General features: G+C 54.3%; 40 protein-coding genes (1 of these 40 running past the window's edge). 21 read left to right on the top strand and 19 right to left on the bottom strand.

Annotated features, from left to right (window positions below; translation table 11 throughout):
* The 5 genes from FF011L_RS14220 to FF011L_RS14240 all read left to right on the top strand — a co-directional run.
* Window positions 1-342: the 3' portion of an OsmC family protein gene (locus FF011L_RS14220; RefSeq protein ID WP_145352284.1), read on the top strand. Its footprint begins 231 nt before the window's first position; the window shows 342 of its 573 coding nt (coding positions 232-573); its start codon lies off the left edge, out of view; it ends in the stop codon at window positions 340-342.
* A gap of 745 nt (window positions 343-1087) precedes the next feature.
* Window positions 1088-3232, top strand: a complete 2145-nt coding sequence (locus FF011L_RS14225) for an FAD-dependent oxidoreductase (protein ID WP_145352286.1) — start codon at window positions 1088-1090, stop codon at window positions 3230-3232.
* Between the two features lie 99 nt (window positions 3233-3331).
* Window positions 3332-4555, top strand: coding sequence for a putative glycoside hydrolase (locus tag FF011L_RS14230; RefSeq protein ID WP_246109414.1), 1224 nt, complete (start codon window positions 3332-3334; stop codon window positions 4553-4555).
* A 102-nt stretch (window positions 4556-4657) separates the two neighbouring features.
* Window positions 4658-5812, top strand: coding sequence for a DNA polymerase IV (gene dinB, locus FF011L_RS14235; protein ID WP_145352287.1), 1155 nt, complete (start codon window positions 4658-4660; stop codon window positions 5810-5812).
* A gap of 334 nt (window positions 5813-6146) precedes the next feature.
* Window positions 6147-7217 (top strand): 3-deoxy-7-phosphoheptulonate synthase, encoded by a 1071-nt coding sequence (locus FF011L_RS14240; protein WP_145352289.1) that lies wholly within the window; start codon window positions 6147-6149, stop codon window positions 7215-7217.
* A 69-nt stretch (window positions 7218-7286) separates the two neighbouring features.
* Here the strand turns inward: FF011L_RS14240 and FF011L_RS14245 are convergent, their stop codons facing one another.
* The 3 genes from FF011L_RS14245 to FF011L_RS14255 form a co-directional block, all read right to left on the bottom strand.
* On the bottom strand, window positions 7287-8663 hold the full coding sequence (locus FF011L_RS14245) for a hypothetical protein (protein ID WP_145352291.1): 1377 nt from the start codon (window positions 8661-8663) through the stop codon (window positions 7287-7289).
* 131 nt (window positions 8664-8794) lie between these two features.
* Complete coding sequence (locus tag FF011L_RS14250) at window positions 8795-10954, bottom strand: alpha/beta hydrolase family protein (RefSeq protein ID WP_145352293.1); 2160 nt, start codon at window positions 10952-10954, stop codon at window positions 8795-8797.
* A gap of 286 nt (window positions 10955-11240) precedes the next feature.
* A complete protein-coding gene (locus FF011L_RS14255; RefSeq protein WP_246109415.1) occupies window positions 11241-13298 on the bottom strand; it encodes a LamG-like jellyroll fold domain-containing protein in 2058 nt (685 codons plus the stop codon).
* Window positions 13299-13749: 451 nt separating this feature from the next.
* Between FF011L_RS14255 and FF011L_RS14260 the strand changes: the two genes are divergently transcribed.
* From FF011L_RS14260 to FF011L_RS14295, 8 genes are all read left to right on the top strand, one after another.
* Window positions 13750-15264: a hypothetical protein gene (locus tag FF011L_RS14260; protein WP_246109416.1), complete on the top strand. Its 1515-nt coding sequence runs from the start codon at window positions 13750-13752 to the stop codon at window positions 15262-15264.
* Window positions 15261-15569: a Dabb family protein gene (locus FF011L_RS14265; protein ID WP_218932631.1), complete on the top strand. Its 309-nt coding sequence runs from the start codon at window positions 15261-15263 to the stop codon at window positions 15567-15569. The genes FF011L_RS14260 and FF011L_RS14265 overlap by 4 nt, the downstream gene beginning before the upstream one ends.
* Before the next feature lie 1035 nt (window positions 15570-16604).
* Window positions 16605-19091 (top strand): glucuronyl esterase domain-containing protein, encoded by a 2487-nt coding sequence (locus FF011L_RS26340; protein ID WP_218932632.1) that lies wholly within the window; start codon window positions 16605-16607, stop codon window positions 19089-19091.
* Window positions 19092-19321: 230 nt separating this feature from the next.
* The gene (locus tag FF011L_RS14275; protein ID WP_145352295.1) at window positions 19322-20419 is read left to right on the top strand and encodes a type I restriction endonuclease; all 1098 of its coding nucleotides are present in this window, start codon (window positions 19322-19324) and stop codon (window positions 20417-20419) included.
* Window positions 20420-20702: 283 nt separating this feature from the next.
* Window positions 20703-21197 (top strand): hypothetical protein, encoded by a 495-nt coding sequence (locus FF011L_RS14280; RefSeq protein ID WP_145352296.1) that lies wholly within the window; start codon window positions 20703-20705, stop codon window positions 21195-21197.
* Window positions 21198-21456: 259 nt separating this feature from the next.
* The gene (locus tag FF011L_RS14285) at window positions 21457-22452 is read left to right on the top strand and encodes a flotillin-like FloA family protein (RefSeq protein WP_246109918.1); all 996 of its coding nucleotides are present in this window, start codon (window positions 21457-21459) and stop codon (window positions 22450-22452) included.
* Window positions 22433-22858, top strand: coding sequence for a hypothetical protein (locus FF011L_RS14290; RefSeq protein ID WP_145352300.1), 426 nt, complete (start codon window positions 22433-22435; stop codon window positions 22856-22858). The genes FF011L_RS14285 and FF011L_RS14290 overlap by 20 nt, the downstream gene beginning before the upstream one ends.
* 72 nt (window positions 22859-22930) lie before the next feature.
* Window positions 22931-23371, top strand: a complete 441-nt coding sequence (locus FF011L_RS14295; protein ID WP_246109417.1) for a glycoside hydrolase family 130 protein — start codon at window positions 22931-22933, stop codon at window positions 23369-23371.
* A gap of 417 nt (window positions 23372-23788) precedes the next feature.
* Here the strand turns inward: FF011L_RS14295 and FF011L_RS14300 are convergent, their stop codons facing one another.
* The 4 genes from FF011L_RS14300 to FF011L_RS14315 all read right to left on the bottom strand — a co-directional run bounded on the left by FF011L_RS14300 (window position 23789) and on the right by FF011L_RS14315 (window position 28768).
* Entirely contained in the window at window positions 23789-23980 is a 192-nt protein-coding gene (locus tag FF011L_RS14300) for a YheU family protein (RefSeq protein WP_145352304.1), read from the bottom strand.
* A gap of 325 nt (window positions 23981-24305) precedes the next feature.
* A complete protein-coding gene (locus FF011L_RS14305; protein WP_145352305.1) occupies window positions 24306-25787 on the bottom strand; it encodes a tetratricopeptide repeat protein in 1482 nt (493 codons plus the stop codon).
* Between the two features lie 874 nt (window positions 25788-26661).
* The gene (locus FF011L_RS14310) at window positions 26662-27741 is read right to left on the bottom strand and encodes a CNNM domain-containing protein (protein ID WP_145352307.1); all 1080 of its coding nucleotides are present in this window, start codon (window positions 27739-27741) and stop codon (window positions 26662-26664) included.
* Between the two features lie 184 nt (window positions 27742-27925).
* Window positions 27926-28768, bottom strand: a complete 843-nt coding sequence (locus FF011L_RS14315) for a transglutaminase-like domain-containing protein (protein WP_145352309.1) — start codon at window positions 28766-28768, stop codon at window positions 27926-27928.
* 203 nt (window positions 28769-28971) lie between these two features.
* On the opposite strand from FF011L_RS14315, the gene FF011L_RS14320 reads away from it, so the two are divergent.
* Both FF011L_RS14320 and FF011L_RS14325 read left to right on the top strand, forming a co-directional pair.
* Window positions 28972-29706 carry a hypothetical protein gene (locus tag FF011L_RS14320; RefSeq protein ID WP_145352311.1) on the top strand — a complete coding sequence of 245 codons (735 nt, stop codon included), beginning with the start codon at window positions 28972-28974 and terminating at the stop codon, window positions 29704-29706.
* A 521-nt stretch (window positions 29707-30227) separates the two neighbouring features.
* The gene (locus FF011L_RS14325; protein WP_145352312.1) at window positions 30228-30713 is read left to right on the top strand and encodes a pyridoxamine 5'-phosphate oxidase family protein; all 486 of its coding nucleotides are present in this window, start codon (window positions 30228-30230) and stop codon (window positions 30711-30713) included.
* Between the two features lie 25 nt (window positions 30714-30738).
* On the opposite strand, the gene FF011L_RS14330 is transcribed toward FF011L_RS14325, so the two are convergent.
* The 4 genes from FF011L_RS14330 to FF011L_RS14345 all read right to left on the bottom strand — a co-directional run bounded on the left by FF011L_RS14330 (window position 30739) and on the right by FF011L_RS14345 (window position 39385).
* On the bottom strand, window positions 30739-32034 hold the full coding sequence (locus FF011L_RS14330) for a right-handed parallel beta-helix repeat-containing protein (protein ID WP_145352314.1): 1296 nt from the start codon (window positions 32032-32034) through the stop codon (window positions 30739-30741).
* Window positions 32035-32105: 71 nt separating this feature from the next.
* Window positions 32106-34250, bottom strand: a complete 2145-nt coding sequence (locus FF011L_RS14335) for a heavy metal translocating P-type ATPase (protein WP_218932633.1) — start codon at window positions 34248-34250, stop codon at window positions 32106-32108.
* Between the two features lie 454 nt (window positions 34251-34704).
* The gene (locus FF011L_RS14340; protein WP_145352316.1) at window positions 34705-36165 is read right to left on the bottom strand and encodes a DUF1501 domain-containing protein; all 1461 of its coding nucleotides are present in this window, start codon (window positions 36163-36165) and stop codon (window positions 34705-34707) included.
* Between the two features lie 64 nt (window positions 36166-36229).
* Window positions 36230-39385 carry a PSD1 and planctomycete cytochrome C domain-containing protein gene (locus FF011L_RS14345; protein WP_145352317.1) on the bottom strand — a complete coding sequence of 1052 codons (3156 nt, stop codon included), beginning with the start codon at window positions 39383-39385 and terminating at the stop codon, window positions 36230-36232.
* 220 nt (window positions 39386-39605) lie between these two features.
* Here FF011L_RS14345 and FF011L_RS14350 point away from each other — a divergent pair, with 220 nt between their 5' ends.
* Window positions 39606-40172: a hypothetical protein gene (locus FF011L_RS14350; protein WP_145352319.1), complete on the top strand. Its 567-nt coding sequence runs from the start codon at window positions 39606-39608 to the stop codon at window positions 40170-40172.
* On the opposite strand, the gene FF011L_RS14355 is transcribed toward FF011L_RS14350, so the two are convergent.
* The 5 genes from FF011L_RS14355 to FF011L_RS14375 all read right to left on the bottom strand — a co-directional run bounded on the left by FF011L_RS14355 (window position 40169) and on the right by FF011L_RS14375 (window position 46590).
* Window positions 40169-40501 (bottom strand): cupin domain-containing protein, encoded by a 333-nt coding sequence (locus FF011L_RS14355; RefSeq protein WP_145352321.1) that lies wholly within the window; start codon window positions 40499-40501, stop codon window positions 40169-40171. The genes FF011L_RS14350 and FF011L_RS14355 overlap by 4 nt on opposite strands.
* A 162-nt stretch (window positions 40502-40663) precedes the next feature.
* Complete coding sequence (locus FF011L_RS14360; RefSeq protein ID WP_145352323.1) at window positions 40664-42814, bottom strand: sodium:solute symporter family protein; 2151 nt, start codon at window positions 42812-42814, stop codon at window positions 40664-40666.
* Between the two features lie 421 nt (window positions 42815-43235).
* Entirely contained in the window at window positions 43236-43472 is a 237-nt protein-coding gene (locus FF011L_RS14365; RefSeq protein WP_145352325.1) for an RNA-binding S4 domain-containing protein, read from the bottom strand.
* Between the two features lie 140 nt (window positions 43473-43612).
* Entirely contained in the window at window positions 43613-45823 is a 2211-nt protein-coding gene (locus FF011L_RS14370) for an ABC transporter permease subunit/CPBP intramembrane protease (RefSeq protein ID WP_145352327.1), read from the bottom strand.
* On the bottom strand, window positions 45820-46590 hold the full coding sequence (locus FF011L_RS14375) for an ATP-binding cassette domain-containing protein (protein WP_145352329.1): 771 nt from the start codon (window positions 46588-46590) through the stop codon (window positions 45820-45822). Before FF011L_RS14375 ends, FF011L_RS14370 begins: the two co-directional genes overlap by 4 nt.
* Before the next feature lie 158 nt (window positions 46591-46748).
* Here FF011L_RS14375 and FF011L_RS14380 point away from each other — a divergent pair, with 158 nt between their 5' ends.
* Complete coding sequence (locus FF011L_RS14380) at window positions 46749-47417, top strand: histidine phosphatase family protein (protein WP_145352330.1); 669 nt, start codon at window positions 46749-46751, stop codon at window positions 47415-47417.
* A gap of 17 nt (window positions 47418-47434) precedes the next feature.
* Here FF011L_RS14380 and FF011L_RS14385 read toward each other — a convergent pair whose 3' ends face one another.
* A complete protein-coding gene (locus FF011L_RS14385; RefSeq protein WP_145352332.1) occupies window positions 47435-48910 on the bottom strand; it encodes a sigma-54-dependent transcriptional regulator in 1476 nt (491 codons plus the stop codon).
* Window positions 48911-49551: 641 nt separating this feature from the next.
* Window positions 49552-49815, bottom strand: a complete 264-nt coding sequence (locus tag FF011L_RS14390; protein ID WP_145352334.1) for a putative signal transducing protein — start codon at window positions 49813-49815, stop codon at window positions 49552-49554.
* A 388-nt stretch (window positions 49816-50203) separates the two neighbouring features.
* Here FF011L_RS14390 and FF011L_RS14395 point away from each other — a divergent pair, with 388 nt between their 5' ends.
* The 4 genes from FF011L_RS14395 to FF011L_RS14410 all read left to right on the top strand — a co-directional run bounded on the left by FF011L_RS14395 (window position 50204) and on the right by FF011L_RS14410 (window position 56068).
* The gene (locus FF011L_RS14395) at window positions 50204-51214 is read left to right on the top strand and encodes a phosphatidate cytidylyltransferase (protein WP_145352336.1); all 1011 of its coding nucleotides are present in this window, start codon (window positions 50204-50206) and stop codon (window positions 51212-51214) included.
* A 12-nt stretch (window positions 51215-51226) separates the two neighbouring features.
* Window positions 51227-52006 (top strand): TatD family hydrolase, encoded by a 780-nt coding sequence (locus FF011L_RS14400; protein WP_145352338.1) that lies wholly within the window; start codon window positions 51227-51229, stop codon window positions 52004-52006.
* Between the two features lie 62 nt (window positions 52007-52068).
* Window positions 52069-54489, top strand: coding sequence for an ATP-binding protein (locus tag FF011L_RS14405; protein WP_145352340.1), 2421 nt, complete (start codon window positions 52069-52071; stop codon window positions 54487-54489).
* Window positions 54490-54529: 40 nt separating this feature from the next.
* Complete coding sequence (locus FF011L_RS14410) at window positions 54530-56068, top strand: HEAT repeat domain-containing protein (protein ID WP_145352342.1); 1539 nt, start codon at window positions 54530-54532, stop codon at window positions 56066-56068.
* Here the strand turns inward: FF011L_RS14410 and FF011L_RS14415 are convergent.
* The gene (locus FF011L_RS14415; protein ID WP_391560937.1) at window positions 56065-57591 is read right to left on the bottom strand and encodes a twin-arginine translocation signal domain-containing protein; all 1527 of its coding nucleotides are present in this window, start codon (window positions 57589-57591) and stop codon (window positions 56065-56067) included. The genes FF011L_RS14410 and FF011L_RS14415 overlap by 4 nt on opposite strands.
* Between the last annotated feature and the right edge of the window lie 80 nt (window positions 57592-57671).

Consider the following 57671-nt stretch of genomic DNA (forward strand, 5'->3'; position numbering starts at 1 on the left):
TCCGCTCCGCCGCCACTCGCGTACTATAGTGCCAGCATCGCGTTCTGCCTGTTGACTCAGCTGTCACGTTACGCCACGGTGAAAAAGTTGAATATCACCAGCATGAAGCTAGCCCAGGAAACGCGATTCGCAATGGAAGGTTCGGTCCTCCAAGGAACGCTAGAGGGCCGTGGTATCGAGGTCGTGACACACCTAGACATTGAATCGGACGAACCAGAAGAAGTGCTTCGGCAGATGATCGAAGTCGGCAAGAACAGCTGCTTCGTCCACCAATCGATAATGAAACCGGTACCATCAACGATCGAAACCAAGATCAACGGACAGAAACTCAGTGCATCATAGGTCTGAGTGTGCAGCCAATAGCGTTGCAACCTGACAAGACGGGTGTGTTTGGATCTACATTTACGGGATCTCAATCCTTGGTCGCTGTCGTTTTTTTCGAAGATGCAGAAACTTTGCAGCCTTTCGCTCGTGATGTGAAATTTATAACTGGCGAAAGTCTTGCTCCCCTCGCCCCTAAGGAAGCTTTTTGTTGCGGAAAAAATCTTAGCTAGCTCATTCCGTGGTCTCGGCCTTTTCGTTTGATTTGGCGGAGCTTGCTTGGAGGAGAGGGGGAATTTTCGCGAGGCGATTTTGCAGTGCAGGTCCAGATAACGCCCTGCATTTCACGCGATTATGTCATCCCTTGCCTACCTCTGTCGGCCCCCTCTCCCCCAGCCCCTCTCCCCCAAAACAAGCCTTTGAGCCGCATTCAATTGAACTCGATAGCGAACAGGTGATTCAATATCAAACCTGTTTTAAGCGAGCTTGTTTTGAGGGCGAGGGGAGCCAGATTTTCTTTGCTAATTCTTTTCATGTTCCGCGCAAAAGCAGCTTGAAACGAAACGTTCTTTCGCGGCGGGAAAGACGCCCCCCCCCTGCTTGATCCTCATCGATACTGGATTCGAGAGAACTCGAACCAGACTATTTTCGATCGCTTTGCGTGCATTGATACCAATGGCTTGCGGAAGGGTTAAGATGTCGGCAGGCAAACAGGGAATGGGACGGTTCCATTCGACAAAACACCAATGACTGCTGGAAACATTGAATGACCTATCGAACACAAGTTCTCAAGCGAGCCGTCTGGCGGATGGCTTTTATTGTATTTTTCTTTTCGCTGGCGCTGTGTGACAACGACGAAACCGCCGCAAGCGAACCCCACTACTACGTACCGGCGGAACCTGCCCAAGCGATTCGCATGGACTGTGATGTCGCCGTTTATGGTGGGACTCCAGCTGGTGTAACCGCTGCGATCCAAGCGGCTCGCGAAGGAAAGTCTGCGATCCTGATCTCGTTCAACCAGCATGTTGGGGGGATGACCTCCGGCGGTTTGACTGCGACCGATTTGGGTAGGAAAGATTCGATCGGTGGAATCGCCCTTGAATTCTACAATCGAATTGGCAAAGCTCTCGACTATTCCCCCGGGAAGGCCGAGGCCCTCTATCGGGAGATGCTAGAGGAAGCTGGCGTAAAGGTTTACTTGGGACGGGCGCTACGTTCGGTGGAGATGCAGGACCGCCGACTGGTTTCTGCAACCTTCGAAACCAACGAAACCGTGAACGCTGCCGTATTTGTTGATAGTACCTACGAAGGGGACTTGATGGCGGCGGCCAATGTTTCTTATCGCGTCGGGAGAGAACCGGCTGCCGCGTATGACGAATCGTTGGGGGGACAGTGGCAAAACGTATCGTGGAAAGACGTCTATCAATTTTGCCGACTACCGATCAGTCCCTATGTCATCGCGGATGATCCATCATCCGGTCTACTGCCGGAAATCGCAACGGAACCAGCTGGAAGGGCAGGGGAGGGTGACTTCAAGGTCCAAGCCTACAATTTTCGCCTTCAGCTTTCACGCGATCAAGATCGTGTTCCGTTTCCCAAACCAAGCGGCTATGACGCAGGGCGTTACGCATTATTAGCCCGTTTCCTAAATTTCGATGAACGCATCGATTGGAGACTGAACTACACAACAGCCGCGTTGACCGACGGACCGGTTCAGATGCGGCAGGGCGACAGCAACAACGCTGGTAGTTTTTCGTCCGACTATGTCGGCGGCAGTAACCACTGGCCCGATGGGACCTACAAGCCCGACTCGATCCGCGAGCTTCCTCCACCACGCCAAGGCCTACCGGTCCCACTGCACGAACTCTATCCGCTGCGTGAACGCATTTTCCAGGACCACGTGAATTACCAGCAGGGGCTGATGTACTTCCTGGCAAACGATCCTCAGGTCCCCACAGCCCTGCGGGAAAGAGTAAATGCCTGGGGACTGGACTCCAAGGAGTTCGTCGCAACAGGATTCTGGCCTCATCAGTTGTACGTGCGAGAGGGTCGCCGAATGGTATCGGATTATGTTGTCACTCAGGCGGACTGTGAATCGCGACGAGTTGTTCCGGATTCCGTCGGCTTAGCTTCGTACCCGATGGATTCTCACTTCTGTCAGCGTGTGGTTGTAGAAGAAAAGGGTGTCATCACCGTTCGCAATGAGGGTGGATTTGGCCACGGGTTTCCCAAACCCTATCCCGTTTCCTACCGCTCCATCGTTCCCCAAAAAGGCGAATGCGAAAACCTGCTGGTCCCAGTCTGCCTTTCCTCTTCCCACGTCGCGTTTGGATCGATCCGCATGGAGCCGGTCTATATGATCCTGGGGCAAAGTGCCGGGACTGCCGCAGCCATGGCGATCTCCGAAAGCTCCGCCGTGCAGGATGTCGATTATTCCAAGCTAAAGCAGAAATTGGAACAGGATGGACAACGGCTGGTCTGGAACCTGCGAACGGTTGGCAAGCCTGCCAAACCGCTCCCCGGGTTGGTGACGGATGTAGATGTCGCGAAAACGACCGGTGCGTGGACGTCTGGGGCGCTCGTTCCCGTCTGTGGCCTCTCCTACCTGCACGATAACAACGAAGGCAAAGGAGATAAAACGGTGACCTTTACCGTCAAAGCCCCAGCCCCTGGGACCTATCAAGTCCGTTTGCTGTACGCCCCCTTGGGCAATCGATCCAGCAACACGCCGGTGGCGGTCGCCGTCGGAGATGTCGTAAGTGAAAAGACCGTCAACCAGCGTCAAGCAACCGACAACGGATCGTCACTGGGAAACTTTCGCATCGACGATTCCGTAACGGTGACGGTATCCAATCGGAACACGGATGGCTTCGTGATCGTTGATGGCGTGCAACTATTGCCCAAGCAGTAGCACGTGAATCAATAAGTCAACGCTGGCGGAGAACCGCATTTCGATTGCATATTTGGGTAGCTGCCAGTGGTTCCACGGCTAAATGATCAGGAAATTGTTTTGAACACTCGCGACTCAATCGGTGCCTTGGTCTTTACAGCCGTCTTAATTGGGTGCTGGCCTGCCATTCTTTCCGCTCAAAAGGATGACGCACGACCGACGTTGACCGTTAGCGACGGTAGCTCATTCATTCCCAAGGACTATTATCCTGAGTTCCGTTGGGATACGACGCCCATGTATTACATGTTTGGCGATACCCGGCGGACCCTGACGCCTGAGGAAGTCAAATTCATTGCAGAGCGGACCGATTTCATATGCATCGAAAAATCGCATGCCTCCCGCGAACTAGGGTTCGCTGAACGGGGCGCCAAACACGAAGCGGGTGCGTTCAAAAAGATCAAGCCAGAGATGAAGGTACTGTTCTACTTCAATTCGGCTTATGCTTGGCCGTTCACCTCTTACAACCAAATGTTTAAACCGGACACTATCGACGATCATCCGGCATACAAGAAATTTCTTATCGTCGATCCCAAAACCGGCGAATTGGCACATCGTCGAAACGTTTTCTACTTTGATGTTCTCAATCCCGAGCTACGTGACTGGTGGGTGAACACCGTCGCCCAAGGAGTCCGCGAATCCGGCTGCGATGGCGTCTTCATCGATCAGATGCATGGTTTTGCGTGGTTGCGCAAAGACCGCAGCCAAGAGGTCCAAAAGGCCATGGGTGACATGATGGGGGCTCTCAAGAAGAAGATGGGCCCGGACAAGATATTGCTCGCCAATAACGCTCACCAGAGAATCGCCAAGGATGTTTTTCCGGTCATGGACGCGTCCATGTTCGAACATTACAACGCCCAATTGCTCAGCAAAGAAGCTTTACTGCGGGATTGGAACGATATGCTGCAGATTGCCAAAGCAGGCAAGATGTCGATCTTCCGGATCGGAGTCGAGGTCGAGCGCGTCCGCAGTCCACAAGGCGAACAAACCACTCGAAAACGCAGCCGGACCGATCCGTTAGCAGCTCTCGCCAAGGAACGAATAGAGTACCACCTTGCCTGTTACCTAATCGGTGCTCAGCCCTACTCCTATTTCCAATATGGCTGGGGATGGACTCTGGCGTCCGGATCCTTGCACGATTATCCAGAACTGCGCAGACCGCTAGGCGCCCCCAAGGGAGCTTTCCAGCGCACGACCGCAGAGGGCTGGGAGTTCACTCGTGAATTCGAACACGCTTCGGTTTGGGTCGATACCGAAAAAGGGGAAGGCAAAATTTCTTGGCGGTAACTTGGTTTGCTTAGCCGCAAATCGGCCACTGCGATAACGATCAACGTCTTCCTTCCGCCGCCGGTCATTCAAAGCGCTCGCTCGCTGCTGTAGAATTCCGCCATGATCCTGCACATCGACATGGACGCATTTTACGCCTCCGTTGAACAGCGAGAGAACCCGTCGCTTAGGGGCAAGGCGCTTGTCGTCGGCGGTGCGGCCGCCGGACGAGGCGTCGTCGCTGCGGCAAGCTATGAGGCGCGGCGGTTTGGCGTCTACAGTGCGATGCCCATGAAAACGGCACTTGCTCGCTGTCCGGACCTGGTGGTGGTTCCGACGCAAATGGAGTTATACGCTGCGGTTTCTAAGCAGATCCGCGAAATATTCCATCGTTTTACGCCCCTTGTGGAACCGCTTTCATTGGATGAGGCCTTTCTCGATGTGACGGGCACCCAGGCGTTGTTCGGATCTTCCGCAGAAATTGGTGCTCAGATCCAGCGGACCATTGCGGATGAACTTCATCTGGACGCATCGGTCGGCGTGGCACCAAACAAATTTATCGCAAAAGTTGCTAGTGCATATGTCAAGCCACGAGGCTTCACCGTCGTCACCCCAGAAGATCTGCATTCGTTTCTCGATCCGTTGCCGGTCGACAAAATCTGGGGCGTTGGAAGGCGAGCTGAAGCTCGACTGGGAGAACTTGGTATCTTCCGTGTCGCGGATCTTCGGCAAACCGATCTTGAGCGACTGAAACAAGCGATTGGCAACGCGTCAGCGGAGCACCTGCACGCGTTGGCCTGGGGACGTGATGATCGAGCGGTCGTCCCCGATCGTGAAGCAAAATCAATTTCTCATGAAACAACGTTTCCAGCCGATCTCACGGACGAAGAGGTGTTACGAGCCATTCTGCTGCGTTTAACCGAACAGGTTGCTCGCCGCCTGCGAAGGCATGACCGCTACTGCAGTACGGTGACGTTAAAAGTTCGGTTTAGCGATTTCCAAACAACCGCGCGTTCGGTGACGCTTGCCACCGCCTCGAATTCGACGCAGGTCCTGTGGGATACGGCTCGCGACACGCTGCTGAAACGGATTCCGATCACCCAACCGGTTCGTTTAGTCGGAATAGGGGTCAGTTCGCTGGGAGATTCACCTGCGCGGCAACTGGGGCTGTTCGACGACACCAGCACTCGAGACACGCAAGTCGACCAGACGACCGATTTGATCCTGGAGCGGTTTGGAAAAGGCGCCATTCGACGTGGCACCACCCATCATTCGTAAGCGGTTGTAACGATTTGAACCAACTGGACTTTTCACGTCCGAGACGTCTCCGTGCCCTCCTTCTGCGGGATACAATGGGCGCGTCAGAGTTATCGCTGCCAAGCAAACGCCATAGATTCCTCTCTGCACAACTCCGCAAGCTCGCACGAAAAACGTCTGCAGGCGACGAGCGAACAGGCATATCCGCGTTGGTGTAATCGTCATCACTTACACGAAAGATGACGAAACCCTCCGTGGCCGGGGAGCCCGCATATAGATCCCCGGTTGTTTTTTTGCGTCCCTCGAACGATAGTCAATAGATACAAATTGACACCGATTCCAACCAGATATCACGATGATTGAGAAAACCCCAACGCCCACGACCGATGATCTTCGAATTCGCGCGATCAAGTCGCTGATGCCGCCGAAAGATTTGATGTCGGAAATCCCCGCCGATTCAACCGTCGCCGCAACGGTTTCGGAAGCACGGAGCGGCATCCAACGCGTGCTGAATGAAGAAGATGACAGGCTGGTGGTCGTCATCGGTCCCTGCTCGATCCATGATCCCGAAGCAGCGATTGAATATGCCCAGCTGTTGCTTAACGAACAACAAAAGCATCAAGATCAATTGCTGATTGTGATGCGAGTCTACTTCGAAAAGCCACGTACCACGGTCGGCTGGAAGGGCTTGATCAACGATCCGGGACTGGACAACAGCTTTGAAATCAATCGTGGCCTGCGGATCGCCCGCGGACTGCTCCGTGATATCAACGCGATGGGGTTACCGACCGGAACCGAATTTTTGGATTTGATTAGTCCACAATACGTCGCCGACCTGGTTGGCTGGGGTGCCATCGGTGCACGTACGACCGAAAGTCAAGGACACCGTGAACTCGCATCGGGACTCTCCTGTCCTGTTGGGTTCAAAAACGGAACGGGTGGCAATGTCCAAATCGCCGTCGATGCGATCTGCTCGGCTCAACGCCCGCATCACTTTTTGTCGGTGACCAAAGACGGAACCTCGGCAATCTTTGCGACCACGGGCAATAAGGATTGTCACTTGATCTTACGAGGCGGCGGAGCCCACACGAACTACGACGCCGCCAGCATCGACACCGCTTCGGAACTGCTTACCAAGGCAAATCTGAAGCCTCGGATCATGGTCGATACCAGCCATGCGAACAGCCGCAAGAAATTCACACGCCAGCGTTACGTCTGTCGCGACATCTGTGCTCAGGTTAGCGATGGCGATCAGCGAATCATGGGCGTGATGGTTGAAAGCAATTTGGTCGAAGGGAATCAGAGCTTAAGCGAAGGAAACCTCGTTCGCGGAAAAAGCATCACGGACGCCTGCATCGGATGGGATGAAACCATCGCACTGTTGCAAGACCTAAACGACGCGGTTCTGGCTCGCCGCAACGCTTAGGGCTGCAACACTTAGGGCTGCCGCAACGCTTCGGGCCGCGGCAAACGCATCGCCCCTACCTCAAAACGATCAATTGTCTTTGATCTGTTCGGCAAGCTGTGTCGCAACTTTGTGCCACAGCTTGGCGTCTGCCTGAAAAGGAATGTTCCGCACGCGATAGTGGAATTCCTTGTCCGCCGGTACCGAGCGATTCAAGAACGTCGTGAAGTAGTGTTTGCGGTAACGATCAGGAAGGTCCCAGTAGCGGGTTCGCCAATCGTCCCCTTCCGGCACGTCGACCACGTACGTCACAACCCCTTTGTCCGTCGAGGCATCGTAGATCGCCGACCAACGAACGGCTTGGTCGATCCGCTGGCCTCGGTTGCCCTCAAATGCCCCTTCCACGCGTGAACCGTCTGGCAGTTCGGCCAGAAAGTCGGTTGCGGTGACCGTCCAGGGATGCATGAAGTGGTAAATCAAATCGACCGGAGTTTCTTTTTCGGCGATCAACCGAACATCTTCGACGATTTGGTTGTCCTGAATTTCAATTTCGGTGGTCAACAGAAAATCACGAATACGTGACTTTTTCAACAGTCTTACTTTTTCGGCTTTCAGCGCCGGAGGGGGATCCTGAACCGGATTGCCATCGACCCACAGCGATAATTCCAGGATCTGCTCGTCTTCGTTTTCGGTATGTCCGCTACCGATAAACCCGACGCCCGGGAATTTGATGACCGATCCGTAATGGCTTCCCCAACGATCCAGCCCAAGACGCGTCTGTTTATAGTCAATGCGGTAGAGCGTCCAGAATGAACGACTTTCAAAACGGACTTGTAGGTCTCCAACATCTGCGGTGATTTCTTTCGGCCAACCTTCTCGCCGAGGCGGGTCAAAACTCTTTAGGACGACATTGTCGACAGATACTTGTCCCTGGCAATTCGCATTGTCCTCGTAAAAAGAAAACCGGATACGAATGCTGTGCGTCCCCTCTGGCAGGAGGTTGGAGGTTCCAGGCCCGAAGGACCCTCGCACCTGTCGCCAGTCATGAGCGGACGACTTGGTATTCAGCGGATAAAAAGAAATCTGCTTCAGCGTTTTTCCTTCCGCGTCAAAGCAATACATGGAAAACGCAAAGATCCCGCGTTGCAGTCCCTCGGACTTCAGATCGGCCTGGACCTTGTACGCCTTGGCGGGATCAATCTGTTCGCCAAGAATCACATGCGAGGTTTCGACGCCCAACAGACGGCCGTCGGGGTTGAGTTCCAAGATTTGCCCACGGTCGCTACCACCGTCCACCAGAGCGACTTGAGAGGCATCGCCGGGACGAAACACCCAACCTTCCAGCCCCTTTTCAAATCCACCATTGCCGAGCAGGGATGCCGACGGAGACAATTCCTCGGCGCCCGAAGGCGGCATCCCAGCGGTGATCAGAAGGACCGCGTAAAGTGCTGAAAGGACTCTCTTCATCGTCGTTCTCTCGTATCGATCATGGTGTGGCAGCTAGTGTTGAAACAAGCACTAGTCTACTCGCCGCGGCAAACCACGTCCCCAGCTTCTTCCATTTTCAATCGTCGAACCGGGGGCTCGTGAAATGCCTACTACTGGACACACCACTGGACCAGCGACAGCAGGTCATTTCCCTCGGATTCGACGCGCAATTTCTCCCCTGCGTGCCGCTGGACAAAACCAATCGACGATTTGATTTGCTCGCTTTCCGCAGCGGTGCCCAGGTGAGTCTTTGGCTGCAAAATCGCAACGCGTCTGGGGGCGATACTGGCCAACAAATCGGGCAGATCGTAAGCCGTCAACGCCCCGGCCACAAGCGAATTAGCGTTTACGTCATAATCCGCGTTCAAGACAATCGACTGATAATCCAACAGCGATTCACACAGAATCAACCACTGGATCTGTTGCTCGAATGCAGCCGCATGCAAGAGTGCGGGACCGACATCCCCGCAGGCGATGGCTCCAACTTGATCCGCATTCACGTCGTCTCGATCTTGCAGGAATTTCAGCACCCGGACCGCATCTCCGGCATTGATACCGGCGACGCTCCGACCGGCCATCAGGGCATTAAAGAATGGTTGTACCGGAGCATGTCCCTGTGTGATCCGATAGGCGGTTTCGCCATATCCCAACAGGTCTGGTGCGGCAACAACGTAACCGCTAAGTACCAACGTTTCGATCGCTCCCCCCACCGCGGCATCGTTCGTTTTACCCTTTCCGTGAGCGTAGATAATCGCTGGCCAGTTGCCTTCCTGACCGGCTGCTGCATCGGGAACAAAAACCAGGGTGGGAATGATTGTCTGTCCCTCTCCCGCTAGTCCCCATTTTTCGACTCGGTAGCCATCCCGCTGGTACTGTCCACGAAAGACGGGAGCCTCTTTCGGTTGGGGTTTGCGGTAGCCCGATAAATGCTGGGCGTCACGGACCGCTTGCGGTAGATGCTGCGAAAGTTCTTGCCGTTTTTGCTCCAGCTTCTTCAGCAGCGGCAATGTCTCTTCACGGTTGATACTGAAAACAGTCTCGCTGTTTAGGGAGGTCGAAACCTGCCCGGTTTCGGTGACGGTTAGCTCCTCTTCGGTCAAGAATGGATAAGTGGTTTCTTGGGCGTCGCCTGGCAGTCCCAAAGCCTTTTGAAAGAAACCGTAGGTGGCCTCGTTATTCTTTTTAGTGAAGCCATGTTCAAAATCGTCTTCGACCTGATCAAAGGCATCGGGGTCGCCGAGGATTTTGAAAGCCTGACGCACCTCTGCGGCCGTTTCGCGTGCCCCCTGAATGCTAAAGAAATCTCGCGTGGTGGTCACTTGCAGCGTTGGCTTTGGGGCTCGTACCTCAAGCAAATCGGCATGGTCGATGCCCAGCAGCGGGCCACGGAAAAAGACCTGTTCGGCGTCCTGAGGCCCGATCGACCCTAACAGTCGGCTGATACTGGTGATGAATCCGGTCGGTGCTGCCGCGAGAACTCGTTCGTCCACTGCGCCGATATAGCTGGTCTGGGTTCCGCCTCCCGACAACCCCGTCACACCGATGCGATTCGGATCGACCTCAGGCCGCGACAGCAAATAATCGATCGCACGAATTCCGTCCCACGTAAAGTACCGAGCGAGCGAAGTTCCCGTCAGGAAACACTGGACTCCGGCATGCGAGTGTTCCTTCGTCGAAGACCCGACGGTCGATTTTCCGTGATCGGGATCAAAGTACTGCAGCCGTTCCCCTTGTCCAAGCGGATCGATGGTGAACACCACGAACCCCTTGTGAACCAAATTGAGGATCACGTTTTGATAGATGTCACGTCGAAATGCCTGAGTCGAATGCCCGATGACATCCAAGACCGCGGGTCCGCGACCAGAGTGTCCTTCGGGAATAAACAACGCCCCCGTCACGTAAAAATTGGGCATCGATTCAAAGACAATTTTTTCCACACGATAGCCATCCTTCTGAAGGGTACCGGTGACTCGCGCGTTAAGCGGTGATCGATCAGGCCAGGGGGCAAGAATCTGTTCAAGGTTCTTCCGGACCTTGGCTTGTCGTTTCTCCCAAGCTTCGGGACTCTTCAAAGTACCAATCTCTTCTTCCCGCGTATCAAGGCAGGCACGGGTCTGTTCGTTCAAATGCCGCACAAGCATCAGGCCAGGATCGTTCCAATCGATCCACAGTTCGCCGCTGGACTTTCCGCTATCAAGAACGGTCAGATTCTCTGCCGATAACGGCGAGGCAACGGTTAGCAATAAAAGAAAACAAATCGTCTTGTGCATGGAGGCTTCTCAAAATTGGAAAATGAATCTCGGGACGGTGGACGCTGGTAGCCGTCAGCTGGGCAGGTGAAATCGATTAGTGATAAATTGTCTTTCCACGTACTGGCGAGCGTAGCTAAATGACTTCCGTCGCTACCGTCGCCAGACGGTGGTACCCACTCGGAAGCCGTCACTTATTAATTTCACGTCCTCTGCGAAGGTAGCTTTAAAGCGACGTTCTTTCGCGGAGCGGAGGCGACAATCACTAAATCGATAGCCCGCTTACGCAACGGCTGGGGATCGTCACTCAGTCAGCGCTGAGGGACAGGGGGCTGCCATTGTTATAGACCTGTTCAATCTCGGTTGCGGAGAGGGGGCGATTCCAGATGGCGACTTCGTCGATCATGCCGTCGAAATTACGTCCTTCTCCTGCTCGATGGCCACCAATGACCAGGCCGCCATTCTCTGCGATCGGACCGGGGGTCGGTAACGCAAAGGTTTTTGCTAACGCCCCATTGATGAACAACTGCAGACGCTTTGAATCAAACGTGACTGCAACGTGCGTCCAATCTGAAAACAGCGAGCGGTCCAGCAAACAGTCGAACCCGCCTTGAGATTTGGTGACGGGTGCGTTCTGCGAACCAACAGGCTGTGGAACAAGCGTCTGAGTGTAAAGCTGCAGATTGATTTTGTCGGGATCGTCACACTCTCGAAATCCAACGGAGACGGCATATCCGGTACTCAAGGCGTTGGGCAATTTACAGTGATTGTTGACCTTGGTTTCCAGAATGAATGAGCGGTCCGCACTGCCATGATCGGGGAGCGAAGCGGCTTTCACCCAACTGGATGCCGTATAGGCATTGGCATTGTCATCAAGCATCGCACGTGGGACGGAAAGGTATTGGTTATCCGCACGGCTTAGACGTAACGCGCCCCCGCGAGCCCCTTGCGAGTTGACCAACGAAGCGCCTCCTTCCAATTTTCCGTCCAGACGTTTGCCTAGTTTCGAATGGTTTGTTGCGTCCCCGTCAAAGCTCCAATAAGCTCGCAAATCTTTGGCAAGACCGCCGTCCGTGTTGGGACGCAGCTGATCATGGGAAAACGTCTTGGCTAGGTTCACCTGCCCGGAGCCATCCATAAACTTGACGGTCAGGACCGGAACGTCTTTGGTTGTATCAGCGGTCATCGTGAGGAATTGGTTCGGCTCCACACGCGACCATTCAAGGTCTTGATGATAGACGTCCAACGAAGGGATCACGCTGGTATGTCCAGGCGAGATAATGAAGTCCTGCAGGTCATACCCGACCCGCTGGGAGTGCGTTAAATAGCGGGACACATGGATGTCACCACCCACCAATACGACTCCGGGAATTCTTTCCTTCTTGATGAAATCAAACAATGCGTCTCGTTCGGCATAGTAGGTGTACATGTCGTCGGTTTCGCGATTCTTTTTGTCTTGCCAAATCTGTCCCTGCAGCAAAACTTTGAAAGGCGCCTTTGAAGCGCGAAGACTTTCCAGCAGCCAATTCCACTGTTCGGTACCGAAACAGGTCGACTGATTCGGATCGACCGGAGAAGGACCGGTCTGAGAGAACCATCGGGCGTCAAGCAAGAAGACTTCGATCGCTCCCTTGTCTACTTTTTGATAGATCCCTTCGTCTCCGTTACCGAATTTTCCCTGTGCACGGTATTCGACGAACGAGCGACGCGTGTTCTCTTTTAGATCGGCAGCACTTTTCCCGTTGGCGTTATTTTTGCCAAAATCATGATCGTCCCAAGTCCCGGCAAGCGGCACGCTCTTGCACAAATCAGCCAGGGCAGGGCGTTGAAGAAGATGACGGTGTTTGTTTCGCAGGTCGGCAAGGTCGCCGGTATCTGCGTAGGGGGTGTCGCCACCGAAACACAACAGGTCAAGGTTCAGCTTCCCCATCTGTTCCCATACCGGATCGGTGGTGTCATTGACACAAGAGATGAACGCCACATTCGTTACCTGGCCGCTGCGTTGCTCAGGTACCGTCGTGAAGTGATAGTCCGCAGTCCCCCCGGCAACAAGTTTGGCACTGCCATCTTCAATCGTTTCGATTTTGTATTGGTAGGTGGAACCAGGATTAAGTCCAGCGACATGGAATTTTGCCACGAAGTCATGCTCAGCTTCGCTAGTACTATCAACAGCCCCCACTTTCCTACCTTTTTCGTCCTGAACGGTGAGCCGCAGTTTGGCAGCCTTATTTCCAGGGCGATAAAGCAAATGGGCATCGGTAGTTGTCAACGTACCGACAAAAGGACCGGCCGAATCCTCCGCGTGAAGGATCACACCAGACCCCATCATAAAGAGGATCATTAGACCGATAAGCTGTTTCGTCATGGCTTCGAATTTCTAAAACGATGGCATTTGGTTGGATGGGAAGTCCGCTAGATATTAATGGATCCGATGACCAATGTCACATTCGTATCCGCAGGAATGGCGTCCACCAGTTTAGTCAACGCCCACAATGAAGTATTAAATTGCAGGTCCCCCATACGATGCGTGGCCGCAACGCCCTCACGCTTTCGTTGTCCACATGTTGTTGCGCCCGGCGGTAACAAAAGATGTCAAATTAGAAATTTTCGCCTTGAACGCTGCTTTCGCGAAGAGGTTCCAAATTTATTTCAGTGAGCGGCAAAAGGACACACTTTCTGCGGGTAGGGCGTGACCTTATGCCTTTTGATTACTGGTGACGGCCCATTCATATCACGTGGATATAGCTCCAATGGTTCAGAGAGTTGCTAGGCGGTCTAGCAGTCGATAGCATGGTCTTCTACATGGACTTACCTCCATGCCTACCATTCGCGGCCCCTCCCCGATCCATCTCACCGGCTCAGCACCCATGCGACATCCGAATCCAAGAGTACCGCTCGGATTGCGAAACACCATTGCAATCCTTTGCTTCGTCACCCTTTTCTCGGGTGGACTTTCCGCCGCGGATGCGCCGAACCGTTTGCTTCGCGCCGGAGCCCATGCGATTGACATCACTCCCACGGAATTCCCTGTCAGTTCCGCAGGCAGTATGACTCACCGCTTGGCTGATAAGGCGCATGATCCTCTGCACGCCCGTTGCTTGGTGCTGGACAACGGAGAAACTCAAATTGCGTTGGTTACTTGCGACAGCTGCATGATCCCACGCGAGGTCTACGATGCTGCCAAAGAACTAGCATCCAAGGCGACCGGTATTCCCGTCGATCACATCTTGTGCTCAGCAACCCACACCCATACCGCGGTCACCGCGGCACCGACGTTTCAGAGTTTGGTTCAGGAAGATTACCTTGATTTTCTATCGCAGCGAATTGCTGAAGGGATCACCAAAGCCCAGTCGCAACTGGAACCAGCACGCGTCGGAACGGCGGTGGGAAACAATCCGCGACAAGTATTCAATCGCCGTTGGTTTTTGCGTCCCGGTTTTCCAATCCAAGACCCGTTCGACAACGGTACCGACAGGGTGCGAATGAACCCATCGGCTAACAGTAAAAGCCTGTTACAGCCCGCCGGTCCTGTCGACCCCGAAATCCCAATCCTTGCAGTCCAAGCGATCGACGGACGTCCGATTGCTTTGTGGGCAAATTACTCCTTGCATTACGTAGGCGGCGTGCCAGCGAAGTCGCTATCGGCGGACTACTTCGGGGAATTCGCTCGGCAGTTTACAAGGTTGATTGACGGGCAGAAAACCGAACCAGCCTTTGTGGCGGCGATGACCAACGGGACAAGCGGCAACATCAACAACATCAACTTCTTTGAAGGAAGCGAAAGGCAGCAGCCCTTCGAACAGATTCGTCTGGTTGCGTCCGATGTCGCGGGATCGGCCCACGTGGCGTATGAACGTGTCGAGTATGAAGATTGGGTCCCGCTGAAAATTAAAGAAGCGGAGATCGAATTAGGCGTCCGCCGGCCGGACGCAAAAGAATTGGCTCGTGCCGAGAAACTGATCGAAGAAGCTGGCCCCGGCCCATATACCGACCGCCGCTTGATCTACGCCAACGAGACTTTGGACATGGCCAAATATCCCGCAACGGTCCAGGTTAAACTGCAAGCGATTCGCATCGGCGGTTTGGGAATCGTCAGCAGCCCCTGCGAAACGTTTGTTGAAACGGGTCTAGCGATTAAGAAGAACAGCCCGCTTAAGCCCACCTTCACCATCGAACTGGCGAATGGCTACAACGGTTACCTACCAACCGCCGAACAGCACGCACTGGGCGGTTACGAAACGTGGCGAGCCAAGTCGAGTTACCTAGCGGTCGATTCGGCCGCAAAGGTCCAAGAAACCCTGCTCAGCTTGCTGGACGAGGTGGCTCGATGAACATGAAAAATTACGCGGTCGAACATACGGTGACGTTTCGTCTGGCTCATGCCGCAGGATCGCCTGCAGAGCAAGAATTTTTAAACGCTGCCGCCGAACTTGAAGCGATTCCGGGCGTGCAAGATTTCCAGATTCGAAAACAGACGAATCCAAAGAACACTCACTCGTATGGGATCTCCATGCGGTTCGCCAGCCACGATGACTACACCGCGTACAGCGAACATCCGTCGCACGTCGATTTCGTCCAGCAACGATGGCTGAAAGAAGTGGCTGATTTTCAGGAAGCCGATTTCGAACCGCTATAAACCGATTCGCCCCTTCGCGAATCCCAACGCAGCACGCAAGTGTCGAACTTGCGTTCTTCGGATCCATACCCCTCGATCTTTGGTGCTCGGCGAGGGGGGGGCCTTTCGACTAAATCAAGAAGACGGCAAGCGAGGGATTGTAGTCCGTGTTCCCGGTCCCGCGCTTTCCGGCTTGTTGATTTAGGGATTGTCGCCTTTCGCTCGGGACGTGAAATTTACAACTGACGAAAGTCTGGCTCCCCTCGCCCCTAAGCAAGCTCTTTGGTGCAGCAGAAATCTTAGCTATCTCATTCCGTGGTCTCTGCCTTTTTGTTTGATTTCGCGGAGCTTGCTTGGGGGAGAGGGGCTGGGGGGGGGGGGGGAATTTCCGCGAGGCGATTTTGCAGTGCAGGCCCAGATAACGCCCTGCATTTCAAGCGATTATGTCATCCCTTGCCTACCTCGGTCGGCCCCCTCTCCCCCAGCCCCTCTCCCCCAAAACGAGCCTTTGAGTCGAATTCAATTGAACTCGAAAGCGAACAATTGATTCAATATCAAACCTGTTTTTACGAGCTTGTTTTGAGGGCGAGGGGAGCCAGATTGTCTTTGCTTATTCTTGCACGTCGCCCGCAAAAGAACGCCCGCCTAAAACCGCATTCGCTCTGCGAATGCAGCTCACAAAGGACCTTCTTTCGCGGAGCGAAAGGCGACAATCTTTCTCCGCTTTCGACTAAATCAGATTGCTGTTCTGTCCACGCTCTGGCGAGCTTAGCTACGTGACTGTCGTCGCTACCGTCACCAGACGATGGTTCCCGCTCCGTTATTGTCACGACGGCACTCGCCGCGTCGCTGACTTGCACCCGCTGGTTGTCTCCCTCGGGTTCGCCACGACCGGTACATCAATAGGGGGCTACCTCCGCGCGTTCTCTCCCAATCATCCTTCTCCGAATAGGTTCGCAGTTGCCCCACGACGGTCCTGCTATCGATTAAGATCGGCTCTTTCAGAACGTTCCCAGCGTTCTAAAAATTCCCACCTGACTACGCGGATGCGTCCCCATGACACTCTTGATCCATCTATCCAATCCAATTCCGTTGCGATCGTCTCTATTCGGTTCTCTCTGCTTGGTTTTCAGCCTCTTGATCGCCTCGCCTAATTTGTCTTTGGCGGATGAGGATCCGCCGTTAAGCATCGCTTTGTTTCAAGCGGACGTAACGCCGCCTCTTGGATCGCCGTTATGCAATGGAGGAGTGAAGCCGGCGATGGAGATCGTGACTCCTTTGACCGCTCGTGGAATCATTCTTCTAGGCGCCGACCGACCGATCGTGCTGTGCGCGTTTGATTGGGTCGGGATTGCCAACGAAAGTCATGATCGGTTTCGAAACGCGCTGGCCGAAGCGGTCGGTACCACTCCTGAACGGGTGACGGTGCACACGTTGCATCAGCACGATACGCCTGGCAGCGATTTTGCCACCGAACGATTGCTTTCGGAGCACGGACTGGAACGACGTTTCTCGAACGCCAGTTTCGATGCAGATGTGATGGATCGCCTAGCCGCCGCCGCAAGGGATGCCGTCGCTACGGCCAAGCCAGTTACCCATATCGGACTGGGCAGCAGTAAAGTCGAAAAAGTCGCCTCCAACCGACGTATCCTTGGCCCCGACGGCAAAGTGGTTCTGCAGCGTCAAAGCAGCGGTGGCCGAAACCCAGCGGCACGCGAAGCGCCCGAAGGGACGATTGATCCGCTGGTCCGGCTGATCACTTTCTGGAACGATGACCAACCGCATGCCGTGCTAACCTACTACGCGACGCACCCGCAAAGCTATTACGGACAGGGTTCGGTCAACTGGGATTTCGTCGGAATAGCTCGCGAAATGCGTGAACAGGCTTTGCCCGGAGTTCCGCACATCCACTTCGATGGAGCTGGCGGCAACGTGGCGGCTGGCAAATACAACGATGGATCGAAGGAAAACCGCCCCGTGTTGGCTGAACGGTTAGCAGAAGGGATGAAACAGGCTTGGGAATCCCAAGTCAAACAACCTATCACGGCCCGCGACGTTGACTGGCAGGTCGAGCCCGTTTCGATGCCGGTTAGCGAGGCTCTGCAGGAAGAAGCGCTGTTGGCGAAGTTGAGCGATTCAAAAAGGAAAGAAACCGATCGACTGCGAGCCGCCAGAGATTTGACGTTTTTGCGCCGGACCGTCGGTGGACATCAAATCTTGATCAACTGTTTAAGTCTGGGGACAGCGAAGATCCTACACATGCCGGGCGAGCTGTTTGTGGAATACCAACTGGCCGCTCAACAAATGCGTCCTGATGATTTTGTTGCGATGGCAGCTTATGGCGATTACGGGCCAGGTTATATCGGCACCAAAATTGCCTACACGCAGGGTGGATACGAAACCGGAATCGTCTCCCGTGTGTCACCGGAAGTGGAACAGGTGTTAATGGATGCAATGCAAAAACTGTTGCAGCCCGAACCGGCGGAAAACCACACGTCTCTGTTTGAAGTTCCCGAAATTCGCTCCTCTTGGGACGATCTGACAGACGGGATTAAAACTAAATCCGACTGGCATCAGCGCCGCGCCGAATTGAAAACCAAATACCTCGAACTGCTGCGGGACCAACATAAACCGGCCAAGCCTGCACTTGATCTGAAGGTTCATGAGGAAGTGATCGTTGATGGAATTTATCGTCGTCAATTAATCAGCTATGCCGTGGAAGAAGACGAGCGTGCACATGCCTATTTGGGCATTCCGCTGGACGTGACCGACAAAGCACCAGCGGTGGTGGCGTTACACGGAACCTACGAATTCGGCAGCAAGCGAGCCGCCGGGATGATTCAAAATCCGGACAAGGCTTACCTCGATCACCTTTGCCGTCGTGGTTACGTCGTCATCGCACCAGAACATTTTGTGTCCGGGCATCGCGTCCCACCGGAAGGGGCCTACGACACGGGGCGGTTCTACAAAAAACATCCGGAATGGACGGCTGTTGGCAAATTCACGTACGAGCATTCGATAGCGATCGACGTGCTGGAAACCATGGACCAAGTCGATAGCGAACGGATCGGAGCATTAGGGCATTCGCTGGGCGGCCACGGAACCTTTTTTCTTGCGGCCTATGACGACCGCATCAAAGCGTCGGCCTGCAACTGCGGGGCTTCCTTCTTTCGGCACAACCCAAATGTGACGGGATGGTCGCGAGATCGCTGGTACGTCTATTTCAAACCGATCCGAGAGGATTTGCTGAATCAAAAAATGCCGCCAATCGACTTCCACGAAATCATCGCGTTGATTGCGCCCCGAGCCTTTATGGATCTGTCCGGTCTGAACGACGGCAACGGTCCGACTCAGCGCCAACGTCTGCTGATGTTGATGAAAATTATGGAGGTCTATGAACTGGAAGAAGCTCCTCAAAATTTCGCCTTCTACGTTCACGGACGAGGCCACTCGGTCGCTCACGAATCGCGGCAACTGATGTATGGCTGGATGGACACTCACCTCAAACCGCCCGCAGCAACCCAAACAAGTCTGGTCGAGTAGCGAACGGCGCGGCATGTCCGGCCAATGCATTTGTTTGCGTTGGTTCAGCATGCCTGCGCACACCTATCCACAGGGCGGCGTCAGAGAGAAAGTGCGCTGCATGCCACAATTGGATAAACGTGTATCGCTTCTAATTTCTTCCGGCTGTAGGACTAGCGAACCCAAACGAGTACAATCAACCCCTCATTTAGGTGACATCTCAAACAAAAGACTTATGAGGATTTAGAGGCATGGAACTTTTTGATAGCCTGACGCGGCTCGCAGTACGAATGGAATCGCAACATGAGCTACTAGGAACCGAAGAGGCGACGAAGAACGCCGTAATCATGCCGATCATCAATGCTCTCGGATACAACGTCTTCGATCCAACCGAAGTGATTCCGGAATTTACTGCCGATGTGGGAATGAAGAAAGGAGAAAAAGTCGACTACGCAATTGTCATCGATGGCGACCCAACGATTCTCATTGAGTGCAAAGGGATAAATACGAAACTGGATTTCAAACACGCCTCCCAGCTGTATAGATATTTTGGCGTTACCACTGCACGGTTCGCAGTCCTTACCAATGGGAAACATTTTTGGTTTTACACCGATCTTGATTCGCCCAATAAAATGGACACCAAAGCCTTTTTCCAGTTTGACCTTAATGACTTCGATGCCCGCGACGTTGCGGAACTGAATAAATTCGGCAAATCCGTTTTCAACTTAGACAACATCCTTGCGAACGCAACCGAACTAAAATTCACTCAACAGTTAGCCGCTGTCTTAGAATCTGAAGTCGATTCTCCGAGTGATGAACTGGTAAAACACTTAACGTCCAAAATCTACGATGGGCGATTTACATCCTCAGTTTGCGATCAATTCCGACCATTGGTCAAATCGGCGTTTCGAGATTTTATCAATGTTAGACTGAGCAATCGACTGAAGTCCGCCCTGCAAGGTGTCGATTCTTCGCTGACGATTTCAGACGAAAACAACGAAAACGACGAGTCAGATAGCGGGATCCTAACGACCGCAGAAGAAGTCGAGGGGTTTCATATCATCCGAGCGATGCTCGCCAAGCACGTCCCGATCAAACGTGTTGTAATGCGAGATACCAAAAGTTACTGCGGAGTTCTTCTGGACGATAACAATCGGAAGCCAATTTGCCGACTGCACTTTAATGCGTCACAAAAATATATTGGCACATTCGATGCGGATAAAAATGAAACTCGAAATCCGATCGATAACTTAGAAGCCATCTACGATTTTGAGAAACAAATCATTTCCACCGTCCATAGCTACGACGGCATCGGAAATTCCTCTCCGGAATCGTCATCGAACGTTTAGTGCGCCCGGTATCAGCTTGCACACACAACCTCTGCGTCCGATCGGTTGTAATCAATCGAACCTTTGGACGCTTCGTCTGTTTGTCGCTGTCCGACTGCGCCCCCTCTCACTTCCTCCGCAAACACAACGCGGCCCAGGAACAATTGCCGACGGACGACCGCCACGCTAGATCCCCCTCGACAGGTTCTCCTCTTGCCCTCCCCACGAATGGTCCTACAATAAATGCAGGTGCAAATCTTGCACCTCTAGAAGCATTAGCGAAGTTAGCAATACCGGAAATACAATGGCTGCGATTTCGCGAAACGATTTTCTGTTAGACCCACAAGGCAAAACGTTCTCCGATGTGGTGAACGACGAGAAACAGCCTTTTGAATCGGTCCTTGCGTTCTTTAGCGACGAGAATCGTCAACGAAGAATGGAAGAAGCCGAACTGCATCACGATCGGGCGCCGCTAGCGGGCGTTGTTCGCGATTTGGAATCACAGCCCGAGATCGATCGATTCCTGGGGCATGCGGAGACTCGCCGCAATAATCGGTTTCGCCAGGCAATCGGTGTTCTGGTTCGTATCGTCATGGAAAAGCGTGGCTGGCAAAAGACCGGCCGCAAGGGTTCGCTTGGCGTGCGTGCATCACGGACATCGAATGTGGCTGCCCACAACCAAGGTGGGCTATCACTCTGGTTTGTACGAGCCGAGAGATACGAACCAGAAGAGGGATCCCCCTATCAATCGGTTCGATCGCGATGCGAGAGCCTTGAATCGGGTAAAATCGAAAACTAGCAGTGAATGGCTGAAATCTATTTTCGGCTGTCGGATGATTTGCAGAGGCTTCGCGTTCCCTGTGTGAGACGCGAAGCGAGATCTAGATTTGATCAGGCCCACGCGGACCTGACTACGTTGGTCATTCTTTTGGCCGCGTGAAGGAAGGCTGCATCGAGTGCAATCGTTCTCTCGATGAACCGACGACGTCTGCCCCTTAAAGGAGGCAGGATCCATGGAAGTATTGGCCAACGCATGGCTGCCTAACGGCAATCAAGTGATGTGGGGCGCTGCGGCGATCGGATTTCTGATCGCTCTTGTTGTCGTCGGTCTGTTCAGCAAATGGGGATCGTACTGGATCCAGGCGTATATGTCGGGCGCGGAAGTGTCCATGACAAGCCTGATTGGCATGACCTTTCTGAAACTCGATCATCGCATGATCGTGACGGCCAAAATCATGGCCACCCAGGCGGGCTTGCCGATCGATCGCCAGAGTGGAATGAGCACCGCACGACTACAGGCTCATACACTGGCCGGCGGTGATGTCATGAACGTCGTGAAGGGGCTGATCGCCGCTCGACGGGCAGACATCGACCTAGATTTTGAACGGGCCTCGGCGATCGACCTTGCAGGCCGCGACGTCCTGCAAGCGGTCCAAACCAGTGTTTCGCCTCGTGTCATTCATTGTCCCGCGAAAGACAGCCAAGGCAAGAAACGGCTAAGCGCGGTCGCGAAGAATGGAGTCGAACTTCTTGTGTCAGTTCGAGTCACCGTTCGCACCAATCTAGAACAGTTGATTGGAGGGGCGACCGAGGAAACGATCATCGCTCGAGTTGGTCAAGGGATCATTACGGCGATCGGTTCGGCGAAATCGCACATGGACGTCCTTGAAATGCCTTCTCAAATCTCAGTAGGCGCGTTGGCTCATGGATTGGACGTCAACACCGCCTTCACCATCGTCTCGATCGATATCGCGGACATTGACGTCGGAGAGAACATCGGGGCTCGTCTGCAATCGGACCAAGCCGACGCGGACATCCGAATCGCTCGTGCAGCGGCTGAAGTTCGCCGCGCCGAAGCAAACGCACAGATCCAAAAGATGTCTGCACTCGTGGTTGAAAACCAAGCGTTTTTCGTGCTAGCCGAAGCGAAAGTGCCGATCGCACTTGCCGAGGCATTCCGCGCCGGACGCATGCGGGTCGCTCGCCTTAGTGCGGACCAAAACAAACAACCGAATCTCAATTTAAGGATACATGATGAACGATCTTCTCATTGAAACTCCCAAATTTGTACTGCTTCAACAGAGCGAACGAATCGGACCAGCCCTCAACGCTTTGGAGACCGGAAAGGATTGCCTCGCGATCTACGGTTTTTCGGAGAAAAAACACTTCGACACGTTTACCAAAAACAGTGACCTGTCGGTGACCCCCTATCCGCTGGTGATCGGTTACTTGCAAAACCGGCTGGACGCTGATGAAGCCGCGATTTTGATGGTTGCCCTGAATGCTACAGGACCAAACGATCCGGTCGTCAACGCAACATCCATGCAGTCGGTCATCGAAGCGCTAAAGAAAAAATCGCCCCAAGTTGCGGTGACGTATCGGCTAAGCAAAGACGAATCGTCCGCTGGATACAACGTCGAAGACCTAGGCTCCGTCCCCGTCCTACGAATTCACCGCTAACACCGAGAGCACTTTTTTACGATTCACCAAGCGACTGTTGGAAAAACATTCTCGATTCCAGGGACTGTCACGTTGGTCCAGCGGCGGAAACGGTATCGTGGATTGCAGCGCGGATACCCGTTTGCAGCAAAATTTCCCCGCTTCGTCGGAACCTCGGTAAGCGATCAAACTCTACCGAGTGCTCAGCAAGGTTTGCCTTTCCTCCCGATATCACCGATCGAAACCGAAGCCGGTTGGCTGGTATTGACTCATCGAGTCGACCCGATGCGGCAGGATACTATCGGCGCGATCTTGCTTGACCTTGATGATCCATCGCGTGTTATCGGCCGCCTGAAGAAGCCGCTACTCTCGCCAAACGAAAACGAACGAGAAGGCTACGTCCCCAACGTCGTCTACAGCTGTGGAGCCGCAATTCACAACGGGCACCTGATTCTCCCCTACGCGATGTCCGACGACGCATCTTCATTCGCAATCGCTCCACTAAACGACCTCCTCTCGGAATTGACGTCCTAGTAACGAGGCAAAACCGATTGGTGGGCGCAAATATCGACTCAGTAACCGCCAAAATTATTAACTTTACCGCAGCGTGAACAATTTCGTTCGCTATTAACCGAGGAGAGACCGATGGGTGACAAGGGAAGTAAAGACAAGGGCAAGAAAGAACAACAGAAGAAGGCGTTGCTCACCCCGAAGGAGAAACGAAAAGCGAAGAACGACAAAAAGGCTAAGGGCGCCTAGCGGTCAGCCCTGCGGCACCTACAAACTTTCGGTTGGAGGATGCCGCAGCCGCCACCATTCGGAGGAAACCTCTTGCAGACCCTAGTGCCATCGGCCTGGGGTTGGATGATCCAACGGAAACCGTTGTCGAAAACGAAAGGGCGGAACATTGGTTTGCAACGATCAATTCGACTGAAACGAAGAAGTTCCAATCTACACTCGGACGATATTGCACGTCTCGGTTTCTGGATCGAAATTGATTTCGACGTCGCCGCTGACAAGTTGCCGCATCACCGCGGCGACGCGTTGCTCCACCGAACTATGATCCGTCCCGTCCCGAGTCACAAACTCTTGAACGACCGCGGCAAGGGTATCGGGCTGAAGCGCGTCATGTGGAATTCTCATCCGGATCGATTCCCATATACGAAGAGTAGGTGGCTCGATTGCATCGACCAGATTGGCCTATCCTTCAATCGCTAAACCATTGACAGCGTACCGTTCGCAACAAGCGAACATTCTGTTCCAAGTTCCTCCCGCGAGTCGTCCTGGCGTTTCATCCCGGCGGGGTGGGACGCTAAGCAAGCGACTGAAAGCTACCACGATCCGAAACGCGACGTGGTCCTCTCGTGGTTGGCGTTTCGTTAGTTGCCCGCAGTTGCTCCGATCGCGGGCAAACCCGGCGGAGGCCACGCTTAGCCGCTTTAAGATATCGAACGATCGATGTCTTCATCTATTCGCCAACCCTTTCCAGCTTTGCCGCTTTCATGATCGCGAGCCACTTCTTTTGAGTTTCCTCGGATGGCTGGTCGACCTTCACAGAATAGGCCAAGCGGTGGACATCGTTGTCTGCCCGAAACAATCGCACCAATTGATGACGCTTGGCAAACTGAGGACTGCCCGGTAGTTCAAGGGCAACGATCACAGAGTCGTCCTGGACGTCCAAAATCTGATGCTCCATTTTCGGTTGAGCCGCTTTCACTTGAGCCACAAATTTTGCGGCGATCTCTTTGCTTGTCCCGATGTTTGCGGCTCCAAGGATCCTTTGGACTTCGACCTGCTCCGTCCAATTGGAAATCATTTCTCCCGGCAAATAATAGCGAGCGGTGACTTGACCGTCCGCTTTGTTGCGAATCCCGCATCGCCATCCACGGCCATCCAAATCAACAGAAACAATTTCTGTCGGTCGAAACATAGCCTCGGTTGCGTTTCGCAAATCGATGGTTTCATGGATTCGTCCTGCTTGGAAATCAACAGCATAGAACGCATAAACATACCGTTTGCGGTCGTCCCCCAAATCGACGATCTGATCGGGTTCGCCCAGCAAACCGGTCACGGTTTCTGGAGGAACTCCCACCGTAAAGACGCCCATCGATTCAAATTTATGAAACAGTGCAGCCAGCCCCATCGCGGCGCCTGCATGTTTCGGATCCACCTTTACCGCAACGCGCAACTGGGTCCAGGCGCGCGGATAATTTCCGATTTGATATAGCGCCATAGCAAAGTTTGCTCGAGCACCAGCATCCAGAGGGTTCGCGGTGGTGGCGGCCTCCAAATCAGGCAGCCGCTGAGCGATAGCTGCCAGATCGACGGCAGGTACCGGAGCGGGATCCTTTTCGGTCAGATTGGAAGCCATCTTTGGCAATGCTTTTAACTCGCCCTTTGCCGATGCAGCCGCCGGGGCGCTGGTCGCCGATAGTTTCCCGACGTCATCTAACCGCATAATCTTAAATCTGGAACCGTCCCAAAGGGCCATCACCTCCGCGGTCGCTTCATCAGTGGTGTGATAAAAACCATAACACTGCGTAATATCAACGTTGGCGCGATCCGCGTGATTCGCAGCTCGTTCAGCTCCGAAAGACTGCGTGGCGTTACCAAACGCAGCGTCCTTCGTTAACACATCGATTCCGGTCTGCGAAATTTCACTTCGTTTGATAAACCCGTCGAGCATTTCCGGGCGGAAATTCGGAGGTAGCACGAAGTATTCGGACGCGGAAACATAATCCTCCTGTTCCAATAGTCCAAAGACCTTGTTCAAGGTGTCGATAAGAACTTCCTTGGTCGGCCCCGCCGGCTGTGCTTCGGCATCCGTTGCGAGCTGCTTCAATCCATCTTGACCGCTGCAGTTGAGCAGCGAGTTCGCGGGCAGCCCAAAACCGCACGCGATCAAAGATACCAGGCCGAGAACCCGGCAATGGTGCAGACGGTTGATCATGATCTTATCTTTCGCGGAGCGAGGTGTGAAATTTGGTTGACCGAAATGGATAGTATCGTCTTCCACGACGCGAAAGTAGTGTTTGCGGGCTTTGCTTTCGCGGGGAACGTGAATGATAAAAGTGACCGTTCCTGAGCGGGTTGCTATTGTACGGCAATACATCAGAAAATCCCAATCCGCAGCGTCAGCGAGCGACCGAAAACCCGGTCCGCAATCCCTCGTTTACCAGACTGCGGCATTAGGCGCGAGCCCTCCGGCCCATACGCCGTGCTTCAGAAGCGATTGCCGGACGGCTTGCGCCGTTCCGCTAAGAAGACGGCCGCAACAAGTCAGCAACCTTCTTAGCGGCAGGGCGCGAGCCCTCCGGCCCATACGCAACGTTTCAGAAGCGATTGCCGGACGGCTTGCGCCGTTCCGCTAAGAAGACGGCCGCAACAAGTCAGCAACCTTCTTAGCGGCAGGGCGCGAGCCCTCCGGCCCATACGCAGTGCTTCAAAAGCGATTGCCGGACGGCTTGCGCCGTTCCGCTAAGAAGACGGCCGCAACAAGTCAGCAACCTTCTTAGCGGCAGGGCGCGAGCCCTCCGGCCCATACGCAACGTTTCAGAAGCGATTGCCGGACGGCTTGCGCCGTTCCGCTAAGAAGACGGCCGCAACGAGTCAGCAACCTTCTTAGCGGCAGGGCGCGAGCCCTCCGGCCCATACGCCGTGCTTCAGAAGCGATTGCCGGACGGCTTGCGCCGTTCCGCTAAGAAAATTGATGGCATTGGTCGCAAGCACGGAAACGGAACCCTTTCGGCAACCAGCAGGCGCGACGCACCTACCACCAGGCCCTCAAGACCGCCGCCAACCCGCTGACAAGGCAAGGCAGCGAATCAATCGCTCTTCGGAGCGTCTGGGATTGAATCTGTTTTGATTCCTTGCTTTTCCAAACGGGACTTCCATCGCTCTCGGGCAAGCATCTGCATGTCGACCGTCACATCCTCCTCATCGACAATCTCCAAACCTAGCAGGGTTTCCAGAACGTCTTCCAGCGTGACGATTCCTTCGACGCCTCCAAAACGATCCATCACTATCGCGATATGAGCGCGAGCGTTTAGCAGCGTATCAAAAACGGCTGTGATACTATCATCTTCGTGGACCGCAAGAATTTCGCGAGAAAACGACTCAAGCGGTTGGTCCATTTTCCCCGCAGCGATTGCGGTCAACAATTCATTTTTCAACACAAAACCAGAAATTGCGTCGCGACGCTGATCGTACAAAGGGATTCGGGAAACAGGGACTGAAGCGATTTCCGAACTGATATCCGCAAGCGTCTTTGATTTCTCCAGCGAAATCACCACGGAGGCTGGCGTCATCACGTCCTCCACGGTGATCGATTCAAGCGTCAGAAGGTTCCTTAAGATGCGTGACTCATTCTTCTTTAGCAGCCCCTCACTGGTGCCAAGTTCTGCAACCGCAGCGATTTCAGCCCGAGTCACCAATTTCTGCGATTGGTCTCCGGCCAACCACTTCGTCAGAATCTCCGACATCCAGACCAGGGGAAACATCAGCACAATAAGCCAGCGGACAAAGATCGAGACCACGCCAGCCAATCGCCGCCAGTGCAGTGCCCCAATCGTTTTCGGGATGATCTCACTTAACACCAGAATCAGCAACGTCAGTACCGCACTGATCAAGCCTACATAGTTATCCCCCCACATCGAGGCAGCTTGGGCGCCGACGCCAGCAGCACCAACGGTATGGGCGATGGTATTCAGACTGAGGATAGCCGACAGAGGGCGATCAATATTCGCTTTCAGAGCGACGATTCGCTGAGCGGATGCTGTCGTTTCCTTCCGCAGATGCGCGATGTAGCTGGGAGTTATCGAAAGCAAAACCGCTTCGGCAATCGAACAAAGAAACGAAAACCCTATCGCGACAGCTAGATAGGTGAATAGCAGCACATAATCCATAAGGAAAATCCATTGGGGAATCGCAGAATTCACGCAGTTTAGAGAATTCTCACCGTCCCCACCACGCTAGTCACCCGCTTCCAAAGTTCCCATGCGATTGGAGGCGAATCAACGGCGATGAAAAGTTGAATCCACGGCGTCAAATGATGGTCGATTGCCGGGCCCGCAAGGGAGCTTGGAATGGTCAAGCTGAACTGACGGCGGTACTGACATTACCAGGATCTAGCAGTTGGTCGTTTGATTCTTGCTCATTCGCCCAGACCTCCAACTGCGTACCCTCTGCGTCCCCACGGATCGTGCTAAACGCGACGTCCGCCGCATCTCGTCCGGTCCCAATTCGCACGAACCCGCCGACCGGGGCCAACCGAGTTGCATCGAACAAAAACCAGCGTCCATCCAAATAGGCTTCAAAGAAACCGTGAAAGTCGGGTGGGTTCAGATTGACCGCGTATCCGGCAACGTACCTAGCGGGAATCCCCATGGCGCGACAGAGGCTGATCGCCACGTGCGCGAAATCGCGGCAGACGCCTGATTTTTGCTCCAGCACATCGCATGCTGTCGTCGTGGGCCCCGTGCTGCCAGGCAGATAGGCCAGTTCATTGAAAGTCCAATTGCAGATCGCCGTCACGCGGGAATAGCCGGGAAGCAACGTTCCGAACTGATCCATCGCAAACCGTAATAACTTGTCCGATTCGGCGTACCGGCTCGGATTCAGATAAGTCAGAACGTCTGCCGGGAGTTGTTCATACGGAGTTTCACCAACCTCCGTTGCATCGGCCTGCTGGGCATTCATGTTGACGGTCGCGCGATAGTTGACCGTCAGCGGCCCTGGTGGAACGGAGAGCCTTACTAAACGGTTGCCAAGCGGACTGACCGCGCATTCTTCGAACTGATGAAACGGTTCGACTTCGAGCGATTCAGAAACCGTCTGCTGATGCTCATTCTGCGTGACGGATATATTAAAAAGAAACGTGGTCGGCGAATTGACTTGGTAGCCGATACGGCAACCAACTTGGATCTGGTTCATGGATAGCCCTTAACGTCCTGGAAAAATTTGAAATGGGCCGTTCGGCGAATAACGGCGTACTGAATGGATTTAGGTTCCCACCTTCGGCACACATCTTGCTCTGTTCATTCTGCTAGACGACTGGAACGACGCACATCCTGTGCCAATCCCACGTTTTCAGTTTCCCACAGCCTGCTTCCTTCAGTGTATCGAAACTTTCAGACATGAATGACGAATCCGCCAGCTCTTCTTCTTGGCTTGTCCATCAATGGGTCATCGCCGGGATCATCTCCGCCGGGGCTCGGTTCGTCCCAATACCGTTCGTCGATGAACAGGTACAGAAGCGATGCCGCCGATTTGTGGTCCAGCAAACGCTTGTCGCTCATCGATCCTCCTTGACGTCCGAGGACCTAGCATCGTTCTACTCGACCGACAGCGGGTGCCTAGGCGGCTGCTTGGGAATGGTGGTTCGCGCACCGTTAAAGCTGTTGCTATTTCCAATTCGCAAGATTGTGACGATCTTTACCTCCGTTCGCGGCGTTCCACTGGAGATCATGCGTACGGTGCTTATCGGACGCACTTTAGACCGCTACTTGGAAACAGGTTGGCTGAGCAAAACAACGCTGAAAGAGGACGGGCTACCGTCGCGTGCCATGCAGATGCGGACGGCATTTGAAATCGCGTACGCTCAAATGGACTGGCGAACACTAAGGGCCGCGATGTCCGACGCGCTCGGAACCGTCGACCAATGGAAAGCTGCGGCGGTTTCCGGAGCCCAAAAGGTCTTCGCTCACAACGAAGAGGCAGTTGAGCAGACGGAATCGATCCCGGCAATCGAGGCGAGTGCAAATAAAGTCCAATCGGTTCTCAAACGATCAGAAACTCTTGCTCTTTTCGCTGAATTCGATCACCGTTTTGACGAAGCAATTCAGGACTTAAGGAAGAACGTTCATCCATAACCCAACGTCACTCAACGATTGGACTTCGGCGCAGACGCCCGCTCGGTTTGATCCTGAAAAGCAATGTTTGTGGCTTCAAAGCGAGCAGTGTGCGCGGTCATCGGACAATGGGAAACGCGTCGAGGGACTTACGATAAATATCGTTGCGAGTCGCCTCGCAGACCGCCAGAACCCCAATCGGCTGCGAAACGGCCTGTCGACTTAATCGAAAACGGTGAAAGGTGAGCAGCCCTTTGCTCGGGACGATAAGGCGACAATCACTAAATCAACGAAGCCGGTAAGCGAGGGATAGCCGACCGTATTCCCGGTCCCTGGCTTACGCAGCGGGTTGGAATTTTGGTCTCTTGCCACACCAATGCAGTCCGCTGGGCAACCGCCCACTCGTTAATCGCACGTCCCTTGACGACGGACCTGGGGAATGGGTTTCCCTGAAGGATGGCACAGCGTTCGCACTACCTTCCAGTACGAATTTGTAATTAACTGAAACCCAAATCAATTGACCAAACCCTTAGGAGCAAGAAATGGAATCGCACGAGAAACTTGTCAGTCTTATGGAACATTTCGACACGGCGATGTTGGTCACGAACACCGTTGACGGGAAACTAGAAGGACGCCCGATGGCCGTCGCCGACCTGACCGATTCAGGGGAACTCTGGTTCGTCACCGATCGTCATTCAGGAAAAGTTGCCGAAATGGTGCTGGACAGCGAGGTTGCCATCACGATGCAAGGATCCAGCAGGTTCGTGTCGATCACCGGTAAAGCATCGTTGGTCGATGATCCTGCGAAGATCAATGAACTGTGGAGTGAAGCATGGAAGGTTTGGTTCCCCAAAGGAAAAAACGATCCATCGATCACGCTGATAAAGGTTACCCCAGAACGTGGCGAATACTGGGACAATAGTGGGTTCAGCGGCATCCAGTACATGATCAAAGCGGGTAAAGCTTACATCCAGGGAAAGCCACCTGAAAAAGACGAAGCGATGAACGCATCCGTTACGATGCAGTAACGCCAGAGGCCAACAGACTTCATTTTTAGAAGTGGTTGTTGGTGATGATGATTTCCTTGGGCCCGTTGGTTCCCTGCTCCATTAGAATGGGCATTTTGTAGCGGGGTGGAACGGGCGAGGCCGAATTGCCGCGGGTTTCGGAAATGATGTTTCCGGTGATGATGACGTTTTTCAACGGAGGGTCATCCGGTTCCTGCCCGCGATCCAGACGGATCGGGAAACAGGCGTGCTCATCGTGGGGCCAGATCCATGCCGCGTCCCCGTAACCGAATTCGGAAATAATGTTGTTTGCGATGATACTGTCGCCATCTTCATTCCCCCGCTCCGACGCGGCACCTGGCATCAAACCTATCGCCCAGAGTACCGATTTGGAAAACTGGTTCCCGGTGATCAGGGTATAACGAGATCCATGCATTGCCTTCATACCGATGAAGGCATTCACCACGATATTTCCTTGAACCGTGACATGGTCGGCGTGAATATCGATTCCCTGAGCCGCGTTTTCGATGTGGTTGTTTAGCAATCGCACATGCTGCGTCTCGGTCGGAGAAGAAACAATGATTGCGGACCCTTGGTGCCAATTATTGACGTACTTCGACTCCCATGTCTGTTTGGAAACCAGCGTGCCGGCAAGTTCATTCTGTTTGACAAACGTTCCCAGTTGATACTGCTGCTTCATCTCTGGCGTGGCTCTTAAAAACTGCTCAATGACGCGATTCCCTTCGATCAACACATCGCTGCATTTGGAGACCGAAATACCTGTCCCATCGATGCAGTTAAAGGCGTATCCGTATTTCTTCCCATCGTTCGCCTGAGTTCGATCGTCGACGGTAATTCGACTGTAGTTCTGAACCAAACAATCACGAATCGTTACGTGGGAGCTGTCGGTAACGGTGATGGCGCCATCTTTCGCGCGGTTGTTGATGACTTGCACTTCGTCGATTCGAACGAACGACGCGTTATTAAAACGCAACGCTTCACTTGTGGCCTCTTCCTTCCCCTCGGACCGCGTCAAAGTCACTCCGCGAATCGTCACGTGATCTGCATCCAAAAACCGTACAACCGCGGCGTTCGGGTTTTGCTGGATCAAACGACCGTGGCCAAACAATTCGGTTCCGTCCGTTGAAATCGTCACGGATTCGGAAAGCAGATGATCGCCGGCGGGAATGTAAATCGGCCGGCCCGGATTATCGTCGACGGCGGCTTGAATCGAAGGATAATCGGCGACCGAACAAGGTTTCCCCGGTTCTTGGGCGAAAAGACCCGACGGAGTCACCAAAACAATCGATAGCCAGGAAAGAACAAACAAAATCGATTTCATGGTTTGGTTTCAGTCGGCAGAAAAGCAACACGAAGAATGACAGGCCTATCCTGCATCCGAACGGGCAGGTCTTAGTTCCTTAGCAGTCGCAGACCGTTTGCAATGACCAGAAAGGATGTGCCCATATCCGCAGCGATCGCGGCCCAGAGGCTTGAAAACCCGAAAAACGTCAAAATCACAAACAGCAGTTTGATGCCAAGCGAAAAACCAATGTTCTGGCGGATGATTCGGAGCGTCCGGCGTGAGTGCTGTACCAACCAGGGAAGTTTGGAAAGGTCATCCGACATCAGGGCGACATCGGCGATCTCGATCGCCGCATCCGTACCCGCTGCCCCCATGGCGATGCCAAGGGAAGACCGGGCGAGCGCTGGCGCATCGTTGACACCGTCCCCGATCATCGCGACCTGACCGTACTGGGCTACCAATTGTTCCACTGCGGCAACTTTATCCTCGGGCAGCAGTTCCGCGTGCACTTCGTCAATACCTGCCTCCGCAGCGATAGCGTTGGCGGTCCCCAAATTGTCTCCGGTCAACATCACAACATGTTCAATCCCTACGGCGTGTAGGCTTCGGATGGCCTCAATCGTTTCGTCGCGAACCGTATCGGCCAGCGAGAGGATTCCACAAACGTGCTCACCGGTGCCGACCAACACAACCGAGCGTCCTTTCATTTGCATCGTTTCCAAGTGCGACCGGACGTCCGTGTTATCCAGATCATGGCTTTCCAGAAACCGAGGCGAACCAAGCCAGTATTCTTCGCCTTCGATCGTCCCCGCTACTCCTTTACCGGGAATCGTTGCCAAATCGTCGGCAGCATCAAACTTCAAGCCGCGGCTTTCGGCTTCGGCGACGATGGCACGTGCCAACGGGTGATTGCTGTTCGCCTCCAAAGCTCCGGCCAGAGACAACAACTTCGCCGAATCATGGCCGCCCATCGGGATCACGTCCATGACTTTCGGCTGCCCGTGGGTCAGCGTCCCTGTTTTATCCATCGCAACAGCCCGCAGGGATGCGGGAACTTCGACGAAACCGCCCCCTTTAATCAGCACCCCATGCCTAGCCGCCGAAGCCAGAGCTGCAACCACACTGACGGGCGTCGAAATAACCAGCGCACAAGGGCAAGCAATGACCAGCAAAACGAGAGCCCGATAGAGCCACTCCGACCATTCGCCAGCAAACAGCAACGGCGGAATGACAAGAATGGCAAACGCCGTAGCCATGACGACGGGGGTATAGATCGAGGCAAACTTTTCGACCCAACGCTCCGAAGGGGCTCGGTTCGAACTGGCGGAGTCGACCATTTTGATGATGCGAGCCAGCGTTGTATCCTCGGCCGCTTTCTCCGTTTCGATGGTCAACAACCCATCGCCGTTGATCGTTCCAGCAAAAACCTTATCGTCGACCGTTTTCTCGACAGGCATGCTCTCCCCGGTAATGGGTGACTGATCGATTGCACTGGCGCCTTGAATCACATGACCATCGAGGGGAATTTTTTCGCCAGACCGTACCATGAGCACCGACCCGACAGCGACGGTCGCTGGGTCGACGTCTTTCACGGTCCCATCCTCTGAGCGAAGATGAGCGATCAATGGCGTCAAATCCATCAGTGCAGAAATAGCACGTCGGGCCCGTCCGATGCTCCAAGATTCAAGCAGCAAGGAGAGCGAAAACAAGAACGCCACCGTCGCTGCTTCAAACCATTCTCCGATCAGCATCGCCCCGACCACGGCAACCGACATCAGAAGATTCATATCCGGGCGGAGTGCACTGAGCGATCGCCAGGCTTTGGGAAGAACAAGAACCAAACCACTGAGGACGGCAAATAGATAGAAACCGATCGCAAGGAGCGGAGTCTGTTCGGCGTCTGCCCAAACAACCAATTCCAGTACCAATCCCACCAAGATCATCAGACCACTCAGCGTGGTAAGGATGGATCGTTGGTGGCGTTGCCATAGCGACGCATTTTGCTGTGCCGATTTTTCGTCTTTCCAGAATTCCGCTTTCATCCCCGTCCGTTTGACGGCGGCGATCATGTCCGCCGGCGATGCATCGGTCGAAGTCATGTCGACACTCAGTTTGCCCGCAAGCAGATCAAACCGGAGTTGTTCTTCACTCTCCAACATCGGGACAAGTTCACGTTTCAGCATCGAAACTTCTTCGACGCAGCACATTCCGGTAACACGTAGTTCCAGCAAACTGTTTTTCGTGTCGTTCATTAGCTGCGAACCTCCATGCTGAATTCCGTCTGAATAACGCGAACTATCGAATGAAATTTTATAGACAAATGAATTCGGGCTCTCACTTGATCGAGGGTTTTGAACTGGCAATTTTCCCGCCGCAAGGCATATTCACCATTATCCGTAGAAACGATCCGGTCCGCACCTAGGCATCAACAGTCTAGCTTAACATTCCGGTCCACAGCGCGATCCCCGAGAGCGGTCGTGCGTTTAGACCGAGCCTTCCAAACGTCCCAGAAGAGGGGGCCGTCAAACAGAGGCATGGCGGCAAATAGCTTAGTCATTTCGCTAAGCGTGACGGTGTTTTAATTGCAGGGCCCCAACCTTTGATCGCCGGAAATTGGCCGAATTTACAAACCTCACCAGGCATTCCTGTCCACACGAATCATGCAAACAAAAATCCCTCTACGTCCGACAAAGTCCCAACAACTTTTTAGGCTCGGAAGATCGGGTGAACCACTTTGCCTGCGACATCGGTCAAGCGGAAATCGCGTCCTTGAAAGCGGTAGGTCAGGCGTTGATGGTCGATCCCAAACATGTAAAGCAGCGTGGCATGCAGATCATTGACATGGACGGGATTTTCGACCGCAGCGTATCCCAGTTCATCCGTTGCCCCGTAGACCTTGCCACCCTGAATCCCACCACCGGCCATCCAAGTAGAGAAACCACGAATGTGATGATCCCGTCCCGATCCTTGTGCCATCGGAGTTCGGCCGAATTCGCCGCCCCAGATCACCAACGTATCTTCCAGCATTCCTCTCCGCCGTAGGTCCTGCATCAAAGCAGCCGTCCCTTGGTCAACCAATTTTGCGGTCACAGCGAGCCCCGATTTGATCCCGCCATGGTGATCCCAACCACGATGATACAACTGGATAAAGCGGACGCCTCGTTCGGCAAGTCGCCGGGCCAATAAGCAGTTCGAGGCAAAGCTACCATCGCCTCCCTCGGTGCCGTACATGTCCAAAACATGTTGCGGCTCGTTCGATACGTCCATCAATTCAGGAACCGATGTTTGCATCTTAAATGCAAGTTCATACTGAGCGATCCGGGTGGCGATTTCGGGATCGTGAAACGTTTGATCGCCGATCCGGTTTAATTGCTGGACCGCGTCGATCACATCACGTTGCCTTTTCTTATCGATCCCCTTGGGGTTTCCGACATACAGAACGGGGTCGCCCTTTGAACGAAATTCCACCCCTTGGAAGCGACTGGGCAAGAATCCGCTATGCCACTGACGTGAGGCGATCGGCTGCGACTGTCCACCTCCAACCGAGGTCATGACGACATACCCGGGCAAATTGTCGGCTTCGCTACCCAAACCGTACTGAAGCCACGATCCCATCGAAGGTCGACCTGGGATGCTGGTCCCGGTATTCATCAAAGTATGTGCAGGATCATGATTGATTTGATCGGTGTGCATCGAATTAATCACACAGATGTCGTCAACGATCTTGCTCATGTGGGGCAGGGCACTGCTTACTTCGATCCCCGATTTTCCCTGTTTCGAGAATGCGAACTGCGGTCCCATTACCTTCAGTTTATCGCGTTGCCCTTGCAACTGAGCAATTTGTTCACCATCGGTAAACGATTTAGGCATCGGCTGGCCATCCAGTTCCGCCAACTTCGGTTTGTGATCAAAGGTTTCCAGATGCGAAGCCCCACCAGCCATCGACAAATGAATCACTCTTTTCACACGAGGCGGAAAGTGGAGTGGTTTGACAACGCCAGTCCATGCCGCTGCGTCGCCCGGCGCTGACGCGTTCGATTTCGAATCGCCCGCCAACAGAGCAGGATTCATCAGCGCGTTCAGAGCAACCGCTCCGATCCCGGATGCGGTACGGCCAAGAAAGGAACGCCGCAGTTCGCTTCGCTGTCGTTCTTCAATGGGATTCATGATTCGTTTTCAATCGTCGGCGAAGGGAGTCCGTTCTTCACAATGTTGCGAAGGTGAAGAAGTACTAATTGCGAGTTATCGTTTCATGCATGTTCAAAAGGACGCGTGCCAGCGACGTCCAGGCCGCAAGTTCGGCCTTAGGAATAGCCGAATCGGATCCGGACATTCCAATGGTCAGAACTTGCTCGGCATCCTGAGGAGCTTCGGTGTACGCCTTCAGGTGCTTTTCTAACAGCTCGTGAAAGACTTTTCGCTCCGCAGCATTGAAGCTACGGCTGATCGTCTGCTGCGAGAGCCATTCCAAACGTTCGTCAACGCTATCCCCGCCAAATTCGATCGCGTGTTCCGCCAGCTTTCTGGCCGATTCGACATACGAGGGGTCGTTCAAAAGGACCAATGCCGCCAACGGCGTATTGGACCGAGGCCGCTGAGCGGTGCACTCTTCACGCGCCGGAGCATCCATGGCCTGCAGGGCAGGATGCAGGAACTGGCGCTGCCAATGCGTGTAGACTCCGCGCCGATACTGATTCTGATCTGTATCCGGTTGATATTCTCGCGCCGGAAAATTCAGATGCTGGTAAAGACCGGCAGGCTGATACGGTTTAGCACTCCGGCCACCGATTTGAGGAACCAGCAGTCCGCTGACTTTCAACGCGTTATCGCGAACCATTTCCGCATCCAAGCGGAAGCGTGACTGGCGAGCGACCAAGCGATTAAACGGATCGATTTCACGCAAGTCCTCACGTCCATGCGAAGATTGTCGGTAGGTGTTCGACATTACCATCCGCTTCAAAATATGTTTCACATCCCAGCCCGAATCCATGAATTCGATCGCCAACGCATCCAACAATTCAGGGTGCACAGGCGGTTCCCCCTGCGAACCGACATCGTCGAGGACTTTGGAAAGTCCCACGCCAAACATCAGGGTCCACAATCGATTGACAAAGACGCGAGCGGTTAGCGGGTTCTGGCGATCGGTCAGCCAATTGGCTAAATCCAGGCGACTCGCTCGCGAACCGTCGGCTGTGGGAATCTGTTCCAGAAAATGAGGGACACCGGGCTGGACCACTTCGCCCTTTCGATCCATCCAATCACCGCGTTCCAGAATCCGAATCTCTCTGGGGGTCGTCGCGACCGTGATCAACGTCGTTCGCGTATGCGACGCGATCAACGATTCTCGTTCAGTCTTCAGGGCCGCAAGCTGCTGACGGATCGTTTCCAGGCGAGGCGAAATCGTCTGGTAATAGGCCGATAGCGTTTGACGATCCTCCGGAGTGCGAGCCTCCGGATCCTTACCAAGCACGGTCTGGATTGGTTCAGGAACGGTTCCCGGGAAATCGAGCTGCGTCGCGTTCTCACGCGGCGTGTGATGCAGGCGAAAACAGCCAAGTGTGTGAGTCGGATTGGTATGGTTCTGATCGATTTCGACGACCAATCGGTCGGTCGCCGCCGCTTGAACGGCTTCGGTAAAACCCACCGTTAAGAAACTTGTCTTGCCAGCTTGCGGAAGGATCGCCCAGCCCCAAGTGGCCCCTTTTACGTCGCCATCGATGGCGGCTTCCGCAGCCCATTTTGCGTAAGGGTTTTTAGCACTGTCAGCCTGTTCAATGGAAGCTCTCGCCTTGTTCAGGGGGATCGGCTTTCGGTCGCCGTCGGCGTTTTCCAGAAAGGCTCGAACTTCGGTGATCACAAAGTTTCCGTTACCCGCTCTGCCCGGCCCACTCTTAGGCAGCGAAGCATCCGGGAGCACCTCAACACAAAGGCCGGTCAACGTCGTTTGCGGAAGCGAGCAAACAACTCGGTATTGATTCTGCCCTGGGTTGGCACCCGAAGCCAACAAAGACGAATTGTCACGCACGGTCAGAACGGTGTCGTGGTCCGCAGTTGCCGATTCCGGCAGTAGCGGTTTCCATGCCGACAACCGTTTCTGAATTTCAGGCTCCCAAGCGATTAGTGCGTCAGCGAGTTCGCGTCGGACGTCGTCGGAAGGAGATTGCAGTTGCTGTGTGAGATCAAGAATCTGCTGATCGATTCCCTCCAATAGAACCGGCAACTGAACATCCGGGACATCGATCGTCGGCCCCCATTTCCCGTCGCGGTTTGCGCCACTGTACAAACCGCGTTCCTTGATATCAGAAAAGAAAGCGGCAAAGCGATAAAAATCCTTTGCGGTCATCGGGTCGAACTTATGGTCGTGGCATTCCGCACAGCCGAGGGTCATCCCCAACCAAACGGTCGAAGCCGTCCGCACACGGTCCGAAGCGTATTTCACCAAGTACTCTTCCGGCTGAACACCTCCCTCGGCGGACATCATGCCAAGCTTGTTGTATCCCGAAGCAATCATTTGATCGGTTGTCGGATTTTCCAGCAGATCGCCGGCCAATTGTTCACGCGTAAAACGATCAAAAGGAAGGTTCTTATTAAACGCGTCAATCACATAATCACGAAATGGGGAGACCGAAACATCTTGGTCGCCGTGGTAGCCAACCGTGTCGGCGTAGCGCACAAGGTCCAACCAATACATTGCCATACGCTCGCCATAATGAGGCGATTGGAGCAGTCGATCGACCACCCGTTCGTACGCTTCCCCCGACGAATCCTCCAAAAAATCAGCGACTTCTTTTTGGCTGGGGGGCAACCCCGTCAGATCGAAACTTAACCTGCGAATCAATGTCCGTTTCGCTGCTGGACTAGAAGGCTGAATTCCACGTTTCTCCAGATTTGCGAGCACAAAATTGTCGATCCAATTCTGTGGCCAATCGACCGCTTCGACCTCCGGCACTCTCTGCACTTCCGGCACGACATACGACCAATGTTCGCTCCAGTTCGCCCCCTGCTGGACCCAAGCAACCAATGCTTGTTTTTCGGCCTCGGTTAAGCTTTTAAGATGATCGGCGGGAGGCATGACGATATCATCATCGTCGGAAAGGATCCGCTGCACCAAGTCACTTGAATCCAGATCGCCGGGGGCGACCGCCACGTATCCACCTAGATCAGCGAACGCGCCTTCCTGCGTATCGAGTCGCAATTCGGTTTGCCTTTGGCCCGCATCTGGACCATGGCAGGCATAACATTTGTCCGAAAGAATCGGCCGAATTTGGGTGCGGAAATCGATTTGCGGATTCTCGACCGCCAACACCTGTCCCATCACGCAAAGGGAACAAACAGCGGCAAGCCGGACTGTTGACCAGAAAGGCAATAAGCGAAGCAGGGCAAGCATAAGAAACCAGGCGGGAAGGTTGGACGCGTCAAGCAAGCCCTTCTATTCTAATACAATCGCCACCGGCAGGGTGGTCGGTAACCGCGATGAGTACGCCGAAACGATTCGTGCCCTCCAAAGTAATCGCTGACCACAATCGCGCCGTCGATTGCGTTTTGATCCACAATGAGTGAAGCGTTAGTTTTTTATGCGGCCCTTTCCTTAAACGGACTCAAAATCGATGTTACGACTGGCGTTTATCGCCTTCCTGCTGACGGTGATCCAAATCCCCACGGTTTCCACGGCCGACGACAGGGGGAATCTTCTATTGGACGTTTCCACGAACGATGAACCAACACCGATCAGGGTGGTTGCAACTGCTGCGAAGGGTGAATTATCGATCCAAAGTGTCTCTGGCATCGGGAGAGCGGTCATTCGTCGCAAAAGCCAATCGTGGCCCACCACCGTTCTACTGCGACTGCATTTGAACGGCCTGGAAAACTTTCGCGTCTCCAACGGGCAGGTCACGATCGGAGCTGCCGTGTCCAACGCATCGCCCACAAAATATCGCGTTTGGAACGAAGCGGATGAAGCAACATCGGTAACGGACAAAGACCCTCTATGGATCAAAATCAAGCAACCGATCGAGCGTCCGGAAGCCAATCTTGCCCCGAGGGATGCGGAACCACTCGAAGGGCCCGGCGCTAACAACGTAAAACCATTTTTCCAGATCGAGCTACCACCAGCGTTGTTCAAAAACAATCCAAGCTCTCTACAGATCGAGTGGATTGACTTTTACCGCAACTAAGCGGAACGGATCGGCGCCCCGTAGAAGACCGCCAGCCAGACCGTCGGCTGATCGGGAACCGTCCACTCAACACGATGCTTTTGGTGCGCCGGGATATCGATAAAGTCGCCCGGTTTCATGCGGACCGAGGGTTGATCCTCAAACTGCAACAAAGCCTCGCCCTGTAGCACGACCACCCACTCCGCTTCAGCTTGGTCGTACCAGAATCCTTCGGGACTGTTCTGTCCATTTGAAACGATGCGTTCGATTCGTACGCCCCCGTTTTCAACCAGAACCGAAACAAGTTCCTCGGGCAATGCGTTTGGTAAATCGGCAAACAGATTGGACATCGATTCTCCCACCAAAGTTTGGCCCGAACCGCCGCGTTACATTCAGCGCGGTGCGACCGGAAGGCAAGACTTGTTTCACCACCAGCATTATTTTTATCCGCGAAGCAGGCGTTGATACGAATGCCTCGCAGAGCTAAATGCAGGCTACAAAATCGACGCGGATCAACTTCCGATGTTGGCCAGCCAAATCAGCAACAAGATGATAAGCGCACAGACGACACAGGACGCCAAAAACCCAAAGACATCAAACTTCGTCGGACGAGTAAATTCCCAGTCGGATCCTGGATACAATTTTCGTTTGCATGCGGATACCGGAGCCAGGTAGGCTCGTTCAAGGGCTTGCCGGTCGGCTTCATGGTCGGCCAATACGGGCGTATTCATTTTCGTAAAGTAACGATTCAATACGTCGGACCGACCTCGCGGCGTTACGTAACTGAGCAAGAACAGGACCAGAAAAGGAGCAAACAGCCGAGTCGGCAAGCGGAGCGTTTCCAACATCGTCGACGAGACTCCTGACAGATCGACGCCGAGCGCCGAATAGAGCAGGAAGTCAATATTAAGCGATCCGGCCCCGACCTTCTTTCCATCGATTCGGTAAGTCTGGACGCGGGTTTCTCCATCGTCTTGCTCTTCCACCAAGAAGGACTCTTGACGTCCGACAGGCTTGACGCCTCCACGCCAAAAAATCGACTTGCCTCCGGTTGTCTTCTTTAGCGTGATTGGCTGACCCAGGATCGCTTCCGGCGGCTCGGGGCCTAACAGATCCTTGGCTTTTACACCCGCCGCCTGATCGTCGATCCCCTGGCTTGCTTCCAACCACGCTTCACGACGTGCAACATCGGATTCGGTAGCGGGCCGTACGATCGTCGTTGTCACGGTTTTGGTCGTGGCAGCCAATCCAGGGGAATTATGTAACCCCGGAGCGACTAGCGGCACCGCAACGGGTAGCACAAAGAAGAACAAGAACGAAAACGCGATCGTCCCCCAGACGGCGGTTCGATTCACCCGTCGCCAGTACATCCCCAGCCAAAACGGAGCCGCAAAGAGGATCGGTAATTCCAGCGTCATCTTAAACTGCCCAAACACGTCGCCATACAGCAGGGCAAAGAAAGCCGCCCCGATGATGATGATCAGGCCGGTCAGGCGCCCCACCAGGACGTACTTCTTTTCGTCTGCATTTGCATTGATATAGGCCGCATAAACATTGCGTACGACAAGCCCCGACGTGACGATCATGTACGTATCTGCGGAACTCATCATCGCCGCCAACAGGCAGGCCAACATTAAACCGACCAAACCGAGGTTCAACGGCCCCAGAATCTCTCGAGCGGCGACGCCCCACACGCGATCGGGGTTGGCGGCAATTTCAGGGCTTCCCGCCAACAACGCCAGCGCGATCAGCGCGGTCAAAGCCCAACCTGCCGTGCAAAGTCGTTTCAGAAAGTTACCGACCACCAAACCGATTCTGGCCTCTTCTTCGGTTTTCGCGGAACCACCACCGGTGGCGATAAAGTGCGGCTGGACCACAATCCCGATCATGCCCAGAAGCGAAAGCGACAGGATGTAATGAATCGGGAATTCGCCACTGCTTGGACCATTAAACAGGCTGAAGTAATCGCCGGAGACGCGTTCATGCATGATTCGGAATCCGTCCATCATGCTGGTTTGACCGTCCGTGCCGAACTGCTCGGCTAGGGCCCACAACCCAAACGGAATCAACAAGGTCGAAAGCAAAATGATGAACAACCCTTGGATCAAATCCGTCCAATACGCGGCACTCAATCCGCCTAAGACTCCGTACAGAATGACGACCACCGCGATCGCGGGGATCAGCGTGTACTTCAGTTCCAAACCGAACAGCCCGGTTTCGACGCCCATCAACGGAACCGCAAACGCGGCAACCGCCGAGAACATTGTCGACAGATAGAACATATAGAAGACGATGGCGAAAAGCGTATAGGCCGCTCCCATCGATCGCGATTCGTAGCGTTCAACAAACCAGTCGCCCAACGTCAAATGCCGCATCCGCCGATACCAGACCGCAGCAATCCAGTAGACCGGAGTCACAAACAGCCACATCAGCGCGGACCAGACTCCGCTTAGCCCACTCGTCCACGTGGTACTGCCTACCTGGACCGGTTCGTGAGCCCCCGTCCCGGCACCAAAGGCGGCAAAGGTTTGCAGGATTTTCCCGAAACCACGGCCCCCCATGAAATAGTCTTCTTGGTCACTCACGCGTCGCATCGCGTAAATACCGATGGCAATCATCACCAGGAAATAGGCCGCAAGAACAATGTAGTCGATCGTGGTCATTAAATTATCAAACAGTTGGATGCCGAGCCAAACAAGCTGGGCCGTCTAGGCGGGGAGAAGAGTGAAGCATGATAGCACAGTCCAGACCACGGTTGCGGTCCAGGATCGATATCCGCTTGCACAGAGGGTACGATGAAGGGAGCCTGGCAAATTGCCCCTTCCCGGTAAGCCATTTCCACGTCTCCGTCGACCATTTTTCGCCAAACCAACGAAACCATGTCCCAGGACAAGAACTCTGAAGAGAGCGCCAAATGCCAGCCGGCCTGTCCGGTATGCGGCGGCACACTGATAGAAATCCGAGCAAAACTACAGTGTTCGCGATGCCACACGATCTGCGAAACATGCTGTGAAGGGGGGCGCGGCTAGGGTTCCTAGCGTCCCCCACCTAGGCCGACACGCGAATCCGCGTGTCGAGGAATGACTAAGGGTGTCCTTCCACTTCGATCTGTTCGCCCAACAAGTCAACGACATCCCCGGGGAACAATTGCTTCCGGCGACGCGTTTCGACCTCGCCGTTCACTCGCACATCGCCAGCTTGAATCAGAATTTTCGCTTGCCCGCCGGTCCCAACGACTCCGCAAAACTTAAGAAAGTCGTCCAACCGAATCGAAAGCGGCTCGGGCGGTTCAACTGCGGGGACTTCATCGTCGGTAGACATACGTATGAAACACGATCTTGCGGTAGGAGCGAATGGATTCGGCACCAAACCGAATTGTTCGCTTTCCATTTTGGACGCTGCTCCGATACGAAGCAAGCCGTCCCAGACGGTGGGCGTTGTTTGCCCCTACGCGGTTGCCGCTACGCGACCGGTTGCAAACCGGGATCGGCAGGGCAGGGGCCCACGATACCGCTCATCGCTGCCTGTTCATCATCCGATGACTGCAGCGTGTAGAAATAGGTTAGGCAAGCAAACGCTAAACCTGCGGCCATCAGCGTCCAGATCGGCTGATACATTGCCGAACCGTCGACGTTTGTGGTCAAAAACAGCTCGGTCCCCTGAAGTCCAAAATCGGGAATCCGCGACATGCTGACCGAAAGCGCGTTGTTCGTAAAGTGAATGATCAAGCAGGGGAGAACGCTGCCGGTACGCAGCGCAATCCAGCCCAACATCAATCCCATCACGGTCGCCGCGATCGACTGCTGCAACAGCCCGTGGGAAATCCCGAACATGATTGCCGAAACCACGACGGCTCGTGACCGACCGCCGCCTCGTACCAATCCACTAAAGATGAATCCTCGGAACGCCAACTCTTCACACAGTGCAGGGATGAAGGCCAAGATAAAGATGATATGCCAAAGCGGGGCGGTTGCGATCAACTTGGTCATCGGCTCCAAGGCTAATTGCGTTTGCTCGCTGATTGGATAGATGTCGGTGATCAGGTGCCCCAAAGTCACGTAGACCGGGTGCATGGTGATTCCCAGCAGCAAGGCAATCGGTAACGCCGGCCAATGAGGCATTCGGAATCGAAAGGTTTCTCGCAAGGAAGTGGTCATGACAATCGCCATCAATAGCGGCGGAGCCAAAATCAAACCGATCTGGGGTGTCAAAAGGAGTTTGGTTAGACCGGCTAGATTCCCCGGCATTTCCGTGACCATCAATTTGCCAAAGAACAATCCAACCAGAATGATCACGCCACAGGCGAGTGCCTGAGCAGGGGAGGGGACTGCTTGACGATCCCGCCAAAAATGCCGGACCCAAGACCGCAATTCCCATTGTTCGCCACCACCAAACAAGACGGCTTCGTCTTCGAATTGCCGCTGTGCCCAGCGGGTCGCCAACCACAGGCAACCAAAGGTGACTCCAGCAACCATTGGCAAATGCATCAGTGCCAACAAATACTGGCTTTCGACCAGTGCCCGCACCAGAAGAAACATTCCAGTTACAGGAATCAAAGAAGTCCCTGTGTTCAGGTTCATCCCCGGCATCATCGGTAGCAAGACCAATGGCAGCGAGACCATCATCAGGGGCATCAGGTAGTACTGACCTTCCTTACTACTGCGAGCCATCGCAGCGACCGCAAGTGCCAAAGCACTAAACAGTGCGGCCAGCGGCAACAGCGCCAAGAGCAGCCACATCATCGATCCCAAGGGTGGAGGCCCGAAACTGCCGCCGGTTGGATCCAATCCCATCTGACGAAAAATCAGGGTACTGGTCAACGTCATGCTAAAGACATTCAGCAGTGCCGTCAGAGTGCTAAACGTGGTCACCGCCGCCAACTTACCCCATACAATTTCACTGCGTAGTGCGGGGCTGCATAGCAACGTTTCCAAAGTCCCTCGTTCTTTTTCACCCGCGACCAAATCGATCGCCGGATAAAATGCGCCGGTCATCGCCCAGATCAGCATCACAAATGGCAGCAGTTTGCTCCACAGCATCGCGGTCCCGGCTTCTGCGTTGACAGCCTTCTTTTGTACGGTAAACGGTGAGAGAATGTTGCTTGCAAGCCCTTGATCAAGCAGTTCTTTCGAAACGATATCGTCTCGCCATTTTCCCAGCACGGAGTAAACCCGCTCCGTAGCGATCGCGGCTCCATCGGAACTGGGGCTGGTCACGACGTGCAATGAATTGACGAGGTCTTCGGTCTCGGCGTCGGAGTGCCTGAGTTCGAAATGGGGGGGAACAAGAAGCACCGCATCGTAAGCTTCGCGATCGACGAAACGTTGGGCGATTTCTGCGACGGAGGCTTTTTGCGCCAAGTGCCGCCACTCATAGAATTCAAAACTGGCGTTCCCTTGCACTTCGTGATACGCGTCAGCCAATCCCTCACCATCTATCAGTGGAGTCGACTGCGGAAGGTTCTCGGTCCCGATAATGCAAATTTTTGGAGCATGTTGCTGGGTGAACTGAGCGATCTGCAGCAGCAACGTCCCGACCAGGGGATACAACAGCATCGGTAGAACCACGATGGTCATGATCGTCCGGCGGTCGCGCAACTGATCGCGCATTTCGCGGGCATAGATCATCCCGATCGTACGAAGTCGAGGCGAATGTTTTTTGTTTCGGCTCATTCCTGCACTCCTAATATTTCGCCTGATTCCTCTTCATGCTTCGACAGCAGACCAAAAAAGAGGTCTTCGAAGTCATGTTCGTCGTGACGTTCGCGGAGTGCTTCCAGGGTCCCCGTATCGAGGATGCGGCCACGATGCATGATCGCAATTCGGTCACACAGGCGTTCGACTTCACGCATGATGTGCGTCGAAAAGATCAGACATTTTCCCGCTTCGCGAAGGTTTCGGATCACCTGCAACAAGTTCCGAGCAACCATCACATCCAGGCCGAGCGTCGCTTCATCAAAGATCAGGATCGGTGGATCATGGACCAGGGCTCTGGCGATTGAAACCTTTTGTTTCATTCCGGTAGACATTTTCCCTGCGGGGACATCGCGAAAATCATTCATTCGCAATTGGTCGAACAACGATTCCAAGCGATCTTTCAGTTCATCGCTCCGCATCCCATGCAGTCGACCGAAATACTGCACTGTTTCCCAAGCCGTCATCCGGTCGTAAAGCGCGGTGTTGTTGCTGACAAACCCGATTCGGCTGCGCACATCCGCTGCATCGGCTGCAACATCGTAGCCGTGGATTCGAGCCGTTCCTGAAGTCGGTTTAAGAACCGTGCTTAAAATCCGTAGAACCGTTGTCTTCCCAGCACCGTTCGGCCCGAGAAGGCCGAAGATTTCTCCGGGAGCAACGTGAAATGAAACGCGATCGACGGCTACGAACCGCCCGCGCTGCAGGTCTTCGTACGTTTTGGTCAGGTCTTGAACGTATATCATGGTCGGGGCAGACTCCTGTTGGTAGAGCATAGATTACGTCATGCTTTCAGGCGGTCGTTCCATGAAGATTTCAGCTTTGTTGCAAAAATCGTTTCCTTGTAACCCGTCTGACCACCCTGACCCCCGTTTCCACCGTAAAGGTTTAAGTTTTAGGAACCATGCTACGATTGCACCTGATTCGTCACGCTGAGAGCGAGAACAACGCGAAACCGGAAAACGAACGCGTAGAAGACCCCGGCATCACCCCACTGGGTGAACAGCAAGCCATCCAACTTGGCAGGTGGCTGGAATCCATGCCGATCGATTGCCTTATCACCAGCCCCTTCCGCCGGGCGTTGCAAACCACCAGTTTCGTAGCCCAGACCAGCAAGGCGGCGATTGAAATCGACCCCGAAACCTACGAAGAGGGTGGCTGCTACCGTGGTCACGGCACGAACGTCAGCGGAGCCCCCGGCTACAATCGTGCAGAGATTCTGAAATGGATCCCCAACGCGCAGGTCCACGAATCGATCCAAGAGAACGGATGGTGGAATGGGCGAATTCCGGAGACGCGCGAGCAAGCCATCCAGCGGGCGGACCGGATCGTACAGAATTTAACCGAACGTTTTATCGGTCAAGACGTTACGGTCGTCATGATCATTCATGCCGACATCATCCGCCACATGATGACCACGATGCTGGCGGACTGCGTCAATACAAAGCGACTGGGGCCACTCTGTAATACCGGAATCACCCGATTGGACTTGGTCAACGATTCGTGGAACCTGCAGTGGTTGAATTCGATTGGCCATCTATCCCCAGGAATCGTTACCGATTCAAACGGCTAAACGAATCGGCTGCCCCATTATTCTTCGCTGCCTTCGGCGTCGTCGCCCTGTTCCAGTTTTTTATATTCGTCCAGGCGACGATATAAAGTACGCGGCCCAATGCCAAGCGTCCTAGCGGCCTCTTCTCGATTGCCCCCCGACAACCGCAGGGTCTCTTCAATGGCCCAGCGTTCGATGGTGGCCAACGGTTTCCCGATCAGATTCACCGGTCCCGAAACCATGTTGGGGGAAGGGGCATCCTCGGGAACTTGTTCGCTTAACTCGGGCGGCAGATCGTCTTCCCCTAAACTTCCGTCGTTATCCAAAACGACCATCGTTTCGACAAAGTTCCGCAACTGGCGAATGTTGCCCGGCCACTGGTAAGCGAAAAACCGTTTGGTCACATCGGGAGTGAAATGGGCGGTAGGTTTTGCGTGACGTTTGAGAAACGATTTCCGGAAATGATCCATCAGCGGAATAATGTCGTCGCGGCGATCCCGCAGGGGAGGCAAAGTGACCGTGACCACCTTGATACGGAAATACAAATCGTTGCGGAAAGATCCGTCCTCGACCATTTCTTCCAGGGGCCGATTGGTGGCACTGATTAACCGGACGTTCACTTTGATCGGTTTGTTGTCACCAACCCGCGTTATCTCGTGCTCTTCTAGAACTCGCAGCAACTTGATCTGGGTGCTCATGGGCATGTCCCCCACTTCATCCAGAAACAAGCTCCCTCCGTTTGCATATTCAAACGCACCAACGCGATCGCTGACGGCGTCGGTATAGGCACCTTTGACATGCCCGAACAATTCACTCTCGACCAGATGCTCCGATACCGCACGGGTATTCAGTTCGACGATCCGTTTATTGCGGCGTGGGCTGTTTTGGTGGATTGCCTGAGCAATCATCTCTTTGCCCGTCCCACTCTCACCGGTGATCAAGACGGTCGCATCGGTCGGCGCGATTCGCTTCAGGCGATCGATCACCTGCTGCATTTCGGGGCTTGCGTAAATGATCCCTTCAAACCCAAATCGCTCATCAAGTCGCTGCCGAAGTTCCGTGTTCTGTTGCCGCAGTCGCACCGCTTGGACCGCTTTTTCAGTGACGGCACGCAGGCGCTGCGGCGTGATCGGTTTCTCCATGAAGGTGAACGCCCCTTCTTGCATCGCTTCGACGGCGATCGGAACCGAGGCATGCCCGGTCACCAAGAGGACTTCACAGTCAGGCAATCGTTTGCGAGCGAGCGCCAGAATCTTCATCCCATCGATATCGTTCATCACCATATCGGTAATCACGACATGAAACGTTTCCCGCTCGATCAGCCGTGCCCCTTCGGGACCACTTGTCGCTACGGTACATCTGTATCCGACGCGTTCCAGACTTTCGGTCATCGCTCGAGCGTGTGCCGGGTCATTATCAATGATTAGCAACGAATATTCGGCCCGCGAAGCCTCGGTAAGCTCATCACCTAGCGAGGAATCGGTTTTGGCAGAGGGAAGTGTCGAATCAGCCATATTAAAACGGGATATTTTTTTTCTAGCGACGAAAGATGGAGCAATCTGCGACCACTGAGTTCCGTTGGTTTACCTTAATACTCTGACGAATTCGAGCCCTTTTGGGCAGTGGGGAGAGCCAACAAGGAATCCCCTTACAAATCGTGGCATTTTGCAGTTCGCAATTTTTTTCGGTTTTTTTGCCCATCAAGACTTCCCTTTGCAAGTCAGCCCGCTAGAATACCCAACGTCCGGCGGCAATCACTGCCCCGATTGCCCCGGAAGCGTGAGCCCCCTCGAGTACCTGCCCCACCCGAGGGGGCTCTTTTATGCGCTCACCTTTTTTTGTTGGCATTTTCTTACGCCAACCGCCTGAACGGACGTATCGTCGTCGCCCGCAGCAGAGAATGCAGCTGCAGCGAATCAGAACGTGTGGATCGCCAAATAGCCGGCCAGACGCAACAAAACGAGCGGCACAAGCCGCCCGGCAAATACGTTGTGTTTTCGATGCGATTGCCGGTCTGTCCACGCTCTGGCGAGCGTAGCTACGTGGATGCCACGCTAATGTCGCCAGACGCTGGTTCCTACTCGGAAACCGCCACTTATTGATTTCACGTCCCGAGCGAAAGGCGACACTCTTCGCTTCCGCGACGGCGACGAATTTACGATTCGGGTTGGCCGACGTCGACTTGGTCCCAATCGACCTCGATATCGCGATACTTTTTCAGCAATTCTTCGGCTGCGGGCAAATCGACTTTGCGGACGACGACCCGCACCCAGCCGGGAGCCTCGGCTTGAAAGCCTGACGTGAAACTTCCTGTCACGGTCGCTTTGATCCCGGCATCGACCAGGAAACTAGCGATCGCGTTCGCTTCAATCGACGTGGGAGCCGAGGCGACCAGAACGGGCGAATCATCCGAAACCATTGAACAACCTCAATACGTTTTTGACCTTAGTACCGGCCCCCGGGAAGGGGATACCTCCAAAATACAAACGTCACCAAATTGCCTGCCAACCTCTGTGCTGCTGTTCGCTTTTCGGATGAGCATACCGGTTCCAGTTCGCGGCTCATTCGACCCCGATTATAGCGGAAACGGGAACACGGTATCTTGTTCGTTGCCGATTGCCGGCCTCATTTAGGTGTCCCAGTGCAGGACGAAGCGGTCTTGCTATAATCCCCAGGGAATTTGAATCAAGGGATACAGTGTCGATATTTCCAACGACACTGGATCCCGTCCTTTTGACCGGGGCTTTATTGTCTTGATCGCCGCGTCTGCCACCCTATTTGCGATTGACAGTCTGTCGAAGCAAGAAATGACCACCGAATGGGTAACGTCCAAGACCTTTATCCTGCTGGCAGTGGTCGTGGTTGCTTTGGGCATCGCCACGTTGGTCGGATTCTTGTTGACCCGCCGGGAAAATGTCGCGATTGAATCCGCCGTCGTCAGGCGATTTACGCAACGCCTGCGAATCTGGTGGATGATGTGCGCTATTTTGGTCTGCGGATTCCTGCTCCACCGAGTCGGCACCATCATCCTGTTTGGGCTGGTTTCCTTCTGGGCCCTGCGCGAATTCATCACGATGACCCCAACGCGGCGTGGAGACCATCGGGCCTTGTTTTGGGTCTTCTTTATTTTTACGCCGCTGCAATATCTTCTGATCATTCTCAGCAATATGCCGGCCAGCTGGATTACCGCGGGCCGCGAGATCAATTTCTATGGTCTCTACAGCATCATGATTCCGGTCTACGCAAGCCTGTTCATCCCCGCTCGGATTGCGTTTGGAGGCGACTACAAACGATTCCTTGAACGGAGTGCCAAGATCCAGTCGGGACTGCTGATCTGCGTTTACTCACTTAGCTATGCCCCGGCACTTCTCGATTTGTCGCTTCAACACGCCGATGGGCAAGCATGGAGTGGCAGCAACGTCACGCTGCTGTTTTTCTTTCTGTTGATCGCTCAACTATCGGGAGTCCTACAGCGCGTTTGGAGCGTGCTGATTGGCAGTCACCCCATCGCTCGAGACATCAACGCAGGGCGAACGTGGGAAGGTTTAGTCGGCTCGGTCGTCACCACGGGTCTGCTGGGCGCCGCCCTTTTCTGGGCGACGCCGTTTGCCCCTTGGGAAGCAGGCGTGATGAGCATGGTTGTTGCCTGCATGGCCTTTGCCGGCACGATGACCATGAGTGCAATCAAACGCGACCGAGGCCTGAACGATACCGGAACCCTTGTTGAAGGGCATGCCGGCCTGCTGGATCAAATCGACGACGTTTGTTTCGCCGCACCAGTCTTCTATCACCTGACCCGATTTTTCTACTCTGGCTAGTCCACCATTTTTATGTTGTTCGACACCCACGCCCATCTAGACAGCGACCAATTCAACGACCAACGCGATGCGGTTGTGCAACGAGCAAAAGCGGCGGGCCTGGTCGGGATGATGACCATCGGCACAACCGCCGCCTCCAGCCGACGAGCCTGCGATCTGGCTGCGGAGTACCCAGGGTACGTCTATGCAGCGGTTGGCATCCAACCTAATTACGTCGGCGAGGTCGAAGCCGATGACTGGCAGACCATCGAAGAACTGGCTGGCTTTCCAGGCGTGCGGGCGATTGGCGAAACCGGGCTGGACCAATACTGGGACGATACTCCGCTTGTCGAACAGATCGATTATTTCCAGCGGCACATCGAATTATCACAAAAGGTCGGGCTGCCGTTTATTGTCCACATGCGTGAAAGCTGCCCTGCCATTATCGATACGCTCCGCCCGTACGCGGCCAAGGGATCGTTGGCCGGAGTCATGCATTCGTTTACGGGCGACTGGGACCAAGCCAAACAGCTGCTTGATTTCGGTTTGCATATCAGTTTCGCCGGGATGTTAACGTTCAAAAAATCTCAAGACCTCCGCGGGGTCGCAGCTCAGGTCCCCGAAGACCGTTTGCTGATTGAAACCGACGCCCCCTACCTCAGCCCCGAACCGCTTCGTGGCAAGCGGCCCAACGAACCGGCTCGTGTTGCCCACACTCTGAAATGTTTGGCGGAAGTTCGCGGCAAAAGCGTCGAATCGATGGCAGAGATTACGACCCACAACGCCCGTCGGTTCCTCGCGTTGCCCGAATAAATCGGCAGCGACGGATCACACGGTAATTCCCTCTTCCACATCTTTTCGCAGATACTGAAACCATGATCCCTTCCGCCGATGCATTCGAGAAGCTTGGAGCCTTTTATCTTGGGCGTCAGTACGATCTAAAAGCAGGCAAGCTGCTAGACGAACTGCAAATGTACGATTCCAAGGACCTCTGTACGCACGCGATGTGTGTCGGGATGACGGGAAGCGGGAAGACCGGTTTATGCCTGTCGCTGCTGGAAGAAGCCGCGATCGATGGCATCCCTGCGATTTGCATTGACCCCAAGGGGGATCTTGCCAACCTGCTACTAACCTTCCCCGACCTAAAGCCCAAAGACTTTGCTAAGTGGCTAGAGCCCGGAGAAGCAGCTCGGAAAGGTCTTTCCGATAAAGAATACGCGGAACAAACCGCTAAAAAATGGAAGGCTGGTTTGGCCTCATGGGGGCAGGCGCCCGAGCGAATCGCCAATCTGAAAGAGGCGGCGGATTTCGCGATCTACACCCCTGGCAGCCAGGCGGGTCTGCCTTTGACGGTCTTAAAAAGCTTTGACGCGCCTCCTCCCGAACTGCTTTCCAACGGGGAAGCGATGCGCGACCGAGTCAGCGGAGCGGCATCGGGTCTGCTGACGTTGCTGGGAATCGATGCCGATCCGTTGATGTCCCGCGAACATATCCTGCTTTCGTCGATCTTTGACCACTGCTGGAAGAAAGGCGAAAACGTTTCGGTCGGTTCGTTGATTGGCTTGATCCAGTCCCCACCGATCCAACGTGTTGGTGTCCTTGATTTGGACAGTTTCATGTCGACCGCTGATCGCGGCAAACTGGCGATGCAGCTGAACAACCTGCTTGCCTCGCCAGCCTTCGCCAGTTGGTTGGAAGGGGAGCCACTTTCCATCCCGCGTCTGCTGCACACGCCCGAAGGAAAACCTCGCATATCGATCCTCTCGATCGCTCATCTGAACGACAGCGAACGGATGTTCTTTGTCACGATTCTGCTGAACGAACTGTTGGCGTGGATGCGGACCCAAAGTGGAACAAGTTCGCTGCGGTCGCTGTTTTACATGGATGAGGTCTACGGATACTTTCCTCCGGTCGCCAACCCGCCTAGCAAGCAGCCGATGTTGACTTTGCTGAAACAAGCCCGCGCCTTCGGTCTGGGAATGGTGCTGGCAACGCAAAACCCTGTCGACCTGGATTACAAAGGTCTATCGAACATCGGAACCTGGTTCTTGGGAAGGCTGCAAACCGAACGCGACAAGGCAAGGGTCTTGGACGGGCTGGAAGGAGCCGCAATTCAGACCGGACAAGCTTTCGACAAAGCCCAGATGGAACAGTTGCTGGCCGCCTTGGGCAGCCGCGTCTTCCTGATGAACAATGTGCATGACGACGGACCAACGGTTTTTCAAACGCGGTGGGCGATGTCCTTCCTCGCCGGCCCGTTGGCTCGAAATCAAATCGTTGACTTGATGGCGGAGCGGAAGGCAGCGATGGAAGCGGCAGTGGATGCCACGGAAAAGGTTTCCGACAAAGAAAAAGCAAGTGCGAAACCGATCGCTCCATCGGGCGTCTCCGAACAATTCATTGTCCCGAATCGGCCCCCCGCGGCGGAGACAAAATTGGTTTACCGCCCGGCATTGCTGGGGGAGGGGTCGATGCATTTCGTCCGCTCCAGCGCCTCCTTAGATCATTGGGTCGACGCAAAGATTTTAAAACCGTGCCATTCCCCGATCTCCGATCCGATCTGGGAGGGAAGTCTTCCGCTGAATCCCGATATCGAATTGGCCGACCAACCGGAGGAGGGTTTCGAATTCTACGAATTGCCTCCGGAATTATGCAGTTCATCGAACTACAAATCTTGGGCGAAGCAATTAAAAGACTACCTCTACCGCCATCACCCGATGACGCTGTTCAATTGTCCCGAACTGGACGTTTACGCCCCACCCGGTTCAAGTGAAGGGGAAGCTCGGATCGCAATGAAACAAGCGGCTCATGAAGCCCGCGACCTGGAAACCGAAAAACTGCGAAACAAATACGCTTCCAAACTCCGCACGGTCGAAGGTAAAATCCGCACGGCCGAAGATCGTGTGGCTCGCGAAAAAGACCAATTCAAACAAGCCTCCGTCTCTTCGCTGGTCTCCTTTGGATCGACCATCCTGAACGCCTTTCTTGGCAACAAGATTTCCCGGCGAACGTCGACGACCGTTCGCGGCGCCACACGAGCTGCCGCACAACATGGCGATATCGCTCGAGCGGAAAAGGCCGCGGAACAACTGCGGCTGGACTACGAGGCGTTGGAAGTCGAACTTCGCGAGGACATCGACGCGCTCGGTTCGACCTATGACATTCAGAACTTAGAGCTAGAAACCGTCATCGTGGCACCCCGCAAAGGTGACCTGAAGATCTCGGAGGTCCAGCTGGCCTGGGCCCCTTGGCAAATCGATGCCCATGGTATGGCTCAACCCTTGTTCGAAAACTAACAACTATCATCTGCCCCCCCTCTCCCTGATCTCCAAACGCATGACCTCACCTGCAATTGAAATTGAATCTTTACTTGGCCCAGCAGCCGATCCGGTTGCTGCGGGGACCACGATGCGGCAGATCGCGATCGCCAATGCCACCGAGCAAGCGACCGAATGGTTCCAAGCACTCTGGGAATCGAAAACAGAGTTGGAGCAAACCGATCCTGCGATTTTGGGTGGATTGTTCCGTGCCATTCATACATCGATTTTGAATTCCGAAGATCCAGCCGCAACGATCCGCCCCATCAATCCGACTTTGGTCTTTGGGATCCTGGAACGGCTTCCGGAATCGACGCCAAACCGGCATCTGTTGATGCATTTGATGACGTTGGCTCGATCGGGCGACCACCTTCATATCCTGACTCAAATGTTGGTTAAATTCCCACCCGCGGGTTGGATGTCGGTTGGGCAAGTCCTCAGTCCGCTCCTGCAGTACAACGATTGGGAAGTGTCGGACTTTTTTCCCGATGTCCTCGAAGCCCTCGCACACCCCAGCGTCGCATCGCCTGTCCTTGACGTGGCCAATTTCCTCACACGAACCGGTCGTGTCGAAACGCATCCGGCAGCCTCTCGCATCGAGAACCTGCTTCGCTTGCTTGACGCAGTCGTGCAGAAGCTGGAACGGTTCGAATCGAATCCGACCGAATTTGGCAACGATGTTGAAACCATCCAATCGGTGTTAGGGGAAGCGGTCGCCCTGGCGGTTTCTCTTTGCGACGCGCTTGGTTTGATTGGGGACGATCGGGCAAAAGGGAAACTCCATCAGGCGATGCAGATCAAACATCGACGAGTGCAAAGCGAAGCCGCGGGCGCGTTGACTCGGCTGGGCGACGAAGCGGGCCAAGAACATTTGCTTGGGTTAGTGGCTGAACCGGCCGCTCGGCGACGAGTCCTCCAGTACGCAGAAGAACTGGATATTGCCGATGCAATCGACGAGGAGTATGCGACTCCGCAGGCGCTGGCCGAAGCCGACGTCGCGGTCTGGCTGTGCCAACCGCAGAACATGGGCGTCCCCCCGACCGAGATCTCGGTCATCGATTCCAAACGGATGTTATGGCCAAGTTATTCGACTCCCATCGATTGCTTCCTGGTCCGATTTGAATTTGATTTCGGAGACACCCAGTACAGCAATGTGGCGATCGCCGGTCCCACGGTCCACGCCTTTGCAGCTGACTTGGCAGAGCTTCCGAGCAATGACATCTACGCCGCCTACGCCGGTTGGCACGCCGAACACAAAGATATTTTTGCCATCACCGAGGACCACTGGAACGCCGCTCAAAAACGAATGGTATCCCCACTGGTGGAATACCTGCGGCGTGAAGGTTACGAATCGATCCAGCCTCGCATTCTAGGGTTCCTACTGGATGAACATGCGATTGTCTGCGAAGCGACCCGTGAAGATCGCGAATGTGTGGTGGTTACCGACGGGCTGGAAACGATCGAGCAAACGACCGTCGGTCGCCCGCGTCCGCTGGGCACTCAAGAAATGTGGTACATCTATCTTGGCCGCAAGATGCTGCGAACCTTCAACGGTTAAACCACTTCGCGAATTCGCTCGATCAAACCGTTGGTCGATTCCGATTCCGTTCGCATCTTGAACAAGGAAGCCGCCAGAAAACGATCCCGCCAAGCGGGCGAGATCGTCTGGTAATCTTCAAGCACGGCAGAACTATATTTATAGTCGTGCGAATCGCGGCCTTTCTGGAAAATCAACCGCCGGGCATGGGTCACCAAATCCGTCGCCGGCCGCCCCGATTGGAGGAACTGCAATGCCTGCTCAGCCGCTTGCGTTTTATCTTTTCGCAAAGTCGTAAAGATTTCCGTCAAATCGCTGGCCGGCGTATCTTCTGAAACTTTTAGGCGATCGATTTGCAGGTCTGCCAATTTGCCGCGTCCGGTGGCCGCATCGCGAAAACGGGCCAGAAAGGAAGCGTTTTGCAGGAGCAAAAATCGCCGGTTTAAATCCTGAGTTCCCATCTGGTAGGTGTAATGCATCGCGTTGGTGGTCGTCATCGCATGCAGCGGAACGATCGCCGGTTGGCGCATCGTTAGTTCCGCGGCCGAAGCGAACATCGCGTCGTAGATCGACTGAGGCGCAACGCCTCGATTCAATTGTTCTGCGACCAGACGACTGGCGTCATCCGGGCTCACTTCCCGCAGCGCGGTCAATAATTCCAACGTCGCCCCATCGTCAATTTTGCCTTCATACCAGTTGGCTTTAAGTTCGGCAGCTCGCGGCCGATTGATCCGGCTGTCCCGGTCGGCGACAAGGTCGCTCTTCGCCGGATTGGGTTCTCCTTGGTGATTCAGCATCGCATAGACAACGCTGCGCAAAACCGGTTCCGCATGCTCCCAGCCGATCGTCTGAAGGGTTCGATACCCATTGGCAAGGTAAATCGCCTTATGACCAATGCTGCGAAAGTCACGCGGAGCGAACTCTGCCAATAGATCAAACGCGGTCCCAGCAGACTGCCCACGGCAAAGCGATACAACGGCCACATCGGCGGCCGCTTCGTCCCAATTTCCAAGAGCCTCTCTCAAACGCGGAATCGCCAAATGGGACGCTGGCACGGCCGCTTCATCGACCTCCGACATCGTCCAATTGTTTTCACGGGTGTCACGAGCCTGAGCGCTTTTGAAATTGTCGAGCGCCCAGAAAAGGGGCAGCCAACGATCGACATCGGGTGAGGAAAGACTGGCCAGGTGTGCCGAATGGACCACCAAAACCGCGTGAAATTTATGCCCCACCGAAGGCCTGGGCTGGACATTGCGAATTCCCGCCAACAACAAAGCCGCCAACAATTGCCGATACTGCACGTTACCCTTCCGAACTCGGTCGGCAACTTCTTCGATCACTCGTTGACGCGGAGTCTCCTCGATCAAACGAATCAGAGGTTCGACATCGTCATTGAAACGAACACTACCGGCAGGCAACTGCGACTCTGCGGCCGAAACGGCCCCTAATCCTTCCAGTCCAGCCAGCGCCGGCACCCCGGCGGCTGTAGCCATCGCCGTTTGACGCAGAAAGTTTCGTCGATTGGAAGCATTCAACGGATTCACCTCACCAAAGGTATGTGCCACGGCCCGCGATCTGAACCGTTCATTATACCGTTTTCGACAGGGTGATTGAGAATAAATCA

The organism is Roseimaritima multifibrata, assembly GCF_007741495.1.
Lineage (GTDB): Bacteria > Planctomycetota > Planctomycetia > Pirellulales > Pirellulaceae > Roseimaritima > Roseimaritima multifibrata.

What these genes read in the sequence shown, in the direction of transcription:
- FF011L_RS14335 (WP_218932633.1), bottom strand. Translation starts at nt 34,250, where the DNA reads ATGAACGACACGAAAAACAGTTTGCTGGAACTACGTGTTACCGGAATG.
- FF011L_RS14350 (WP_145352319.1), top strand. Translation starts at nt 39,606, where the DNA reads ATGTTACGACTGGCGTTTATCGCCTTCCTGCTGACGGTGATCCAAATC.
- FF011L_RS14390 (WP_145352334.1), bottom strand. Translation starts at nt 49,815, where the DNA reads ATGGTTTCGGATGATTCGCCCGTTCTGGTCGCCTCGGCTCCCACGTCG.
- FF011L_RS14360 (WP_145352323.1), bottom strand. Translation starts at nt 42,814, where the DNA reads ATGACCACGATCGACTACATTGTTCTTGCGGCCTATTTCCTGGTGATG.
- FF011L_RS14395 (WP_145352336.1), top strand. Translation starts at nt 50,204, where the DNA reads ATGACCACCGAATGGGTAACGTCCAAGACCTTTATCCTGCTGGCAGTG.
- FF011L_RS14375 (WP_145352329.1), bottom strand. Translation starts at nt 46,590, where the DNA reads ATGATATACGTTCAAGACCTGACCAAAACGTACGAAGACCTGCAGCGC.
- FF011L_RS14275 (WP_145352295.1), top strand. Translation starts at nt 19,322, where the DNA reads ATGGAACTTTTTGATAGCCTGACGCGGCTCGCAGTACGAATGGAATCG.
- FF011L_RS14410 (WP_145352342.1), top strand. Translation starts at nt 54,530, where the DNA reads ATGACCTCACCTGCAATTGAAATTGAATCTTTACTTGGCCCAGCAGCC.
- FF011L_RS14255 (WP_246109415.1), bottom strand. Translation starts at nt 13,298, where the DNA reads ATGACGAAACAGCTTATCGGTCTAATGATCCTCTTTATGATGGGGTCT.
- FF011L_RS14330 (WP_145352314.1), bottom strand. Translation starts at nt 32,034, where the DNA reads ATGAAATCGATTTTGTTTGTTCTTTCCTGGCTATCGATTGTTTTGGTG.
- FF011L_RS14345 (WP_145352317.1), bottom strand. Translation starts at nt 39,385, where the DNA reads ATGCTTGCCCTGCTTCGCTTATTGCCTTTCTGGTCAACAGTCCGGCTT.
- FF011L_RS14300 (WP_145352304.1), bottom strand. Translation starts at nt 23,980, where the DNA reads ATGAGAATTCCACATGACGCGCTTCAGCCCGATACCCTTGCCGCGGTC.
- FF011L_RS14285 (WP_246109918.1), top strand. Translation starts at nt 21,457, where the DNA reads ATGTGGGGCGCTGCGGCGATCGGATTTCTGATCGCTCTTGTTGTCGTC.
- FF011L_RS14280 (WP_145352296.1), top strand. Translation starts at nt 20,703, where the DNA reads ATGGCTGCGATTTCGCGAAACGATTTTCTGTTAGACCCACAAGGCAAA.
- FF011L_RS14400 (WP_145352338.1), top strand. Translation starts at nt 51,227, where the DNA reads ATGTTGTTCGACACCCACGCCCATCTAGACAGCGACCAATTCAACGAC.
- FF011L_RS14325 (WP_145352312.1), top strand. Translation starts at nt 30,228, where the DNA reads ATGGAATCGCACGAGAAACTTGTCAGTCTTATGGAACATTTCGACACG.
- FF011L_RS14315 (WP_145352309.1), bottom strand. Translation starts at nt 28,768, where the DNA reads ATGAACCAGATCCAAGTTGGTTGCCGTATCGGCTACCAAGTCAATTCG.
- FF011L_RS14385 (WP_145352332.1), bottom strand. Translation starts at nt 48,910, where the DNA reads ATGGCTGATTCGACACTTCCCTCTGCCAAAACCGATTCCTCGCTAGGT.
- FF011L_RS14260 (WP_246109416.1), top strand. Translation starts at nt 13,750, where the DNA reads ATGCCTACCATTCGCGGCCCCTCCCCGATCCATCTCACCGGCTCAGCA.
- FF011L_RS14380 (WP_145352330.1), top strand. Translation starts at nt 46,749, where the DNA reads ATGCTACGATTGCACCTGATTCGTCACGCTGAGAGCGAGAACAACGCG.
- FF011L_RS14340 (WP_145352316.1), bottom strand. Translation starts at nt 36,165, where the DNA reads ATGAATCCCATTGAAGAACGACAGCGAAGCGAACTGCGGCGTTCCTTT.
- FF011L_RS14355 (WP_145352321.1), bottom strand. Translation starts at nt 40,501, where the DNA reads ATGTCCAATCTGTTTGCCGATTTACCAAACGCATTGCCCGAGGAACTT.
- FF011L_RS14250 (WP_145352293.1), bottom strand. Translation starts at nt 10,954, where the DNA reads ATGCACAAGACGATTTGTTTTCTTTTATTGCTAACCGTTGCCTCGCCG.
- FF011L_RS14320 (WP_145352311.1), top strand. Translation starts at nt 28,972, where the DNA reads ATGAATGACGAATCCGCCAGCTCTTCTTCTTGGCTTGTCCATCAATGG.
- FF011L_RS14225 (WP_145352286.1), top strand. Translation starts at nt 1,088, where the DNA reads ATGACCTATCGAACACAAGTTCTCAAGCGAGCCGTCTGGCGGATGGCT.
- FF011L_RS14240 (WP_145352289.1), top strand. Translation starts at nt 6,147, where the DNA reads ATGATTGAGAAAACCCCAACGCCCACGACCGATGATCTTCGAATTCGC.
- FF011L_RS14245 (WP_145352291.1), bottom strand. Translation starts at nt 8,663, where the DNA reads ATGAAGAGAGTCCTTTCAGCACTTTACGCGGTCCTTCTGATCACCGCT.
- FF011L_RS14265 (WP_218932631.1), top strand. Translation starts at nt 15,261, where the DNA reads ATGAACATGAAAAATTACGCGGTCGAACATACGGTGACGTTTCGTCTG.
- FF011L_RS14290 (WP_145352300.1), top strand. Translation starts at nt 22,433, where the DNA reads ATGAACGATCTTCTCATTGAAACTCCCAAATTTGTACTGCTTCAACAG.
- FF011L_RS14310 (WP_145352307.1), bottom strand. Translation starts at nt 27,741, where the DNA reads ATGGATTATGTGCTGCTATTCACCTATCTAGCTGTCGCGATAGGGTTT.
- FF011L_RS26340 (WP_218932632.1), top strand. Translation starts at nt 16,605, where the DNA reads ATGACACTCTTGATCCATCTATCCAATCCAATTCCGTTGCGATCGTCT.
- FF011L_RS14405 (WP_145352340.1), top strand. Translation starts at nt 52,069, where the DNA reads ATGATCCCTTCCGCCGATGCATTCGAGAAGCTTGGAGCCTTTTATCTT.
- FF011L_RS14365 (WP_145352325.1), bottom strand. Translation starts at nt 43,472, where the DNA reads ATGTCTACCGACGATGAAGTCCCCGCAGTTGAACCGCCCGAGCCGCTT.
- dinB (WP_145352287.1), top strand. Translation starts at nt 4,658, where the DNA reads ATGATCCTGCACATCGACATGGACGCATTTTACGCCTCCGTTGAACAG.
- FF011L_RS14305 (WP_145352305.1), bottom strand. Translation starts at nt 25,787, where the DNA reads ATGATCAACCGTCTGCACCATTGCCGGGTTCTCGGCCTGGTATCTTTG.
- FF011L_RS14370 (WP_145352327.1), bottom strand. Translation starts at nt 45,823, where the DNA reads ATGAGCCGAAACAAAAAACATTCGCCTCGACTTCGTACGATCGGGATG.